Origin of the sequence: Brachybacterium phenoliresistens (assembly GCF_039530785.1) — a bacterium.
GTDB classification, from domain to species: Bacteria; Actinomycetota; Actinomycetes; order Actinomycetales; family Dermabacteraceae; genus Brachybacterium; species Brachybacterium phenoliresistens.
In genome coordinates, this window is sequence record NZ_BAAAOW010000001.1 from 454,588 (window position 1) to 509,611 (window position 55,024).

Annotated in this window: 55 protein-coding genes and 1 tRNA gene (2 of these 56 running past the window's edge); 21 read left to right on the top strand and 35 right to left on the bottom strand. The window is 74.2% G+C overall.

Translation table 11 applies throughout. The features are described 5' to 3' along the window. From metG to ABD234_RS02070, 3 genes are all read left to right on the top strand, one after another. Positions 1–731, top strand: partial view of a methionine--tRNA ligase gene (gene metG, locus ABD234_RS02060; RefSeq protein ID WP_038370073.1) — the end only. Its footprint begins 1,093 nt before the window's first position; 731 of the gene's 1,824 nt are visible here — the last part of the coding sequence; its start codon lies beyond the left edge, outside the window; it ends in the stop codon at positions 729–731. 393 nt (positions 732–1,124) lie between these two features. Next, a complete protein-coding gene (locus ABD234_RS02065; RefSeq protein ID WP_038370072.1) occupies positions 1,125–2,357 on the top strand; it encodes a Fic family protein in 1,233 nt (410 codons plus the stop codon). Positions 2,358–2,442: 85 nt separating this feature from the next. After that, a complete protein-coding gene (locus ABD234_RS02070) occupies positions 2,443–3,900 on the top strand; it encodes an insulinase family protein (RefSeq protein WP_038370071.1) in 1,458 nt (485 codons plus the stop codon). A 3-nt stretch (positions 3,901–3,903) separates the two neighbouring features. On the opposite strand, the gene ABD234_RS02075 is transcribed toward ABD234_RS02070, so the two are convergent. From ABD234_RS02075 to ABD234_RS02100, 6 genes are all read right to left on the bottom strand, one after another. Further along, positions 3,904–4,644, bottom strand: a complete 741-nt coding sequence (locus tag ABD234_RS02075; protein WP_038370069.1) for a PIG-L deacetylase family protein — start codon at positions 4,642–4,644, stop codon at positions 3,904–3,906. Between the two features lie 72 nt (positions 4,645–4,716). After that, the gene (locus ABD234_RS02080; RefSeq protein WP_038370068.1) at positions 4,717–6,069 is read right to left on the bottom strand and encodes an O-acetylhomoserine aminocarboxypropyltransferase/cysteine synthase family protein; all 1,353 of its coding nucleotides are present in this window, start codon (positions 6,067–6,069) and stop codon (positions 4,717–4,719) included. 117 nt (positions 6,070–6,186) lie between these two features. Continuing rightward, positions 6,187–7,236: a DUF418 domain-containing protein gene (locus ABD234_RS02085; RefSeq protein ID WP_156954004.1), complete on the bottom strand. Its 1,050-nt coding sequence runs from the start codon at positions 7,234–7,236 to the stop codon at positions 6,187–6,189. Next, entirely contained in the window at positions 7,233–7,871 is a 639-nt protein-coding gene (locus ABD234_RS02090; RefSeq protein ID WP_038370066.1) for a DNA-3-methyladenine glycosylase I, read from the bottom strand. The genes ABD234_RS02085 and ABD234_RS02090 overlap by 4 nt, the downstream gene beginning before the upstream one ends. Positions 7,872–7,873: 2 nt before the next feature. Then, positions 7,874–8,743 (bottom strand): siderophore-interacting protein, encoded by an 870-nt coding sequence (locus ABD234_RS02095; RefSeq protein WP_038370065.1) that lies wholly within the window; start codon positions 8,741–8,743, stop codon positions 7,874–7,876. Positions 8,744–8,788: 45 nt separating this feature from the next. Beyond that, a complete protein-coding gene (locus tag ABD234_RS02100) occupies positions 8,789–9,988 on the bottom strand; it encodes an NAD(P)/FAD-dependent oxidoreductase (RefSeq protein WP_051486367.1) in 1,200 nt (399 codons plus the stop codon). Between the two features lie 132 nt (positions 9,989–10,120). Between ABD234_RS02100 and ABD234_RS02105 the strand changes: the two genes are divergently transcribed. Further along, on the top strand, positions 10,121–11,641 hold the full coding sequence (locus tag ABD234_RS02105; protein ID WP_051486366.1) for a phytoene desaturase family protein: 1,521 nt from the start codon (positions 10,121–10,123) through the stop codon (positions 11,639–11,641). Positions 11,642–11,689: 48 nt separating this feature from the next. Here ABD234_RS02105 and ABD234_RS02110 read toward each other — a convergent pair whose 3' ends face one another. Then, positions 11,690–13,168, bottom strand: coding sequence for a bifunctional ADP-dependent NAD(P)H-hydrate dehydratase/NAD(P)H-hydrate epimerase (locus ABD234_RS02110; RefSeq protein ID WP_051486365.1), 1,479 nt, complete (start codon positions 13,166–13,168; stop codon positions 11,690–11,692). A 121-nt stretch (positions 13,169–13,289) separates the two neighbouring features. Between ABD234_RS02110 and ABD234_RS02115 the strand changes: the two genes are divergently transcribed. Then, complete coding sequence (locus ABD234_RS02115; RefSeq protein WP_344353682.1) at positions 13,290–14,384, top strand: dioxygenase family protein; 1,095 nt, start codon at positions 13,290–13,292, stop codon at positions 14,382–14,384. A 37-nt stretch (positions 14,385–14,421) separates the two neighbouring features. Here the strand turns inward: ABD234_RS02115 and ABD234_RS02120 are convergent, their stop codons facing one another. Next, positions 14,422–15,258, bottom strand: coding sequence for a methyltransferase domain-containing protein (locus ABD234_RS02120; RefSeq protein WP_051486364.1), 837 nt, complete (start codon positions 15,256–15,258; stop codon positions 14,422–14,424). A 270-nt stretch (positions 15,259–15,528) separates the two neighbouring features. Between ABD234_RS02120 and ABD234_RS02125 the strand changes: the two genes are divergently transcribed. Further along, entirely contained in the window at positions 15,529–16,788 is a 1,260-nt protein-coding gene (locus tag ABD234_RS02125; protein WP_038370063.1) for a prolyl oligopeptidase family serine peptidase, read from the top strand. Positions 16,789–16,914: 126 nt separating this feature from the next. On the opposite strand, the gene ulaA is transcribed toward ABD234_RS02125, so the two are convergent. The 5 genes from ulaA to ABD234_RS02150 form a co-directional block, all read right to left on the bottom strand. After that, positions 16,915–18,300: a PTS ascorbate transporter subunit IIC gene (gene ulaA / locus ABD234_RS02130; RefSeq protein ID WP_038370062.1), complete on the bottom strand. Its 1,386-nt coding sequence runs from the start codon at positions 18,298–18,300 to the stop codon at positions 16,915–16,917. A 46-nt stretch (positions 18,301–18,346) separates the two neighbouring features. After that, on the bottom strand, positions 18,347–18,637 hold the full coding sequence (locus ABD234_RS02135) for a PTS sugar transporter subunit IIB (RefSeq protein WP_038370061.1): 291 nt from the start codon (positions 18,635–18,637) through the stop codon (positions 18,347–18,349). A 44-nt stretch (positions 18,638–18,681) separates the two neighbouring features. Next, complete coding sequence (locus tag ABD234_RS02140; protein ID WP_038370060.1) at positions 18,682–19,128, bottom strand: PTS sugar transporter subunit IIA; 447 nt, start codon at positions 19,126–19,128, stop codon at positions 18,682–18,684. Positions 19,129–19,150: 22 nt separating this feature from the next. Beyond that, positions 19,151–19,912: a GntR family transcriptional regulator gene (locus ABD234_RS02145; protein WP_051486363.1), complete on the bottom strand. Its 762-nt coding sequence runs from the start codon at positions 19,910–19,912 to the stop codon at positions 19,151–19,153. Between the two features lie 141 nt (positions 19,913–20,053). Next, complete coding sequence (locus ABD234_RS02150; RefSeq protein WP_084148161.1) at positions 20,054–20,788, bottom strand: M15 family metallopeptidase; 735 nt, start codon at positions 20,786–20,788, stop codon at positions 20,054–20,056. An 87-nt stretch (positions 20,789–20,875) separates the two neighbouring features. Between ABD234_RS02150 and ABD234_RS02155 the strand changes: the two genes are divergently transcribed. The 3 genes from ABD234_RS02155 to ABD234_RS02165 are packed head-to-tail and all read left to right on the top strand — an operon-like array spanning position 20,876 to position 23,107. Further along, positions 20,876–21,535: a response regulator transcription factor gene (locus ABD234_RS02155; RefSeq protein WP_038370059.1), complete on the top strand. Its 660-nt coding sequence runs from the start codon at positions 20,876–20,878 to the stop codon at positions 21,533–21,535. Continuing rightward, positions 21,532–22,638, top strand: a complete 1,107-nt coding sequence (locus ABD234_RS02160) for a sensor histidine kinase (RefSeq protein ID WP_038370058.1) — start codon at positions 21,532–21,534, stop codon at positions 22,636–22,638. The genes ABD234_RS02155 and ABD234_RS02160 overlap by 4 nt, the downstream gene beginning before the upstream one ends. A gap of 55 nt (positions 22,639–22,693) precedes the next feature. After that, the gene (locus tag ABD234_RS02165; protein WP_051486362.1) at positions 22,694–23,107 is read left to right on the top strand and encodes an MmcQ/YjbR family DNA-binding protein; all 414 of its coding nucleotides are present in this window, start codon (positions 22,694–22,696) and stop codon (positions 23,105–23,107) included. A gap of 69 nt (positions 23,108–23,176) precedes the next feature. On the opposite strand, the gene ABD234_RS02170 is transcribed toward ABD234_RS02165, so the two are convergent. After that, the gene (locus tag ABD234_RS02170; protein ID WP_038370057.1) at positions 23,177–23,554 is read right to left on the bottom strand and encodes a YciI family protein; all 378 of its coding nucleotides are present in this window, start codon (positions 23,552–23,554) and stop codon (positions 23,177–23,179) included. Positions 23,555–23,625: 71 nt separating this feature from the next. Further along, positions 23,626–23,991, bottom strand: coding sequence for a cupin domain-containing protein (locus tag ABD234_RS02175; RefSeq protein ID WP_038370056.1), 366 nt, complete (start codon positions 23,989–23,991; stop codon positions 23,626–23,628). Between the two features lie 84 nt (positions 23,992–24,075). Between ABD234_RS02175 and ABD234_RS02180 the strand changes: the two genes are divergently transcribed. Both ABD234_RS02180 and ABD234_RS02185 read left to right on the top strand, forming a co-directional pair. Next, on the top strand, positions 24,076–25,065 hold the full coding sequence (locus tag ABD234_RS02180; RefSeq protein WP_344353699.1) for an ArsR/SmtB family transcription factor: 990 nt from the start codon (positions 24,076–24,078) through the stop codon (positions 25,063–25,065). A gap of 87 nt (positions 25,066–25,152) precedes the next feature. Further along, a complete protein-coding gene (locus tag ABD234_RS02185; RefSeq protein ID WP_038370053.1) occupies positions 25,153–25,506 on the top strand; it encodes a histone-like nucleoid-structuring protein Lsr2 in 354 nt (117 codons plus the stop codon). Between the two features lie 39 nt (positions 25,507–25,545). Here ABD234_RS02185 and ABD234_RS02190 read toward each other — a convergent pair whose 3' ends face one another. Further along, positions 25,546–26,394 (bottom strand): alpha/beta fold hydrolase, encoded by an 849-nt coding sequence (locus tag ABD234_RS02190; RefSeq protein ID WP_084148160.1) that lies wholly within the window; start codon positions 26,392–26,394, stop codon positions 25,546–25,548. 57 nt (positions 26,395–26,451) lie between these two features. Here ABD234_RS02190 and ABD234_RS02195 point away from each other — a divergent pair, with 57 nt between their 5' ends. Beyond that, positions 26,452–26,940 carry a MarR family winged helix-turn-helix transcriptional regulator gene (locus tag ABD234_RS02195; RefSeq protein ID WP_038370052.1) on the top strand — a complete coding sequence of 163 codons (489 nt, stop codon included), beginning with the start codon at positions 26,452–26,454 and terminating at the stop codon, positions 26,938–26,940. A gap of 57 nt (positions 26,941–26,997) precedes the next feature. Here the strand turns inward: ABD234_RS02195 and ABD234_RS02200 are convergent, their stop codons facing one another. From ABD234_RS02200 to ABD234_RS02210, 3 genes are all read right to left on the bottom strand, one after another. After that, on the bottom strand, positions 26,998–28,308 hold the full coding sequence (locus ABD234_RS02200; protein ID WP_344353703.1) for an MFS transporter: 1,311 nt from the start codon (positions 28,306–28,308) through the stop codon (positions 26,998–27,000). Positions 28,309–28,345: 37 nt separating this feature from the next. After that, positions 28,346–29,539, bottom strand: a complete 1,194-nt coding sequence (locus tag ABD234_RS02205) for an amidohydrolase family protein (protein WP_038370051.1) — start codon at positions 29,537–29,539, stop codon at positions 28,346–28,348. Between the two features lie 104 nt (positions 29,540–29,643). Next, a complete protein-coding gene (locus ABD234_RS02210) occupies positions 29,644–30,306 on the bottom strand; it encodes a GntR family transcriptional regulator (protein ID WP_344353706.1) in 663 nt (220 codons plus the stop codon). Positions 30,307–30,374: 68 nt separating this feature from the next. Here ABD234_RS02210 and ABD234_RS02215 point away from each other — a divergent pair, with 68 nt between their 5' ends. The 4 genes from ABD234_RS02215 (at position 30,375) to ABD234_RS02230 (ending at position 35,109) form a co-directional block, all read left to right on the top strand. Next, on the top strand, positions 30,375–31,694 hold the full coding sequence (locus ABD234_RS02215) for an acyltransferase family protein (RefSeq protein ID WP_344353708.1): 1,320 nt from the start codon (positions 30,375–30,377) through the stop codon (positions 31,692–31,694). 30 nt (positions 31,695–31,724) lie between these two features. Beyond that, positions 31,725–32,414: a maleylpyruvate isomerase N-terminal domain-containing protein gene (locus ABD234_RS02220; protein ID WP_344353710.1), complete on the top strand. Its 690-nt coding sequence runs from the start codon at positions 31,725–31,727 to the stop codon at positions 32,412–32,414. A 193-nt stretch (positions 32,415–32,607) separates the two neighbouring features. Then, on the top strand, positions 32,608–33,360 hold the full coding sequence (locus ABD234_RS02225) for an endonuclease/exonuclease/phosphatase family protein (protein WP_051486360.1): 753 nt from the start codon (positions 32,608–32,610) through the stop codon (positions 33,358–33,360). 276 nt (positions 33,361–33,636) lie between these two features. After that, complete coding sequence (locus tag ABD234_RS02230; protein ID WP_156954003.1) at positions 33,637–35,109, top strand: HNH endonuclease signature motif containing protein; 1,473 nt, start codon at positions 33,637–33,639, stop codon at positions 35,107–35,109. Between the two features lie 112 nt (positions 35,110–35,221). Here the strand turns inward: ABD234_RS02230 and ABD234_RS02235 are convergent, their stop codons facing one another. Then, positions 35,222–35,593, bottom strand: a complete 372-nt coding sequence (locus tag ABD234_RS02235) for a MerR family transcriptional regulator (RefSeq protein ID WP_038370048.1) — start codon at positions 35,591–35,593, stop codon at positions 35,222–35,224. Positions 35,594–35,646: 53 nt separating this feature from the next. Here ABD234_RS02235 and ABD234_RS02240 point away from each other — a divergent pair, with 53 nt between their 5' ends. Then, positions 35,647–36,633 (top strand): aldo/keto reductase, encoded by a 987-nt coding sequence (locus ABD234_RS02240; protein WP_344353717.1) that lies wholly within the window; start codon positions 35,647–35,649, stop codon positions 36,631–36,633. A gap of 132 nt (positions 36,634–36,765) precedes the next feature. Here the strand turns inward: ABD234_RS02240 and ABD234_RS02245 are convergent, their stop codons facing one another. Genes ABD234_RS02245 through ABD234_RS02260 form a run of 4 tightly spaced genes read right to left on the bottom strand, consistent with a single transcriptional unit; the run spans position 36,766 to position 41,371 of the window. After that, a complete protein-coding gene (locus ABD234_RS02245) occupies positions 36,766–38,262 on the bottom strand; it encodes an Hsp70 family protein (protein WP_344353719.1) in 1,497 nt (498 codons plus the stop codon). A gap of 60 nt (positions 38,263–38,322) precedes the next feature. After that, complete coding sequence (locus ABD234_RS02250) at positions 38,323–38,988, bottom strand: DUF6320 domain-containing protein (RefSeq protein ID WP_344353721.1); 666 nt, start codon at positions 38,986–38,988, stop codon at positions 38,323–38,325. Then, on the bottom strand, positions 38,985–40,427 hold the full coding sequence (locus ABD234_RS02255; protein WP_038370044.1) for a hypothetical protein: 1,443 nt from the start codon (positions 40,425–40,427) through the stop codon (positions 38,985–38,987). The genes ABD234_RS02250 and ABD234_RS02255 overlap by 4 nt, the downstream gene beginning before the upstream one ends. Further along, positions 40,424–41,371: an alpha/beta hydrolase gene (locus tag ABD234_RS02260; protein ID WP_038370042.1), complete on the bottom strand. Its 948-nt coding sequence runs from the start codon at positions 41,369–41,371 to the stop codon at positions 40,424–40,426. The genes ABD234_RS02255 and ABD234_RS02260 overlap by 4 nt, the downstream gene beginning before the upstream one ends. 123 nt (positions 41,372–41,494) lie before the next feature. On the opposite strand from ABD234_RS02260, the gene metH reads away from it, so the two are divergent. Further along, a complete protein-coding gene (gene metH, locus ABD234_RS02265) occupies positions 41,495–45,076 on the top strand; it encodes a methionine synthase (protein ID WP_038370041.1) in 3,582 nt (1,193 codons plus the stop codon). 26 nt (positions 45,077–45,102) lie between these two features. Here the strand turns inward: metH and ABD234_RS02270 are convergent, their stop codons facing one another. The 5 genes from ABD234_RS02270 to ABD234_RS02290 form a co-directional block, all read right to left on the bottom strand. Then, complete coding sequence (locus tag ABD234_RS02270; protein ID WP_038370040.1) at positions 45,103–45,495, bottom strand: nuclear transport factor 2 family protein; 393 nt, start codon at positions 45,493–45,495, stop codon at positions 45,103–45,105. Positions 45,496–45,527: 32 nt separating this feature from the next. Further along, positions 45,528–46,340, bottom strand: a complete 813-nt coding sequence (locus ABD234_RS02275; protein ID WP_038370039.1) for a DUF1684 domain-containing protein — start codon at positions 46,338–46,340, stop codon at positions 45,528–45,530. 204 nt (positions 46,341–46,544) lie between these two features. After that, on the bottom strand, positions 46,545–47,156 hold the full coding sequence (locus tag ABD234_RS02280; RefSeq protein ID WP_038370037.1) for a DUF6580 family putative transport protein: 612 nt from the start codon (positions 47,154–47,156) through the stop codon (positions 46,545–46,547). Next, a complete protein-coding gene (locus ABD234_RS02285; RefSeq protein WP_051486358.1) occupies positions 47,153–47,653 on the bottom strand; it encodes a DUF4430 domain-containing protein in 501 nt (166 codons plus the stop codon). The genes ABD234_RS02280 and ABD234_RS02285 overlap by 4 nt, the downstream gene beginning before the upstream one ends. Before the next feature lie 91 nt (positions 47,654–47,744). Then, positions 47,745–48,365: a TetR/AcrR family transcriptional regulator gene (locus ABD234_RS02290; protein ID WP_051486357.1), complete on the bottom strand. Its 621-nt coding sequence runs from the start codon at positions 48,363–48,365 to the stop codon at positions 47,745–47,747. An 85-nt stretch (positions 48,366–48,450) separates the two neighbouring features. Here ABD234_RS02290 and ABD234_RS02295 point away from each other — a divergent pair, with 85 nt between their 5' ends. After that, entirely contained in the window at positions 48,451–49,017 is a 567-nt protein-coding gene (locus ABD234_RS02295) for a hypothetical protein (RefSeq protein ID WP_051486356.1), read from the top strand. A gap of 28 nt (positions 49,018–49,045) precedes the next feature. On the opposite strand, the gene ABD234_RS02300 is transcribed toward ABD234_RS02295, so the two are convergent. Next, positions 49,046–50,446, bottom strand: coding sequence for an NAD(P)-binding protein (locus ABD234_RS02300; RefSeq protein WP_038370036.1), 1,401 nt, complete (start codon positions 50,444–50,446; stop codon positions 49,046–49,048). Positions 50,447–50,593: 147 nt separating this feature from the next. On the opposite strand from ABD234_RS02300, the gene ABD234_RS02305 reads away from it, so the two are divergent. Together ABD234_RS02305 and ABD234_RS02310 are read left to right on the top strand one after the other, a co-directional pair. Continuing rightward, the gene (locus ABD234_RS02305; RefSeq protein WP_038370034.1) at positions 50,594–51,121 is read left to right on the top strand and encodes a winged helix-turn-helix domain-containing protein; all 528 of its coding nucleotides are present in this window, start codon (positions 50,594–50,596) and stop codon (positions 51,119–51,121) included. Then, positions 51,118–52,359 carry an MFS transporter gene (locus tag ABD234_RS02310; protein WP_038370033.1) on the top strand — a complete coding sequence of 414 codons (1,242 nt, stop codon included), beginning with the start codon at positions 51,118–51,120 and terminating at the stop codon, positions 52,357–52,359. Before ABD234_RS02305 ends, ABD234_RS02310 begins: the two co-directional genes overlap by 4 nt. 27 nt (positions 52,360–52,386) lie before the next feature. Here ABD234_RS02310 and ABD234_RS02315 read toward each other — a convergent pair. The 5 genes from ABD234_RS02315 to nadD form a co-directional block, all read right to left on the bottom strand. After that, a tRNA-Ala gene (locus ABD234_RS02315) sits at positions 52,387–52,459 on the bottom strand. A gap of 80 nt (positions 52,460–52,539) precedes the next feature. Beyond that, complete coding sequence (locus ABD234_RS02320; RefSeq protein ID WP_051486355.1) at positions 52,540–53,187, bottom strand: histidine phosphatase family protein; 648 nt, start codon at positions 53,185–53,187, stop codon at positions 52,540–52,542. Further along, positions 53,184–53,588 (bottom strand): ribosome silencing factor, encoded by a 405-nt coding sequence (rsfS, locus tag ABD234_RS02325; protein WP_038370032.1) that lies wholly within the window; start codon positions 53,586–53,588, stop codon positions 53,184–53,186. The genes ABD234_RS02320 and rsfS overlap by 4 nt, the downstream gene beginning before the upstream one ends. Continuing rightward, positions 53,585–54,547 (bottom strand): hypothetical protein, encoded by a 963-nt coding sequence (locus tag ABD234_RS02330; protein ID WP_198025317.1) that lies wholly within the window; start codon positions 54,545–54,547, stop codon positions 53,585–53,587. Before ABD234_RS02330 ends, rsfS begins: the two co-directional genes overlap by 4 nt. After that, positions 54,531–55,024, bottom strand: partial view of a nicotinate-nucleotide adenylyltransferase gene (gene nadD / locus ABD234_RS02335; protein WP_084148156.1) — the 3' portion only. It continues 124 nt past the right edge of the window; 494 of the gene's 618 nt are visible here — the last part of the coding sequence; its start codon lies off the right edge, out of view; its stop codon occupies positions 54,531–54,533. The genes ABD234_RS02330 and nadD overlap by 17 nt, the downstream gene beginning before the upstream one ends.

The window sequence follows — 55,024 nt, forward strand, 5'->3', positions numbered from 1 at the left end:
GCTACCAGCCCGATGCGCTGCGCTATTTCATCTGCGCCGCCGGCCCCGAGAACCAGGACGCGGACTTCACCTGGGAGGACTTCGTCTCCCGCACCAACAACGAGCTCGTCGCCGGCTGGGGCAACCTCGTCAACCGCACGGCCGCGATGATCGCCAAGAACGTCGGGGAGATCCCGGCGGCCGGCGAGCTGACCGATCGCGACCGCGAGCTGCTGGGGACCATCGGCCAGGGCTTCTCCACCGTCGGCGAGCTGATCCGCACCCACCGCCAGCGCGCGGCGATCGCCGAGGCGATGCGCCTGGTGAGCGAGGCCAACCGCTACGTCTCGGAGACCGAGCCGTTCAAGATGAAGTCCGAGGAGCAGCGTCCGCGCCTGCTCACGGTGCTGCACGTCCTGGCCCAGGCCGTCACGGACCTCAACACGATGCTCGCCCCCTTCCTGCCGCATTCGGCCAACCAGGTCGAGAAGGCCCTCGGCGGCGACCGCGTGATCGCGCCGCTGCCGCGCATGGAGGAGGTCGAGGACCTCGACGGCGGTCCTGCGTACCCGATCATCACCGGGGACTACTCCGGGACCCCGGCCTGGGGCCACCGCCCCGTCACCGTGGGCGCTCCCGTCGCGAAGCCCACGCCGATCTTCACCAAGCTGGATCCGAAGATCGTCTCCGAGGAGCTGGAGCGCCTGGGCATCGGCGAGGGGGACGCGGACGGCGAGGACGCCGCCCGCTGACCCTGCGCACGCCCGCCCGCGCTGCGGGCACGCGCCGCGCGCCGGGCTCCGGGCTCCCCCGCACCCCGGGCGCCCCTCGCTCCGGTGTCCCTCGCACCCCAGGCGCTCGCACTCCTTCGCGAGATGTCATTCTGCGTCGCGTGAACCCCCGTTCACGCGACGCAGAATGACATCTCGCGGGCGCCGACGATGGGGCCGGACGGTGGGACCCCGAGCGCGCCGGATGGAGAGACCCCGAGCGCGCCCCGGAAAGCCGGGCCCCGAGCACGCGCCGCGCGAGGGACGCCGCGCCAGCAGCCCGGAGGGCGCAGGACGACGCACCGCGCACCGGAAGCGTGACTCGCCGCCCCCACTGATCACACTTTCGCAAAAAGTGTTACTAGACTGGGGCGCATGGTCACGCTTCCTCCGCCGGCCGTCCTGCCGCTGCCCGTCCCCGCCGTGGGGCGGCGCCCCGGCACGTGGCGGGTGCCCGAGGACGGCCTGACCTCACGGGCCGCCCGCGCCCGCGGCACCGGGGCCTACGAGGCGACCGTCCCCGCGCCCCTGGCAGATCTCGCCCTGGCGCTGCCCTCGGACCTCGCCGCGGACGTCGCCGATGCGGAGGCGGCCCTGGTCGCCTTCGACGCCCACAGCGCGGCGGTGCTGGGCCCGGACAGCCAGGCCATCGGCCCGATGAGCTCGGTGCTGCTGCGCACCGAATCCGCCTCCTCCTCGCAGATCGAGGACCTCACCGTCGGGGCCCGCCAGCTGGCGCTGGCCGAGCTCGAGGAGTCCTCCAGCGCCAACGCCCTCACCGTCGTCGCCAACGTGCGCACCATGGAGGCGGCGCTGCGCCTGGCGGACCGGCTCGACCTCGATGCGATCCTGCAGATGCACGCGGAGCTGATGGCCTCCCCGCAGGCGCCTGACGGCGGGCGGCTGCGGGAGCAGCTGGTGTGGGTGGGACGCAGCGGAGCCAGCCCCCGCGGCGCCGCGCACATCGCCCCCGAGGCCGAGGACGTCCCGGCGGCTCTCGCGGATCTCGTCGCCTTCATCGGCCGCGAGGATCTGCCGGTGCTGGTCCATGCCGCGATCGCGCACGCCCAGTTCGAGACGATCCACCCCTTCACCGACGGGAACGGCCGCACCGGGCGGGCCCTCGTGCACGCCATGATCCACGGGAAGAGCCTGGTCACCCGGACCACCGCGCCGGTCTCCGCGGGACTTCTCACCGACCTCGAGGGCTACGTCGCCTCCCTGGAGGCGTTCCGCGCGGGGGATGCCCGCCCGGTGGTCGAGGAGTTCGCCGGCGCCGCCCGCTACGCCGCTGCGACCGGCGGGACCCTGGTCGACGACCTCGCCGAGCAGCTCGAGGTCTCGCGGGAGCGGCTGGGCGGCCTGCGGCGGCACGCCTTCGCCTTCCGCCTGCTGCCGCTGCTGGTGGGGCAGCCGATCGTGAACGCCGCCTTCGTCCGCGAGGCGCTGGGCACCAGCGCCATGACGGCGCAGCGCGCCCTCGCGCAGCTGACCGAGGCGGGCGTCCTCACCGAGCGCACCGGTCGCAGCCGCGGCCGCGTGTGGCAGCACACCGGGATCCTCGCGGTGCTGGACGAGTACGCGGAGGCGGTGCGGCGGGCAGGCTGAGCCGCAGCAGCCGGCCCTCCGGTCCGGCGGGGCCGCCCTCCCGGACACCCCTCCGAGGACGGCGCCGGCGTGCGACGATGCGGCCATGATCCGAACCTCCCTCGACGGGGTGCCGGTCCTCATCACCGAGGCACCGGGACTGCTGCGCGCATCCCTCGTCTTCCGCGCCGGAGCGTCCATGGCGACCTTCCGCGACCAGCAGGTGCCGCACCTCGTGGAGCATCTGGTGCTGTCGGAGGTGACGCGCGGTGCCCACGAGATCAACGGCAGCGTCACCGGACAGACGCTGCGCTTCGACGTGGCCGGCACGCCCTCCGAGGTGGCCCGCTTCCTCCAGGAGGTCTGCGCCCGGATCCGGGACCTGCCCGCACATCGCCTGGAGCACGAGGCCAGGATCGTCACCATCGAGGCGTCCTCCTGCGTGCACCCCGCGCTGGGGTCGATGGCGGTGACCCGGTACGGCATGCGAGGACCGGGGCTCGTCGGCGTCGGAGGCGTGCCCGCCTCCGAGACCTCGTTCGCCCGGATCGAGACGTTCGTGCGCCGCTTCCTTGTCCGCGGCAATGCGGCGCTGTCCCTGACCGGGCCCCTGCCCGAGGGGCTGCGCCTGGACCTGCCCGAAGGGCCGCCGGCCGACGATCCGCGCCCGGCCGCACCCATCTGGGAGCTGCCGATGCTGCTGCGCGAGGAGTCCCCCGCGGTCTGCTTCTCGATCGAGGTGCCCGATGACGAGTCCGGCCTCGTGCTGCAGGAGGTTCTCCTGGCGCGCCTGCGCGAGACGCTCCGGCACGACCGAGGCCTCGCCTACGGGGTCGAGTGCGATCTGACCTGGGCGCCGGAGGGGAAGGTGCTGGTGGGCATCGTCGTCGACGGGGATGCCCAGCGCACCGACGAGATCGCCCAGCACTCCTATCGCGTCCTGCAGGACCTCGCCGCGACAGGCCCCTGCGCCGAGGAGCTCGAGCTGGTGCAGGAGAGGATCGCCCGCATCTTGCGGGAACCGGCATCGGCCCCGGACTTCCTGCTCGACCAGGCCGTCGGCCTGCTGCGCGGCAGTGAGCCCCGCACGGCGGACGAGGTCGAGAGCGCGGTGCGGGCGGTGAGCGCGCCCCAGCTGCAGGAGATGACGGACCGCGGGCTCCGCACCCTGGTCATGGTCGTCCCCGGCGACCCGGAGGAGGATCCGGACCATCCGCTGCTGCCGGGGATCCCCGACCGCTCCTGCGAGGTCTTCGACGACGAGGAGGAGGTGTCCGGCCGCACGTTCTCCCGCCGTCTCCTCACCGGCGCGCCGTGGGACCTGCGGGTCCGGGCCGGCGAGCAGGGCATCAGCGTGCGGGTGGCCGGTGCGGTGCGCGCGGTCGCCTGGGACGACCTCGTGGGCATCGCGGCCCGCGGGGACGCGCGCGACCTGATCCCCGAGCACGGCGGCGAGTTCACGATCTGGACCGGGGACCTGCGCCACGGTCGTGCGCTGCGCGAGCTGATCGACTCCCGCCGCCCGGACCTCCTGTTCACCCCGGAGGACGTCGACGAGGAGTGATCCTCACGTGCTTCCGCCGAGGCCGCCCAGGTCGTGCACGCGGAAGGTCACGGCATGCTCGGTCCCCGCGGCCTCCCCGCCGGCGCGCAGGATCGGGGGGATGAGGTCCTCGGGCGCGGGATGGCCGGAGACGTGCTCGAGATAGGCGGCGTGGCAGTGCAGGGACGCCACGGCGGTGTCGACGTCGGCCGCGGAGACCGGCTTGGCGTGGGTGGGCCGTTCGTGCCCGACGATGAGCAGGGCGCGGGCGCTCCACGGCGCGAGCCCGGCGGTGCCGAGCTCGCGGAACACCCACGGGTTCGCGGCGTCGCGCACGCCGTCGACCGCGGCGAGGCCGGTGGCCCGATGGTCGGCCTGGTTCAGCCCGCCGTAGGCCTCGAGGTCGAAGTTCGCCGTGAGCACGAGGTCGGGGCGCAGGTCGCGGACGGTGCGCGCGACGTCTCGGCGCAGGTCGAGGCCCGGTTCGAGCATCCCGTCGGGATGGCCGAGGATCCGCAGCTCGCCCACGCCCACCGTGTCGCAGGCGGCGCGCTGCTCCCGGGCCCGCAGCGGGGCGATGACCTCGGGGGCCTCCGCCATGCCGGCCTCCCCCGCGGTCATGAGCAGGTACGACACGCGCACCCCGGCCTGCGTCCAGGCGTGGACCGCGGCGGAGGCGCCGTACTCCATGTCGTCGGGGTGGGCGACGATGCACAGCACCGACCGGATGTCGTCCTCGGGCAGGGGCGGAAGGTGATCGGACATTCTCGGGCTCCTCCGGCGTCGGCGGCTGCTGCCGCTCCGACGCTACTCCGCCGGACGCGCCGACGGGAGGGTTCAGGCGCCGACGGTCGAGACCTCCGGGCTCGGCGCGGGCTCGGACACCGCGACCGCGGCCGCTGCCGAGAGCGCCTGCTCGAGATCGGCGAGGAGGTCGGCCGGGTCCTCGAGGCCGATGGACAGCCGCACCGTCCCCTCCGTGACGCCGCACGCCGCGAGCTGGGCCGGGGTCAGGTGGCAGTGGGTGGTGCTGCCGGGGTGGACGGCGAGGGAGCGGGAGTCGCCGATGTTCACGGCGAGGGTGATCAGCTCGAGGGCGTCCAGGAAGGCCTCTGCGGCCTTCTCCCCGCCGGCGAGGTCGATGGCGAAGACGCCGGAGGTGCCGCGCGGGAAGTCGCGCCGGGCGATATGGGCATCGGGCCGGCCCGGAGAGGAGGGGTGGTGCACCCGCGTGACCAGGGGGTGCTCGCGCAGCGCGGCGGCGAGGTGCGCGGTGCTCGCGCAGATGCGATCCATGCGCAGGTCGAGGGTCTCGATGCCGGTCAGCAGCAGGGACGCGCTGGCGGCCGGCAGGGAGGCGCCGAAGTCGGTGAGGTACTTGGCGCGGGCGTAGGCGAGGTAGCCCGAGCCGCCGCGCTCGTACTCGTCGGCGAAGGTCACGCCGAAGCGCTCGTTGTGTCCGGTGATGCGGGGGAACAGCTGCGGACATCGGCGCGGGTCGAAGCGCCCGGTGTCCACGACGATCCCGGCCAGGGCCGCGCCGTGCCCGCCGAGGTACTTGGTGGCGGAGTGGATGACGACGTCGGCGCCCAGGGCGCCGGGGCGCAGCAGGGCGGGGCTCGCGACGGTGTTGTCGACCACGAGCACGGCGTCGCGGGCGTGGGCGATCTCCGCCAGGGCGGCGATGTCGGCCAGCTGGGCGCCCGGGTTCGCGATGGACTCGACGAACAGCACGCGGGTGCGGTCGGTGAAGGCGGCGGCGACGGCCTCGAGGTCCCAGGGGTCCGCACCGGTCCAGGTGGCGCCGAAGTCGGCCAGGGAGTCGTCGAAGAACTCGACCGTTCCCCCGTACAGGCGGGTGGCGGCGACGAGGTGGTCCCCGGGGGTGAGGAGCCCCAGCACGCCCACGGCGACGGCGGCCTGCCCGGAGGCGACGGCGATCGCGCCGATGCCGCCCTCGAGCTCGGCGACGCGACGCTCGAGCACGCAGGTGGTGGGGTTGCCCGAGCGGGAGTAGGCGTAGCCGTCGCGCTTGCGGGCGAAGAGGTCCTTCAGCTGCTGGAAGGACTCCGCCGCGTAGGCGGTGGTGGAGTGGACGGGCACGGCGATGGACCGGTGCGGGCCCTCCGGCTCGTATCCGGCATGGGTCTGCGCGGTGCTCGAGTACCCGTTGCTGACCGACGTGCTCATGGGGACCTCCCGCGGCGAGTGCTGATGGACGATTCATCGTGCGTCGCCCGGGCGCCGCAGCCCAAGGAATGTGTCCTCGTGTGGCTCCCGACCGGCACCTGGGGCCGATGCTCCTGCTCAGCGCGCCGATGCCCCCTCGCGGGAGCGAAGGCGGAGCGCGGCGCTCTCGGCGAGGCCCACGAGGCCTTCGAGGGGGCCGCGGGCGGTGGTGGCCCGCGCCGCGAACCGCCGCCACAGCGCGACCAGGAGGGCCCCGGCCAGCAGGAGGCCCAGGAGCATCGGCCAGGAGTCGTCCCGCCGTCCGTCGGCGAGGACCGAGTACGCGTGGAGCACCACGACCTGCCCCGTGTACAGGCTCAGCGACATGGTCCCCGGCAGCGCGAGCAGGCCGAGAGCGCGCGGCGCGAGATCGGCCGCGCCCCAGCACAGCAGCAGCACGCCCGCGGCCCCGGCGAGATCGCCGGTGATCTCGGCGGGGGTGCCGCCGTAGGCGTGGACCGCGAAGATCCCCAGCAGGTTCGGGGCGATCACGAGGGCGGCGAACGCGCCGAGCGCTCCGGCGCCCGCGAGGAGGACGGGCCCGGCTCCGCGCGGCCGGGAGGTCAGGAGGCGGATCAGCAGGATGCCCGTGAGCGCGCAGGCGGCCATCGCGGCGAGACGGTACGGGCCCTCCCCGCCGGCGAGCGCGAGGGCGCGGACCGGCAGCGCGCCGATCGGGGTGTCGGCCCCGGCCCCGGCGAGGGCGGCGCGGTGCAGCATCGGCAGCAGGCATGCCGCGGCGAGCACGAGCGGCAGCAGCCCGGCCAGGGTGCGGGTGCGGCCGCGGACCAGGGGGATGCACAGCGCCGTCAGCACCCCGAGGTGCACCAGCACGATCACCACCTGCGCCGAGGACCGGGCGAGCACGGCCCCCACGACGATCAGGCACAGCGCCCGCACCAGGGATCGCAGCGCCCGGTGCGGGCGCGCCCCGTCCTCCCCCAGCTGGGCGCCCGCGCCCACGAGCAGGGCGAACAGCGGCGCGGTGAGGAACTCCGAGACGAGCAGGATGCGGCCGGGCCCGTCGCCCGGCGCGACGTGGGCGATCACCATCAGCACGAGCGCCGCGGTGCGGGCCAGGTCCACGCCGATCCGCCGGGCGGGAGCCGCCGCCCGGGCGCTGCTCACTCCCACACGCCGGAGCTGCCGCGCCGGTGGGAGCCGACCAGATGGGTGTCGACGATGCCCAGCGCCTCCATCAGGGCGAACATCGTGGTGGGGCCGACGAAGCGGAATCCCCGGCGGCGCAGCTCCTTCGCCAGCGCCGCGGACTCGGGGCTCGTGGTCGGCACCTCGGCGGCGCGGACCGGTCGCGGGGTCCGGGCGGGCCGGTAGGACCACACGAGGTCGGCGAGGGTCGAGCCGGCGGGCAGGTCGCCGGCGGCGCCGAGACCCTCCTGGGTGCGCAGCGCGATGGCGGCGCGGGCGTTGGAGATGGTCGCCTCGATCTTGCCGCGGTGGCGGATGATCCCGGCATCGGCCAGCAGGCGCTCGACGTCCTGCGCGCCGAAGGCGGCGACGGCGTCGACGTCGAAGCCGGCGAAGGCGCGCCGGAACCCCTCGCGGCGTCGCAGGATCGTCGCCCAGGAGAGGCCGGACTGGAAGCCCTCGAGGCTCAGCCTCTCGAACACGCCCTGCTCGGTGCGCACGGGCATGCCCCACTCGGTGTCGTAGTACTCCCGCAGGTCGTCGTGGCGGCAGGCCCACAGGGGGCGGGACAGCCCGTCCTCGCCGACGACCAGGTCCGGGCTGGGAGGCTCCACCCTCAGTCGTCGATCTGGCCGACGGGCTCGCGCTTCTCGGCCTGGAACTGGTCCTCGACGCGTCCCAGGGCCCAGTAGGCGCTGATGGAGATGCTCTCGCGGGGGATGCCGAGCTCCTTGAGCTCGCGGCGGATCTGCTTGATGACGCCGCGCTCGCCGTGGGCGAAGACCTGGATGCCCGCCGGGTCGGGCAGCTCGAGCAGACGCAGCTGCGCCAGCAGCAGCTCCCGCTCGCCGATCAGCCAGTGCACCTCGAAGCCCTCCGGGGCGGAGATCTGCTGGCAGTCGCTGTCGTGGTCGAGGTGGATCAGGGCGAAGCCCTGCGCGTCCGCCGGCATCGCCTCGATCGCGCGGACCATGGCCGGCAGGGCGCTGTGGTCGCCGAGCAGCAGGTGGAAGGCGGAGTCGGGCTGCGGGGAGTACCCGCCGCCGGCGCCCATCATCGCGATGCGGTCCCCGGGCAGGGCCTCGTCGGCCCAGCGGGCGGCGATGCCGGCGTCCTCCCCGGTGCCGTGCAGCACGAAGTCGATCTCGACGAAGCCGGCCTCCAGGTCCCACCGGCGCACGGTGTAGGTGCGGCGGGCGGGCAGCAGCTCGGGGCTGTGCTCGCGCAGGCCCTCGAGGTCGTAGGGCGGGAGCAGGCCGCTGCCGGGGGCGGCGATGAGCAGCTTCACGTAGCTGTCGGTGGCGTCGTTGTAGCGCAGGTCCGCCAGGCCGTCCCCGCCCAGGCGCACCCGCACCATCTGCGGGCTCACCCGTTCCTTGCTGATCACCTCGAGGACCGCCTGGGGCCTGCTGGGGCGCTCGCGACCGGCGGGCTTCTCGGGCGCCGGGGCGGCGACGGGTGCTGTGGTGCTGCTGGCGTCGAACATGTCATCGACCCTACGGGAATGAGCTGTGGATCTCTATGGAGAGCCTTACCTCATGGACACGCGGGGGCCGATGTGCCTCGGTGCGTCCCCGAGGCGGCGCGCGAGGGCCGCGGCGGCCGCCCGCCCGGCCCGGTTCGCGCCGATGGTCGAGGAGCTGGGGCCGTACCCGACCAGGTGGATGCGCGGCTCGCCGGCCACCTGCGTGCCCTCCATGCGGATGCCGCCGCCCGCACCGCGCAGGCGCAGCGGGGCCAGGTGGCCGAGGTCCGCGCGGAAGCCGGTGGCCCAGAGGATCACGTCCGTCGGGACGAGGGTCCCGTCGGCCTCGATCACGCCCTCGGGCACGATGCGCGAGAACATCGGCCGCCGCCGGAGGGCGCCGCGGGACTGCGCGGCACGCAGGGCGGGGGTCCAGGGCAGCCCCGTCACGGAGACGACGCTGCGCGGGGGCAGTCCCTGGCGCACCCGCTCCTCGACGGCGGCGACGGCGGCGCGCCCCTGCACCTCGGGGGTGAAGGGGCCCTCCCGGAAGTCCGGCTCGCGCCGGGTGTACCAGCGCGGCTGCGGCGCGCCGACCTCAGCGGCCGCCGCGCTGATCTCCGCGAGGAACCCGGTGGCGCTGATCCCTCCGCCGACGACGGCGACCCGGGCACCGACCAGCTCCTGCGCCCCGGGATAGTCGACGGTGCGCAGCTGCCGGCCGGCGAAGGTCGCCGCCCCGGGCAGGTGGGGGACGAAGGGTCGGCGCCAGGTGCCGGTGGCGTTGATGATCGCGCGGGCGCGGATCGGGGCGAGCTCCTCCCCCGCCGCCGGGCCCGATCCGCCGCGCCGGGTGCGCAGCACCAGCGTCCCCTCCGGCCCCGCCCCCGGGTCCTCCTCCTGGACGGAGACGACCTTGACGGGACGCTCGATCGGCAGCTCGCGGCGGCGTTCGAAGGCGGCGAAGTAGGCGGGCACGGCGAGGGCGGCGGGCGCCTCGGGATCCACGGGGTCCAGCACCTGGTCCGGCAGCTCGGTGATGCCGTTGACGGTGCGGAGGGTCAGGCTGTCCCAGCGGTGGCGCCAGGCGCCGCCGGGCCCGTCCTCGGCGTCGAGCATGATCAGCGTGCGCGCGGCGCCCTGCTCCTGCGGGGCCCGTCCCGACGGGACCTGCCCGGCGGGGGCGAATCCGCGGCGCAGCAGATGGTGCCCGGCGGTGATGCCGGCCTGGCCCGCGCCGATCACCACGACATCCGCCTCGCGCATGGGTGCGCCGCCTCCTCTCCGTGCTCGGGGCGGCGCGCCGCGCGCCGCATCCCCTGCAACCCGGGCGCCCCGCGGCCCTGTTCCCGGCTGACGCACGGGTCACGTCCGGGGCGGCGCGCCTAGGCTGGGGCCATGGTCCCCGCCGCCGTCCCCTCGCCCGCCGCCGCCCGCCGGTCCGATGCCGTCGACGCGGTGGTGGTGGGATCGGGCCCCAACGGCCTGGCCGCGGCGGTGACGCTGGCCCGCGCCGGGCTGGAGGTCGAGCTGATCGAGGGGCAGGACACCCTCGGCGGCGGGTCCCGGACCCTCGAGCTGGGCCTGGCCGCGGGCATCTCCCACGACGTGTGCTCCGCCGTGCACCCGATGGCCCTGGCCAGCCCCTTCCTGCGGGCGTTCGATCTCCCGGCGCGGGGCGTGGAGCTGCTGGCCCCCGAGGCCTCCTACGCGCAGCCGCTGGACGACGAGCCGGCCGCGATCGCCTGGCGCGACCTGGAGAGGACGGCGCAGGGGCTGGGCGCCGATGCCCGGACGTGGCACGCCCTGTTCTCCCCGCTGGTCGCGCAGGAGGACGCGATCGTGGACCTGTCCCTCGGGGACAAGCGCTCCCTCCCGCGGGAGCTGCTGGCGCCGGGGCCGATGGCCGCCGCCGCACGCTTCGCCGCGGCGCTCGCGGTGCACGGCACGCCGGCCTGGAGCCTGCCCTGGCGCACGGAACGGGCGCGGGCCCTGCTGACCGGGGTCGGCGCGCACGCCATCGGCCCCCTGCCCTCGCTCGCGACCTCCGGCGTGGCGCTGATGCTGGCGACCCTCGCCCACGGCGGCGGCTGGCCGATCCCCCGCGGCGGCTCCCAGGCGATCGCCGATGCGCTGATCGCGGACCTGCGCGCCCACGGCGGGCGGATCCGCACCGGGACGACCGTGACCTCGCGGGAGCAGCTGCCGCCGGCCCGGGCGATCCTCCTGGACACCACGGCGCAGGCGGCCGCCCAGATCCTCGGGACGGCCGTGCCGTCGTCGCTGCGGCGGGCGCTCGCCCGCTTCCCCCGGGGGGACGCGGCCGCGAAGGTGGACTTCGTGCTGTCCGGCCCGGTCCCCTGGCGGGACCCGGAGGTCGCGCTCGCCGGGACGCAGCACCTGGGCGGCACCCGCGCCCAGATGGCGCAGGCCGAGGCGGAGGTCGCCCGCGGCCGGATGCCGCAGCGGCCGATGGTCCTGGCCAGCGACCCGGCGACCGTGGATCCGGGCCGGCAGCGGGAGGGGCTGCGCCCCCTGTGGGCCTACGCCCATGTGCCCTACGGCAGCACCCAGGACCCGACGGAGGCGGTCACCGCGCAGATCGAGCGGTTCGCCCCCGGGTTCCGGGACGTGGTCGTGGCCGCCCGCGGCATCCCTGCCGCGCAGATGTCCCGGCATGATGCGAACCTCGTCGGCGGGGACATCTCCCTGGGCCGGATCAGCCTGCCCCGGCTCGTCGCCCGCCCCACGGCGTCGCCGGATCCGTACCGCCTCGGCGACAGCGGGGCGTACCTGTGCTCCTCCGCCGTGCCCCCGGCCCCCGGCGTGCACGGCATGAACGGCTGGCACGCCGCCCGCAGGGTGCTGCGCCAGCGCTTCGGGATCCGGCGCGCCCCCCGGCTGGGGCCGGGGGCCTGACGGCGGACCGCTCCGACGGAACGGCCTGCGGACCGGACCGGGGAGCTGTCAGGAGGGCCGGACCCCGCGCGGCGCCTGCTCGTCGGGGCTGCGGTCTCCGGTGCGGACCAGCTCGTCCTCCCAGGACGCGATGACCTCGGGGAACGTGGTCGCGAGGCGGTCCGGGGGGATGGGGCCCGGGCTGCGGGTGGCGGCGACCGCCTGCAGGGAGGCGGCGAGGACGCCGGCACGGGAGGCGGGGAGCCCGGCGGCGAGCAGCGCCCCGGCGGAGCCGGCGAGCACGTCGCCGGAGCCCGCCTGCGCGGTCCAGGCCGGGCCGCGCACCGCGAGCACGACCCGTCCGTCCGGATCTGCGGCCGCCTGGACCGTCCCCTTGAGCAGGACGCTCGCCCCGGTGCGGGCGGCGGCCTCGCGGGCCGCCCCGAGCGGATCGGCCTCGACGTCCTCGCGCTCGCGGCCCAGCAGGCGGGCGAGCTCCCCGGCGTGCGGGGTGAGCAGGCACCCCTCGGGCAGCGGCGGGACCTCCGCGATCAGGTCGAGGGCGCCGGCGTCCAGGACCATCGGCCGCCCCTCGCCGATGAGCTCCGCGAGGCGGTCGAGGTGCGCGGCCCGGGCCGCCGGGTCCTCGACGTCCCATCCGGAGCCGCACGTCCAGGCCTGGACGCGACCGCCCGCGGCGACCACGCTCGGGAAGCGGGAGACCACGGCGGCCCCGGCCTCCCCCGGGTGGCGGACCATCCCGGTCCCGGTGAACAGGGCTCCCGCCGCGCCGAGCACGGCCGCGCCCGGGTATCGCGCCGAGCCCGTCTCCAGCCCGATCAATCCGCGGGTGTACTTCTGGGAGCTCGCCTGCGGCATCGGGTACCAGGCCGGCAGGTCCGACGCGGCGGCCTGGTGGGTGGTGGTCTCCCCCGGGTCGACGTCGAGGGTCGCCCGGCGCACGTCCCCGCACAGCAGGGCGGCCGGCGCCGCGACGTGGCAGAGCTTCGGGGCGATGAACGTGACGGTGCGCTCCGCGCGGAAGGCGTCCTCGGGGGCATCGGCCGCATCGGCCCGCAGCCCGCTGGGCAGGTCCACGCTGAGCACCCGGACGCGCTGCGCGTGGGCGGCACGGGCCAGCCGGGCCGCCTCCCCGTCCAGGGGGCGGCTGCCCAGCCCGGCGATCCCGTCGACCAGGAGGTCGGTGCGGGCCAGCAGCTCGGCGGCCTCCTCGAATCCGATCACCTGCGCGCCGGCGGCGAGCGCGGCGTCCAGGCCCTCCCGATGGGTGCGGCCGCGCACGGGCCAGATGCGCACCACGGCGCCGAGCTGCGGGGGCAGCAGGGCCATGGCGTGCAGCGCATCCCCGGCGTTGCTGCCCGGCCCGGCGGCGACCAGCACCACCGGGCGGGGACCATCGCCGAGCATCTCGGTCGCGTGGCGCGCCACCTCGGCGGCGGCGCGGCCCATCAGGTCGTCACCGGGATGCTCGTCCCAGTGCGCCTGCTCGGCGGTACGGAGGGCGTCTGCGGTCAGCACGGGAAGCATGGCTCCAGAGTAGGACGGGCACCCCCGCCGGGATGCACAGCGCCCGCACAGCTCCGCGACAGCGCCGGGCTACGTGCCGTTCCTAGCGTGTTCTCCACGCCCACCGACGAGAGGACATGCCATGACCCCCATCTTCCCGCTGCGCCGTACGCGCCGTGCCTTCCCCGCCGCCTCCGAGCACGGCGAGGCGACCACCCCGGTCGATCGTTCCGCTGCGCCGACCTGGGAGGGCCGCCCCCTGGCCCGCCCGGAGGAGGACGTCGAGGACCAGGGGCTCTCCTTCGACATCGGCACGCTGGTCAGCCGCCGCGGCGCCATCGGCGTGATCGGCGCCGGCTCGGCCGCCGCGGTCCTGGCGGCCTGCTCCTCCGGCACGGGGGCGACCGACGGCACCACCGGCGCCTCCGCGTCCGATGCGGGAGGCGCCGAGGCGACCGCGAGCAGCTCGGCCCTGGGAGAGGAGATGCCCACGGAGACGGCGGGCCCCTACCCGGGCGACGGCTCCAACGGCGCCGATGTGCTCGAGATCAGCGGCGTCGAGCGCAGCGACATCACCACCTCGATCGACACGGGCACCGTCGCGGCGGGTGCCCCGCTGACGCTCACCATGAACATCATCGACATGGTCCAGGACGACGGCCCGATGACCGGCGCCGCGGTCTACGTCTGGCACTGCGACGCCCACGGCGAGTACTCCATGTACTCGGAGGCGATCGCGGACGAGACGTACCTGCGCGGCGTGCAGGTGGTCGGCGAGGACGGCACCGTCACCTTCACGACGATCTTCCCGGCCTGCTACTCCGGGCGCTGGCCGCACATCCACTTCGAGGTCTTCCCCGACATCGCCTCGATTACCGACGCGGGCAACGCGATCCTCACCTCGCAGATCGCCCTGCCGGAGGACGTCGCCGAGACGGTGTACTCCGATGCCGAGTACGACGGCTCCGCGGACAACCTGTCCCAGGTCTCCCTGGAGAGCGACAACGTCTTCTCCGACGGCTGGGACCTGCAGCTCGCGGAGGTCACCGGCGACATGTCCACCGGGTTCGCGCTGAGCATCGACGTGCCCATCGACACCTCGACCGCGCAGCAGGCCGCGGCCGCTCCGGCGGGCGGCGGCGGGGACATGCCGCCCGCCGGGGCGATGCCGAGCGACGGCGGCGGCGAGCCTCCCGCCGGCGGCCCGGGGTCGGCGGCCTCCGGCGACGGCTCCTGAGCACCGCCCCTGCGGGAGGGCCGCCGGGCCCGCCCCCTCACACGCGGGCGAGGATCTCCCCGTGCGGCACGAGGAACCAGCCGTCGGGGTCCTCGGCCCAGGCGGTCCAGGACCGGGCCATCTCCTCGAGCTCGGGGCGGGTCGCCCACCCGGCGGCGAGGATCTGCTCGGCCAGGGGGCCGGTGGAGATGCGACCGGCCCACGAGGCCGCCCACCAGGCGCGGTCCTCCGCAGTCGCGTAGCACCAGACGGAGGCCCCGGCGGTGACGTCCTCGAGCCCGGCGGCGTGGGCCCAGCCCAGCAGGCGACGCCCCGCGTCGGGCGCTCCCCCGTTGGCGCGGGCCGCGCGGACGGCCAGCTCCAGCCACCGGTCCAGCGCGGGGGCGTCCGGGTACCAGCGGAAACCCGGGTAGTCGGCGTCGCGGGCGCCGATCACGCCGCCGGGGCGCACGACGCGGCGCATCTGGGCGAGGGCCTCGGAGGGGCGCGCCACGTGCTGGAGCACCTGATGGGCGTGGGCGGCGTCGAAGGAGTCCTCGGCGAAGGGGAGGTCGTGCGCATCGGCGACGAGCACCTCGACGCCTTCGATGCCCTGGCCCTGCAGCTCGGTGCGGGTGAGCTCCGCGGCGGTCTCGGAGACCTCGACCGCGGTGACGTTCCCCGGGCCGAGCAGGCGGGCGAGGTCGGCGGTGATGGTCCCGGCGCCGCTGCCCACGTCCAGCAGGCGCATCCCGGGCCGCAGATGCGGCAGGAGGTATGCGGCGGAGTTCTCCGCGGTGCGGCGGCGGTGCCCCAGCAGCACCGAGCTGCCGTAGCCGTGGGTGTAGCGGTGGTCGCTGCGCGGGTCGTGGTCGCTGCCGATCTCGGGGGTCATGTCCGGACGCTACGCCGCCCGGGCCGGCGGCATCACCCCTGGTCCGAGCCTCGGACGGGACGTTCCGGCGCTGCGGGCGGCCCGGCGGGGGCCTCCGCGAGGGCTCGCATCGCACCCCTCACGGAGGTCGTCGTGAGCCGGCCGCACAAAAATGACCACCGGCAGGCGAACACCGTTTGACGTGCTCGCGGCGAGCGGCCTACCGTCACGGAGCGTGACACGCATCACCGAGCGCGTCCCTCCGGTGCACCTCGAACGAAGGAGTTCTCCATGCGCACCTCTCTGCCCCGCCGCACCCTTCTCGCCTCCACGGCGGCCGTCGGAGCCTCCGCCGCGCTCCTGCCCGCGATCGCCCGGGCCGAGAGCAGCGGCCGCGGCCAGGAGGCCAGCTTCACTCTGACCGCCGAGGTCCTCGACGGCGGCGAGCAGGTCACCTCCCTGACGCTCTCCTCCCCCGCGCTGCGCCCGGTGCGCAGGGACTCCCTGGACGCGGGGACCTTCTCGGTGCACGTGCGCGCCACCAACCCGCTCACCGGCGAGGTCGCCTACGAGCAGGACCGCACCGTGACCGACGCGAGCTGGACCCGGCGCGGCGACGTCCTGCTCGAGCTCGAGCACGGCGAGGGCGTCCCCGGCGGTGCGACCCTCGGCTACATGGTGGACGCGCGCCGCAACGTCGTGCTGGACCTCGAGTACACGATCGTGCAGGACGCGCCGCTCAGCGGCCCCCGCGGCGACGTCGTGCTGACGTCCTTCTCCCAGGGCGCCCTGGAGGACCCGGAGGTCGACGCCTTCAGCTCCCACGTCTCCTCCGCCGGCCTGAACTACCGCCTGTTCTCCCCCAAGGGCGGCCGCGGGCCCGGCGGGAAGGGCCGGGCGCTGGTGGTCTGGCTGCACGGCGGCGGCGAGGGCGGCATGGCCGGGGGTGCCTACGACTACTACGACAACGAGACGCAGCTGCGGGCCAACCGCGGCGCCCTCGGCTTCGCGACGCCGGAGGCGCAGGAGGCCTTCGGCGGCGCCTACGTGCTGGCCCCGCAGTCCCCCTCCGCCTGGATGGAGGACGGGGACGGCTTCGCGCCGATGATCCGCGAGACCATCGCGGAGGTCGTCGAGGGCGCCGCGATCGACGTCGACCGGATCCACGTCGTCGGCTGCTCCAACGGCGGCTACATGTCGCTGAAGATGGTCGCCGAGCATCCCGAGCTCTTCGCCTCCTCCGTCCCGATCTGCTGCGGGATCGGCGCCCGGGACGGCTCGGATCCGTACTACATCTCCGACGAGGAGCTCGCGGCGATGACCACCCCGACCTGGCTGGTCCACTCCGCCGACGACACGACCCTCGACGCGCAGGACAACACCGTCCACGCGCACGAGCTGATCCCCGGCTCGATCATGAGCCTGTACGACGAGGTCGTCTGGGACGGCGTGAGCTTCCCGGGCCACTGGTCGTGGATCTACGTCGCCCGCAACGACCCGCAGCACGAGGGCGTGCGCATCTGGGACTGGATGGGCGAGCAGACCCTCTGACCGGCCGCATCGGCCCTCCCCGGCGCCCCGTCCCCGGCGCCCCGCCTCCGGGACCCCGGACGCACCACGGCCCCGCATCGGCGAGATGCGGGGCCGTGGTGCCCGGTGCGGCGGGGGTCCGGGGTCTCAGACCGCGACGGTCTCCGCCTCCGCCGCACGACGCTGCTGACGGCGTCCCATGATCGCGCTGGCGCCGAACAGGGCGAGGACCGCGGCCACGATCCCCGCGACGATCAGCAGCTGCCCGCCGGCCATGCCCAGCCAGCCCAGGTACAGGCCGATCACGCCGTAGTCGGAGTCGCCGAAGGTGGAGTTCGCCGTCCCGATCTCGCCGAGCACCGGCAGGAGCAGCAGCGGGACGACGGTGATCAGCAGGCCGTTGGCGAAGGAGCCCAGCACGGCGCCGCGCCGCCCGCCCACGGCGTTGCCGATGACGCCGGAGGCGCCGCCGGTCATGAAGTGGGCGACGATGCCGGGGATGATCACGGCGCTGCCGGCGAAGCCCATCACGGCCATGCCGAGGATGCCCGCGACCAGCGAGGAGAAGAACCCGACCATCACGGCGTTGGGGGCGAAGGTGAAGGTGATCGGCACGTCCAGGGCGGGCTTCGCGTTCGGGACGACCTTCTCGGAGATCCCCTTGAAGGCGGGGACGATCTCGGCGAGGATCACGCGCACGCCGGCGAGGATGATGAACACGCCCGCCGCGAACTGGCCGGCGGACATGACCGCCCACAGCAGGTAGTTCTGCCCGTCGGAGATCTCCGCCTGCACGTACGCCGGACCGGCGACCAGGGCGACGACCACGAAGATCAGGCCCATGGAGAGCGCGACGACGATGGTCGAGTCGCGCACGAAGCCCAGGGACCGGGGCACGCTCAGCTTCTCGGTGGACTTCTCCGGGTCGCCGCCGGTGGCCTTGGCGACCAGACCGGACAGGGCGATGCCGAAGCCGCCGGTGTGCCCCAGGGCGACCTTGTCGTTGCCGGTCACCCTGCGCATGAACGGCTGGACGACGGCCGGCGAGACGGTCGTGATCACGGCCTCGGCGATCGAGCCCCAGATCACCGCCGCGACGGGGCTGAACCCGGCGACCATGAGGATCACGGCGATCATCGCGGACTGGTACAGGGCGACGTGCCCGGAGAGGTAGATGTACTTGAACCGCGTCAGGCGGGCCAGGACGACGTTCAGGATCATGCCGAAGAAGAAGATCAGCGCCGCGACGGTCCCGTACTCCTGGAGCACGGGGCCGACGATCGCCTCGTTGTTCGGCACGACCCCCTGGACCCCGAACACCTCGGAGAACATGCGGCCGAAGGGGTCCAGGGAGGCGACGACGACGCCGGCGCCCGCGGAGAGCACGAGGAAGCCCACGAAGGTCTTCACGGTGCCCTTCATGAGATCCGCGGCGGCCTTGCGCTGCAGGAGCAGGCCGACCAGGGCGATGAGCGCGACGAGGATCGAGGGCTGGGACAGGATCTGGACGAGGACGTCCAGGAAGGCATTCATCAGGGAGGTTTCGCTTTCGACGGTGAAAGGGGGCGGAGGGCGGCGCTCAGGCGCTGGTGGGGATCCCGTGGCGCTGGCAGGCCTCTCGGACCTTCGCCACCAGCTCGTCCTGGTCGATGATCGACTCGAGGATCACGACGTCGCCGAACTCGCCCACGGAGTTCTCGAGGTCCTTGCCCACGAAGAAGACGTCGGCGTCGGCCGGGGCGGCGGAGCCGAGGTCGGCGTGGTCGACCTCGACGCCGGTGGCGCCGATGCTGGACAGTGCGCTGTCGATGTTCATGTGGACCATGAAGGAGCTGCCGAGGCCGGAGCTGCACATCGCCATGAATTTCATCGTTCTCTCCTGGTTCGTCGGGGTGTGGTGAGGGAAGGTCCTGGTCAGGCCGCGTGCGCGATGGCGCCGCGGACGTCCTGGTAGGTGCGGGCCGCGGCGAGCTCCGCGCGGGCGGTCGCGTTCACGAGCAGCCGAGCCAGCTGCGCCATGACCGCGCGATGCTCCTCGCCGTCGGTGGCGGCGAGGACGAAGACGAGCGAGACGGGGTGGGCCGGGTCGTCGGCGAGCGCGACCGGCTCCGGCAGCACCAGCAGGCTCAGGCCGGTGGCGTGCACCCCGGCCTCGGGGCGGGCATGCGCCAGGGCGATGCCGAAGCCGAGGTCCATGTACGTCCCGCCCGGGGCGGCGATGTTCGTCAGGACCTGCTCGAGGTAGCCGGGGGTGATCGATCCGTCCTCGAGCAGGGGCGCGGCGGCGGCCTCGACGGCCGTGCGCCAGGAGTCGTGGGAGGCGAAGAGGACCCGGTCCTCGCGGAGGGTGTCGTCGAGCATGAGGGGGCTGCTTTCCGTTCTGTCAGGTGGCGGAGACGACCGAGAACCGCGCCAGCGCCGTCTCGCTCGCGTAGAGGGTGGTGCCGTGCAGGCGCGGGCGGCCGCCGGGGTCGTAGGTGGTCGAGGTCGTGCACAGACGCAGCGCGTCGGGGGCGATGCCGAGGCGCTCGGCCTCGTCCCCGCTGGGCCGGCGCAGGCCGACCGTCACGTCGCTGCGCCGCATGGAGATCCCGTGGCACACCTCGAGGTACTCGTACAGGGACTGGTCGGAGAAGTCCTGGTCGACGAGATCGGCGAACCGTTCGGCATCGAGCCATGCGCAGGTCAGGTGGTCGAGGGTTCCGTCCACCGAGCGCAGGCGGTCGATCCTCACCAGCTGCGATCCGGGCTCGAGCCCCAGCGCGGCGGCGATCCCGGGCGGGGCGAGCACGAGTCCCTGGGCGATGACGCGCGAGGTGACGCGGTGCCCCTCGGCGGTCATCTGGCGGTGGAAGCCGCGCAGGTCCATCTGCTCCCCGCCGCGCGGGGCGGCTGTGGTCGCCGGCCCGGGGGCCTCCGCGACGACCGTCCCGCGACCGTGCAGCCGGGTGAGGAGCCCGTCCCGGATCAGGTCGTCGATGGCGCGGCGCACGGTGATGCGGCTGACGCCGTGGATCGCGCAGAGCTCGTGCTCCGAGGGGATCAGGGTGCCGGCCGCGGCCCGGGAGATGTCCGCGCGCAGCGCCTCGCGCACCCGCTGGTACTTGGGGACGATGACGCCCCGCAGCGATGTCGGCTCTGACATGGGCGCCTCCTTCGTCGGCCGCGCGATGCCCCCGGGTAGGACAACTTGTTATGTCGAGTGATTATACGCGGGACGGGCCGGCGCCCGGGAGCCGCGAGGTGTGATCCGGGTCTCTCCGGGCGCTCGGGTCGGCGGGCGCCCCTACCCGACCTGCAGCCGCGGGTCCTGGGTCGGGTCCCGGTACGGCGCGGGGCAGCCGTCGCGGGAGGCCCCGAGCCGCAGCTCGTAGTGCCAGGTCTCGTTCTCGTAGGTCTGGCACAGGTCGTAGCGCTCGCCGTGGTCCATCAGCCACTGCGCGGCGTCGTAGGAGCCGATGTCGATCGCCTCGCCGCTGACGTGCGAGGACGTCTCCGGCGTCGCGACCCAGCGCGCCGCCTCCTCGCGGGAGCCGTGCTCGGCGATCGCGTCCTCGAGCAGCTGCTCCTGGTACCGCGGGGAGCGCCAGCCGCTGTTCACGACGAAGACGATCCCGTCCTCCTCGGCGTCCCGGGCCGCCTCCTGCACCGCCGCGCGGAGATCCGGGTCGAGCTTCGCGACGGCGGGGACGTCCTCGTCGAACACCGAGACCTCGCCTCGGATCGCGCCGTCCTCGACCCCTGCGCGCCCGCCGTCCCCCGGCAGGAGCCCGCTCCGGGACGGCCCGCCGGGCGCGAGCGCCAGCAGGCAGGTGAGGGCGAAGGTCGCGGCGCCCAGCAGGGCGATGGCGAGCAGCACCGCGGACACGATCCGGGGGCGCAGCGTCCGGCGGGCGGAGCTGCCGGTGCGGGCGAAGCGGCCGGTGCGGGCGGAGCGGGCGGTGCGCGCGGGAGCGGCCGCGGCGGTGCGCGCGCCGGGGGTCGGGACGGGGGTCGCGGCGGGGCCGGTTCTCGTGGTCATGGCCTCCATGGCACGCCGCGGCGTGTTGCCGGGGCGTATGCCGCCGGCGATACGCGCACGATATGCGACAGGTCGTAGGCTCGGCCCATGCGCGTGCTGATCCTGGAGGACGAGCCGGACCTGGCCGAGGCGGTCCGGGACGGGCTGCGCCTGGAGGCGATCGCGGCCGATGTCGCCGGGGACGGGGACAGCGCCCTGGAGCTGCTGGACCTCCATGACTACGACGTGGCGATCCTGGATCGCGACGTCCCCGGGCCCTCCGGCGACGAGGTCGCCCGGCGCATCGTCGCCGGGGGCACGGGGCCGCTCGTGCTGATGCTCACCGCGGCGGACCATCTCGACGACAAGGCATCGGGCTTCGAGCTCGGGGCCGATGACTATCTCACCAAGCCCTTCGCGATGCGGGAGCTGGTGCTGCGGCTGCGGGCGCTGGCGCGGCGGGCAGAGCGGCATCGGCCGCCGGTGGTGGAGATCGCGGGACTGCGCCTGGACCCGTTCCGCCGGGAGGTGTTCCGGGAGGGCCGGTACGTGGCGCTGACCCGCAAGCAGTTCGCGGTGCTGGAGGTGCTGGTCGCCGCCGAGGGCGGCGTGGTCAGCGCGGAGGAGCTGCTGGCCCGGGCCTGGGACGAGAACGCCGACCCCTTCACCAACGCCGTGCGGATCACGGTCTCGGCCCTGCGCAAGCGGCTGGGCGAGCCGTGGGTGATCGCGACGGTCCCCGGCGTCGGCTATCGGATCGACGGATGAGCGCACCGGCGTCCCGGCCGCGGCGACGGCGCGGGCTCAGCGTCCGCTGGCGCCTGACCCTCAGCTATGCGGGATTCCTCGTGGTGGCCGGCAGCCTGCTGCTGGCGGTGGTGGGCCTGTTCCTGCTGCGGTACGTCCCCCGGGGTCCGATCCCGATGCGCAGCGGCTTCGTCCCCGACCGCGGCGACCTGCAGGACGCCTTCCTCCCCGCTGCGGCGTGGGCGATGGCGTTCCTGCTGGTGGTGGGCCTCGCCGGAGGCTGGCTGCTGGCCGGGCGGATGCTGGCTCCGCTGGACCGCATCACCGAGGCGACGCGCCGGGCGGGCGCCGGATCGCTGTCGCATCGGATCGCGCTGCCCGGGCGCCAGGACGAGTTCCGCGAGCTCGCCGATTCCTTCGACGCCATGCTCGCGCGGATCCAGAGCCAGGTGGAGGAGCAGCGGCGCTTCGCCGCGAATGCCTCGCACGAGCTGCGCACGCCGCTGGCCGCCTCCCGGGCGCTGATCGAGGTCGCCCGCTCCGACCCGGAGGCCGATCTCCGTCAGGTCCTGGAGCGGCTGGCGGCAGTGACCACGCGGGCCGTCGACCTCACCGAGGCGCTGCTGCTGCTCAGCCGCGCGGAGGGCGGGGTCTTCGCGCAGACCGCGGTGGACCTCTCCCTGTGCGCGGAGGAGGCGGCCGAGACGCTGCTGCCGATGGCGGAGGCCCGGGGCGTGGAGCTGCGCATCCTCGGCGGCGTCGCCCCGGCGCAGGGCTCCGAGGCGCTACTGGGCCAGCTGGTGGCGAACCTCGTCCACAACGGCATCGTCCACAACCTGCCCGCCGGAGGATGGGTCGAGGTCCGCACCGCCGCCCAGGGCTCCGACGCGCTGCTGCGGGTCGCGAACTCCGGGGCGCCGGTGGATCCGGACACCGCCGATCAGCTGCTCGAGCCGTTCCATCGCGGCTCCGGGCGCACCCGATCCCCGGACGGCGCCGGCGGCGTCGGGCTGGGCCTCGCCATCGTCCGCGCGATCGTGGACGCCCACCACGGGCAGCTCGCCCTGCATCCGCGGGGCGAGGGCGGGCTCGAGGTCGAGATCCGCCTCCCCGGCGCCCGCTGACAGGGCGCGGCCCGCCCGGGGCGAGCTGTCGTCGCCTGCGGGTACCGTCGTGCCCATGGACGGCGATGCGGTGGTGCGCAGGGCGGTGGCTCGGGCGCAGGAGCTCCCGAGCTCCCAGTTGGACAACCCCTTCGGCGCGGACTGGGACGTGCACAAGGTCCGCGGGAAGGTCTTCCTCCTGACCACCGCCGTGACCGGGGAGCCGATCGCGACGCTCAAGGCGCGGCCGGAGGACTCCGTGGCGCTGCGTCGAGCCTTCGCTTCGATCACTCCGGGCTATCACATGAACAAGCGGCACTGGATCACGCTGCGCGGCGGCGAGGACCTGGACCCGGAGCTCGTGGACGACCTCGTCACCGAGTCCTACCTGCTGGTGGTGGAGAAGCTCCCCCGGCACGAGCGACCGGTGGACCCGCGGGAGTTCGCACGGATCGTCGCCGATCGGCTCGCCGCCGAGCGCGAGGCCTGACGCCCGATGCGGCGCCCCGGGGCGCGGAGTCTCCGGGCGCAGCTGACGTGACCGGGCCCTGATGGCGCGTCATTCCGGCGGCGCCTCCTGCAGCGCGCGGACCTCGATCCGTGCGCTCATCGCCGAGGCGATCTGCTCGGCCCAGGTCAGGGCCTTCTCCTCGTCCTCGGCCTCGATGATCCAGAAGCCGCCGACGTACTCGGCCGCCTGGACGAAGGGGCCGGGCACGCGTCGGGGCGTCTCCCCCGTGCCGTCGACGGTGACCGCGGTCGAGGGCGGATGCAGCCCGCCGGCGGTGACGAAGGCACCGGCCTTCACCAGGGCGTCGTTGAAGGCGCCGACGGCGGCGAAGACAGCTTCCATCTCGGCGGGGTCCATCTCCTGCATGGACTCCATCGTCGGCTCCTCGGCCGCGTCGTGCGGAAGGGTCAGGAAGTACTGGGTCATGGCTCTGCTCTCCTGGGACGGGTGGGACGGTGCGGGCGGGATCGGTGGGGCGTCGGGCGGCGGGCGGCGGTTCAGGACTCCTCGGCGTACTCCTGGATCATCACCGGCGAGGCGTGGATGCACACCATCCGCAGCACGCCGGGCCCGGTGCAGGTGAAGCGATGCCACGTCTGCGGCGGGACCACGGCGGTGTCGCCGGGGCGGGCGGTGAGGGTCCGGTCCCCGATGACGATGCTCGCCTCGCCCTCGAGGACGTGGAAGGTCTCGTCGTAGGGGTGGCGGTGCAGCGCGGGCCCCTTCCCCGGAGGCGTGGCCACCAGGAAGAAGGAGACGCCGGATCCGTGACCGGCGCCCTCGAAGCGCAGCACCTCGGAGCCGGGGATGCGGATCTCCTCGGCGGGGATCGGGCCGGTGGGCGTGGGGGCGACGGTGTTCATGGCGGCGGGTCCTTCCTCGGTGCTGCCTCCTGCGACGTGCCTCCACCTTCGCCCCGTCCGGGCCGGCGCCGCTACGATTTCGACGTGGATCGAAAGGTCGTGGAGTTCCACCTGGCCCCCGGCGACGTCTCCGCCGTCCGCTTCGGGATCTCTCCCGGGCACGAGCTCGTGCACGCGGTGCGCGTCCTGCTGCGCCCGCAGACGGTGCCGCTGCAGTGGGGATGGTTCCGCAGCCTCGAGGAGCACCGACCGCAGGAGGCTCTGCGCCTCATCGCCGTGATCAGCGGCATCGACGGCTACATGCCCGACTTCCTCACCTCGACCCCCTCCGGGGACATGACCCCGGACGACGAGCTCGCCCGGCTTCGCGAGGTGCCCGACGAGCTGCTGCGGATCGACCTGGCGAAGATGCTGGACCGCTCCACGGGCGTGCGCCATGAGGAGATCCGGGCGCTGCGCGAGGACCCGCCGCGGGCCCGCGCGCGGATCGCGGCAGCCTGGGAGGAGGCGTGGGAGGCGCTGCTGGCCCCGGTGTGGCCGCAGATGCTGCGCCTGCTGCGCGCCGACATCGGCGTGCGGGTGCGGCGCATCGGCGAGCGCGGCCTCGGCGAGATGGCCAGCGCCCTCCACTCGAGCGTGACCTGGGCCGACGGCACGGTGAGCGTGCGCATGCGCCTGCACGAGGAGGTCGTGGACTGCGGCGGCACCGGACTGGTGCTGGTGCCCTCGGTGATGCACTCGGGCCGCGGCTGCTCGGTGCTCACCCAGCGCCCCGCCCAGCCGACGATCTTCTATCCGGCACACGGGGTCACCGAGACCTGGTACCGCGACGACGGGGCCGCCCTCGAGGCGCTGAGCGCCCTGCTGGGCCGAGCCCGAGCGCAGCTGATCCTCGAGCTGCAGCAGCCCCTGACGACGACGGAGTGCGCGGCGCTGGCCGATCTGGCGATCTCCACCGCCTCCCATCATCTCCACGTGCTGCGGGAGGCCGGGCTGGTGGACAGCCGTCGCAGCGGGCAGAGCGTGCTGCACGCCCGCACCCCGCTCGGCGAGGCGCTCGCGAACGGCCGGTGACGGCGCCGCCTGCCGCGCGTCGCAGCGACCCGGTCGCCCGGGGCCCGCATAGGCTGAGCACACCATCAGACGGAAGGACGTGTCCCCATGGCGCGACGCACGACAGTGGAGGTCCAGGACGACCTCGATGGCAGCCCCGCTGCGGAGACGGTCACCTTCTCCCTCGACGGAGCGGCCTTCGAGATCGATCTGAGCTCCGACAACGCGGCCCAGCTGCGTGCCGCCTTCGCCCCGTGGGTCACGGGAGCACGTCGTGTCTCCGCGCAGCGCCTGCGCGCCCGGGGCGAGGATCCGGGTCCCCTGGACCCCTCGCGCACGCCGCGCCGGGACGCCGAGCAGGTCGGGGCGATCCGCCGCTGGGCCCGCGAGCAGGGGCACGAGATCGGCGATCGCGGCCGCATCCCGCAGAAGATCGAGGACGCGTACCACGCCGCGCACTGACGACACGGCCGGGCGTCGCGATCCCGGATCGGTGAGGCCTCAGAGCCCGTGCTGGGCGAGCAGCTCTCGCACGAGGGCGGTGAACTGCGCCGGCCGCTCCAGGTTGGGGTAGTGCGCGGCGGCGGGGATCGTCCGAAGCACCCCCTGAGGCGCCTCCTCCGCGAGCCTCGCGGCCATGGCGAGGTGGTCCCGGCTGTCCAGCTCCCCGCACACCGCGAGGAGGGGGACGCCGATCCCGGGCACCCTCTCCCAGGTCCGCGTCACAGGGGTGGGGCGCACAGGAGGGATCGGCGTGCCGTCCTCGGTCAGGCGGATGTGGCCGCGCACGGTGTCCCGCGCCATCTGCGAGACCTGCTGGATCACCTGGGGATCGACCTCGTCGGCTCCGCGGTGGGGCCCGATGGTGAAGCGGTCCCAGACTGCGGACCATGCGTCCAGGTCCCCGGTCCGCTCGGCGGCGTCGAGATCGGCGAAGGCCTGCACCACCCACGGGTCGGTGAACTCCGGTTCGCTGGTCCCCGCCCCGCCGCAGACCACGGCGGCGACGCGCTCGGGATGCTCGAGGGCGACGTCGACGGCGGTCGCCCCGCCCATGGAGATCCCCACCAGCACGGCGCGCTCGATGTCGAGGGCGTCGAGAAGGTCGACCACATCATCGGCCAGCCGATGCGGAGCATCGGCGTCGGAGGATCCCCCGTGCCCCCGGGCGTCCGGGGCCACCACCCGCCGCTCGGGGAAGGCCGGCAGCTGCGGCTCCCACATCCGCGCATCGAGCACTCCCCCGTGCAGCAGCACGAGGGGGACGGCGCGCGGGTCCGCGCCCGGGACGTCCCGGAAGGCGACGGTCAGGTCGGGACGGTGCAGTCGGCGCATCGAGATCGCATTCATGACAACCAAGGTGTCATAGCGAGGGCACTATGACAACCCCGGTGTCATACTGGGGCGATGGCTCCTCCTCCCTCCGACGCCGATCGCCCGCTGCCTCCCGACGAGCTCGCCGCCCAGCTCGCCCAGGTCTACGTCGCACTGGGACCGGTGTACCGCCGGGTCGCCCGGATCGTCGAGCACAGCGAGCCGATCATGGGCATGTCCACCGGCGTGCGCGCCGTGCTCGAGCAGCTGCGCCGCGAGGGAGATCGGACGGTCCCCCAGATGGCCCGCACGCAGGACCTCAGCCGCCAGTTCGTCCAGCGCATGGTGCACGACGCGCGCTCGGCCGGGTTCGTGGAGCTGGTCGAGAACCCGTCGCACCGTCGATCGTCGCTGGTCCGCATCACCTCTGCAGGCACCGCAGCGATCGATGCCGTCGCCGCGCGCGAGCACGCGCTGATGGGCCGGGTGGGCGGTGACCTCACCGCTGCGGAGCTCGCCGCGACTCTGCGCGTGCTCCACCAGATGGATCTCGCCCTCCAGGACCTCGAGCCGGGCCGCTGACCTCGACCCCGGGACTGCGGATGCCCCCGCAGGAGGTCCGACCCGGCGCGGAGCGCCTCAGGGGGCCGGGTCGGCGGCGGCCGCGGTGCTCGCCGCGGCGTCCCGCGGCTCCGCCCCGAACCGCAGCAGCTCCGGGACCCGCGCCATGATCAGCAGCAGGCAGCCCACCATGAGCAGGGCCGCCCCGAAGGTCGTCGCACCCACGCCGACGTGCTCGGCGATCTGCCCCAGGACCAGCGAGGCCACCGGCATGATGCCGATCGCCAGCTCCTGCAGCCCCAGCGCGCGCCCGTGGACCGCCGGCTCGGTGGACATCAGCAGCAGGGTCGTCTGCAGCACGCCGAAGGCCGCGCTGAACACGCCGATCATCCCCATCAGCACGAACGCCCAGCCGACGGTCCCGGCGAGGGCGAAGCCCGCCCAGCACAGCGCCCAGGCCATCGTGCCGAGCACGAACAGCGCGCCCTTGCCCCGGAAGTCCCCGAGCGCGGCGATCACCACCGAGCCCACCAGACCCCCGACCCCGGCGCAGGTGAGCAGCGCGCCGAGGCCGGCGGCATCCAGCCCGAGGGACTGATCGGCGAACACGGGCATGAAGCTCTGGAACACCGGCCACAGCAGGGTGTTGGCCGCGAGCGTCACCAGCAGCACCGAGACCGCCACCCAGTGCCCCGCGATGCTGCGCAGGCCGCTGGTGATCATCCGCAGCACGGAGGCCCCCTGGACCGGCGCGGCCGCGCGCCGGGAGGCCCGGCGCAACGGGAGCAGCAGCGCGAAGGAGACGAGGTACCACAGCGTCGAGATCCAGATCGCCGCGGGGGCGCCGAGCGCGGCGATCATCGAGCCGCCCAGGGCTGGCCCGATCACCTGGGTCATGGTCACCGCGATCGAGTTCAGGGCGTTCGCGTTGGACAGGTTCCGCCGCCCCACCAGCTCGAGCACGAGCGCCGCGCGGGCCGGCTGCGACGGGGACTGTGCCAGGCCGATGGCCAGGCCGCCCACGACCAGGGCGCCGTAGGACAGCGTCCCGGTGCTCGCCAGCAGGGCCACGATCGCGACGGCGGTGGTCGCCCACCCGCAGGCCAGCAGGAGCAGGCGCACCCGGTCCATCGCGTCGGCGAGCACGCCGGCGAGCGGGCCCAGCAGCAGCGGGGCCAGGCGGACGGCGGTGTAGACCGCAACGAGGAACTCGGACCGGGTCATCTCGTAGGCGAGCCAGCCCAGGACCAGCGTCTGGGTCCAGACCCCGCCGAAGAAGAAGAGGTTCGAGACCCACAGCAGCTGGAAGGGACGGTTGCCGCGCAGCGAGGCCAGCGCCGCGAGGGGGCCCGGGCGCGGGATCCCCCGGCGCCGCCGCCCCGCGCTCACGCCGTGGTCCGTGCGGGCACGGCCGGAGGCATCGGCATCAGAGGAGGACCTCCCCGTCCCGGGCGACGAGACGCCCACCGGCGACCACGAGCGCGCGGCGCGGCGCGCGGACGATCGCATCGGGCACGTTCTGGGCGTCCAGGAGCACCAGGTCTGCGCGGGCACCGGGGACGATGTCATGGACCTCCCGATGCACATAGCGGGCGGCCGAGCTGGTGGCCAGGCGCGCCACCTCGACGAAGTCCTCGTCGTACCGCACGCCGTGCAGGCGCGCGAAGTCCAGCGCCACGCGCATCAGGTCGCCGTCGCCGTAGGGCGACCACAGGTCTCGCACGCCGTCGGTGCCCAGCCCGATGCCGATCCCGAGCTCCCGCATCGCCACCCAGGGCAGCGGGGCGGAGCGGATCGGGGCGACGGTGCTCCAGGAGATCCCCAGCTCGGAGAACTCCTGGAGGAGCTGCTCCTGCCGGCCGCCGGCGAGCTGGCCCAGCGCGAAGCCGTGGGCGATGTTGACCTTCCCCATGAGCCCGGTGCGGCGCACCCGGTCGATGATGAGGTCGTACTCGAAAGCGCCCAGGTCTCCCCCGGCATGCAGATGGATGTCGATGCCGCAGCCGTGCCGTTCGGCCACGGAGAACAGTCCGTCGAGCTGGGCGACGGGATCGCGGTCGATCAGGCACGGGTCGAGGCCGCCGATGCTCGCGGCCCCCTCGGCGGCGGCGCGGTCCAGCAGGTCCAGCACGCCGTCACGGCGGATCACGCCGTCCTGCGGGAAGGCGACGACCTCGACCTCGACGGCTCCGTCCAGGCGGGCGGCGGCCTCGTGCAGAGCGGCGATCCCCTCGAGGCCGACGCCGAGGTCCACGTCGACATGGCTGCGGATCGCGGTGGTGCCGTGGCGGAGGAACTCCCGCAGCACCCGCTCGGTCGCGTCGACGCTGGGGATGCCCAGCCGGCCGCGCACGGCCCGCTCGTGGGCGATGCGCCCCTGGGTGGTGGCCTCCCCGCCGTAGGAGACCCAGTCCATCCCCCACCACGACTTGTCGGCGTGGGCGTGCGCGTTGACGAACCCCGGCAGGGCGAGCCGCCCGCCGCCGTCGACGACCTCGACCCCCTCGGCGGCGGGGGCCGTCGTCGCGGGGACCAGCGCGGCGATGCCCTCCCCCTCCACGACGACGTCGACGGGATCGGCGCCCCACGGCCGGACATTGCGGATGATCATCTGCTCCATGGGCGAAACGGTATACCAAACCGTCCCGGGCGTCGACGGCCGGGCGAGGCCCGTTCCCCGTCGCCCCTCGGTCCCGCGCCCCGAGCTGCGGAGGGCGGCGCGGGCTATGCGCCGGGCTCGCCCCGCTCCGCCGCGGCGTGCGCCCGCAGATGCTCGACGCTGGAGCGCAGGTGCTCGGCCACGCGCAGCTCCAGCTGCGCGAGATCCTGCTGCGCGATCGCCTCCCACAGCCCCTCGTGCTGGCGCGCCATGGCGACCAGGTCGTCGTGCTGCGACATGAACCAGCGCATGCGGCTGCCGGTCAGCTGGCCGATCTCGATCAGCATGGCGTTCCCGGACAGCTCGATGACCCGCTCGTGGAAGTCCGCGGCGGCGCGGCGCGCGCGGACGCCGTCCCCGGCGCGCGCCGCCGCGAGCTCGGCGTCGACGTCCCCGCGCAGCAGGGCGAGCCCCTCCTCGGTGCGCCGCTGCGCCGCCAGACGGAAGGCCAGGGCCTCGAGCGCCTCGCGCACCTCGCCGAAGTCCGATTCGTCCCCCGCGGTGAACTCGCGGACCACGGCCCACGTCCGCGGCCGCAGCGTCACGAGCCCCTCGGCCGCGAGCGCCTTGAGCGCATCGCGCACCGGGACCCTGCTGGTCCCCAGCTCCTCGGCGAGCTCCCTCTCGACGAGCCGGCTGCCCGGCTCGCGCACCCCGTCGAGGATGTCGTCGCGCAGCCGGGCGATGACGCGATCGGCCTCCGGCGCGGAATCTGCAGTGTTCCCCATGCGCCTATCTTCGCAAGCGCGCCCGGGTACCCTGACCCATCGGCACCGACGAACGGGGGGACCGTCCGATGCACAGCCCGCGCCCCAGCCGCGCCGAGCAGATCCACGCCGCGACGCCCTCGTCGCGGAACCGGGTGGTGGACCTGCTGCGTGCCGTCGCGATCACCGTCGTCGTGCTGGGCCACTGGACGATCATCGCCGTCAGCGCCGATGGCGGCATCCAGCCCCACGGCGTGCTGGACGCCGCCCGCTGGACCCACCCGTTGACCTGGATCTTCCAGGTGATGCCGATCTTCTTCCTGGTCGGCGGCTATTCCAATGCGCTCTCGTGGCGCTCCGCGCGCCGTCGCGGCCTGGGCTACGCGCCATGGCTGCGGTCCCGGCTGCGCCGCCTGGGCATCCCCGTGATCCCCCTGCTGCTGGTGTGGCTCGCCGTCTGCGGGATCGGCCTGGCCGCCGGAGCGGCCCCTGCCACCCTCCAGCTCGCCTCGCAGATGGCGCTCGTGCCCACCTGGTTCCTGGCCGCATACCTGCTCGTCATCGTCGCCGCCCCCGCCTGCCTGGTCCTCTGGGAGCGCTTCGGCTGGTGGTCGGTGGCCGGCGGGGTCCTGCTGGCCGGGATCGTCGACGCCGGAAGCATCCTCGCGGACCGGCCCCTGCTCGGCTACCCCAACTATCTGCTGGTCTGGGCGAGCTTCCACCAGGTCGGCTTCGCCTGGCTGGACGGCCGCCTCGCCGGATCGGCGCGCCGCCTCGCGCTGGCGGGGATCGGCGCCGCCGGCCTGGCGCTGCTGGTGGGCCTCGGGCCCTACCCCGTCTCCATGATCACCGCGGCCACCGACGAGATCTCCAACTCGAGCCCTACCCGCGTGACCATGGCGTTCCTCGGCATGGCGCAGGCCGGCCTGATCCTGCTGGCCGAGCGCCCGCTGGCGGCGCTGCTGGAGCGTCCGCGCGTGTGGTTCCTGACGGTGCTGGTGAACCAGCGGATCATGACGTGGTTCCTCTGGCACCTCACCGCCCTGGTCGCCCTGGCGCACCTGCTGATCGCGCTCGACGCACGGCCCCTGCTGCCGGCGCCCCTCAGCGGGGTCTGGTGGCTGACCCGCCCGCTGTGGTGCCTGGCCCTGCTGGGTCTGACGGCCCTGCTGGTGCTCGCGTTCGGCCGCTTCGAGTCGCCGCGGGCGGACGACCGCCCCGCGCCTGCCCTGTGGCGACCGGTGCTCGCCGCGGCCATGGTCTGCGCCGGCCTCGCGGTCATGGCCGATGCCGGGATGGTCGGAGCCGGCGGGCTGCAGCCCCTGTGGCCCCTGCTGCCGCCGGCCGGGATGCTCATCGGCGGGATCGTGGCCCTGCCCGGCCGCCGTGCCAGGACCCCGCAGCCGTAGACTCACCCCGCCGGCCACGAGGAGGTCGCCATGCCCGCCGCTCCGCTCCATGACGCCGCGCCCGCAGCGCTCTACGCCCAGGCCTGGGACGGGCTGTGGCAGGCCGTCACCGCCCTGGAGCCCGGCGACTTCGCGGAGCCGTCCGGCTGCGCGGGCTGGCTGGTGCGGGACCTCGTCTGCCACCTGGTGATCGACGTCCAGGACGTGCTGATCACCCTGGCCACGCCGTCCGATGCTCCGGCCACGGCCGATGCCGCCGGCTACTGGAGCATCGTCGAGCCCCCGGACGGCACGGATCCGCTGGACGCCCTGATCCCCCGCCTCGCCGCCGCCTACCAGGACCCCGACCTGCTGCGCTTCCACCTGGAGGACCTCGGCTCCGCGGCACGACGGGCGGTCCGGCGCGCGGACCCGGCCCAGCACGTCCGCACACAGGAGATGATCCTGCGCACCGATGACTTCGCCGGCGCCTATGTCCTGGAATGGACCCTGCACCACCTGGACCTCCTGGTCGGCGCACCGACTCTGCCGCCCCCGTCGCCGCCGTCGCTGGGGTGGTCCCGCAGCCTCCTCGAGCGGGCCATCGGCCGGGCGCTTCCTGCGGCCCTCCCCGACGCCGATGCGCTGCGCCTGGCCACCGGCCGCCGCGCACCCGCAGCCGGGGACGTGGACCTGCTCGGGCCGGATCTCGCCGCGTCCCTCCCCTTCCCCCTCGGCTGACCACCGCAGGTCACGCCGGGCGGCGACGACGCATCGTCGTGACGACGGCCGTGTCGACGGTCGTGTCGGCCGCGGTGATCGGCAGGGCAGGGCCGCGGATCCGCACGCATGCCCTCGGGGGTGATCGGCGGCTACGCTGGAGGACGAGCCGCTCGCCCGGCGGCCGCCCTGCGCAGGAGGGGGAGGATCCCCGATGCTCGAGCACCGCACCACCCTGCGGGTGGTCACGTTCAACATCCACCACGGCGCCGATGCCGCCGGCGTCCTCGACCTCGAGCGCATCGCCCACGTGCTGGAGCAGCTGCGGCCGGATCTCGCCCTGCTGCAGGAGGTGGACCGGTTCTGGCCCCGCAGCGGAGGCGTGGACCAGCCCGCCGTGCTCGCCGACGCCCTGGGCCTCCACGCGGAGTTCGCCCCGGCGATGACCCTTCCCTCGGACCCGCCGGGCGGTCCGGACCGCGAGTACGGGCACATGATCCTCTCCCGGTGGCCGCTGGAGCAGGTGCATCGCATCCCGCTGCCGTGCGCTCCCGGAGAGGAGCCGCGCATGCTGCTGCACGCCCGCGCGGCCGTCCCCGGCGGCCCCGTCACCGTCGCGGGCACGCACCTGGATCCCGCCAGCGCCGAGGCGCGTCTGGCGCAGGTGCGGGCGATCATCGTCGAGCTTCCCGCGCAGGACGGCCCGGTGATCCTCGCCGGCGATCTCAACGAGGCGCCCGGCGCCGACTCCCTGGCGCTGCTGCAGCGGCGGATGTCCGACGCCTGGGAGCAGGGAGGCGACGGGGGCGAGGGGCTGACCTTCGTCGGCGACGGCACCGATCCGCACGCGGCGCGCATCGACCACATCCTGACGTCGGGGCTCACGTGCACCTCGGCGTGCGTGGCGGAGGCGGGCCGCGGCGCCTCCGACCACCTGCCGCTGCTGGCCGAGCTGCGGATGCCCTGATCCACGGCTCCCGCGACCGCCCCGGAGCGCGAGGAACCGTGCGCGCACCCGGACCGCTCCTCCTCCCCATAGCAGCGTTCTCCACGATCTCGCGACGCATCGCCCGGAAACCTGGCATCGAACGTATGATCGATATATACTGATCGCACGGCTCGGGGGAAAGTCGACCGGCCACGACGGAACGCATCGGAATTCCTCGGAAGGGGAGCCGGATCACGTCGGCATCCCCTCCCTCTGCGGGTCGGAGGAAATGCCGAGAGAGGACGGATGGTGTCGATGACGCATCATGGCCACCCCGAGCTCGACCTGGGGCCGGGCTCCTCGAGCCCGGGCGAGCGCCGGGCGCCGGATCTCGCCTCTGGCGAGCATCTCGCCGTCGGCGGCATCGTCCCCGGCTCCCGGATCTCGCAGCGCGTGCGCGAGCTGCTGGCCGGGATCGCCGCCGAGGCCGCGGCCCATGCGGCCCGCCAGCGCGAGCTGTACCGCTTCCACATCGATCCCGCCGGCCGGGACCCGCAGCAGGCCGCCTCTGCGCAGGCCGCCGCGGATGCGGCCTGCGCGGTCGCCCTGCGCTGCGACGCCGCCGGCGCCCGCCGGCTCATCCGCGAGGCGGTGCTCGCCGTGGAGGCCTTCCCGCTCACCCTGGAGCGCCTCGCCTCCGCGGACCTGCCGGCTCCGTGGTTCACCCGCATCCTCCGGGCGTCCCGCGATCTCCCGGACGAGGACCTCGCCACCCTCGACGAGACCATCTCCGACTGGCCCCTGCGCACGCTCACGTTCCCGGGCTTCCGCCGGCGGCTGCGCCGGCTGGTCATGCACGTGGCCGAGCGGTCCCGCACCACCCGCTCCCCCGCTGATCAGCGCACGATCACCTGGCAGGAGCCGAATCTCGTCGAAGGCACCAGCACCCTCGAGATCATCGGCCCGACGGCGGAGATCACCGATCTCGTCGAACGCCTCAACGCCGCCGCCCGCGCGGTGCAGGACGCACAGCGCCTCGCCCTGCGCGACGGCCTGGACGAGATCCCCTTCGACCTCGACGGCGACGTGCAGCGCACGGCCATGGTGATGTCGCTGGGCCAGATCCGCTATGCCGTCATGACCCGCAGCGTCCTGGACACCGGCGGCGTGGCCGTCCCGCACACGCGGCGCCGCGTGAACATCACGGTCCCGGCGCTCACGGCGCTCGGCGCCTCGAACGAGCCCGGTCTGCTCGAGGGCGAGACTCCGGTGCCCGGTCCGGTCGCCCGCGCCATCGCCGGCGCCGCCGAGGACTGGTGGCTCGTGCTCACCGACCCCGCCACCGGAGCCTTCCTCGGCGAACCGGCGGTCCGGTACCGTCCCGGCGCGGCCGTGCTCGAGCTCACCCACCTGAAGACGCCGCTGTGCGCGCACCCGGGGTGCACCAGGCCCAGCCGCGGCCGCATCGAGGTCGACCACATCGAGGAGTTCGACCACGAGGATCCCCAGCACGGCGGAAAGACGATTCCGGAGAATCTCCACCATCTCTGCCTCATGCATCATCGCATCAAGACCGAGGGGCTCACCGACCCCCACCGGATTCCCGGCGGCGCCACCCGCTGGAGCATCGGGAGCGACGTCGTCGTCGACATTCTCGACAATCAGGATCTGGGCGCTCCCGAGAACAATCCGGAATTCCGATCCGCATTCCTCGGCGAGCGTCGCTCGGGGCCCCCGACCGCCCGCAGCAGGCTGGTCACCGCCCATGAGGACGCCCCGCCCTACTGAAGCCCGGTCACCGGCAACGGCCTCCCCGCGGTCGCCTCCGTTCGGCCCTCTCCCCCACCCGGCATCGGGTGGGGTGGGGCCGACGCGCGCCCAGCTCCCGGACCGCGGGTGATCAGTCCGCGGCGTCGCCGATCTGCTCGTCGTACCAGGCGATCTTCTCCGTCAGCCGGGCACGGCGACGGGTGAGCAGGGCGATCTGGGCATCGACATCGGCCGCGTGCTCACGCAGGAGAGCGGCGCGATCCGTCATCGTCGCGGGATCCTGGCACATCTCCCCATAGCGGCGCAGCCGTTCGATCGGCATGCCGGTGTCCCGCAGGCACTGCAGGAAGTCGAGGGTCGACAGATCCGCGTCAGAGTAGACCCGGTGCCCGCCGGCGCTGCGCGCGACCCGCGGCAGGATGCCCTCGCGCTCGTAGTAGCGCAGGGTGTCGATCGTGAACCCGCTGCGCTGCGCGGCCTCGGCCGGGGTATAGGTCGCCATGACGGCAGGCTACCGCTTGACCTGGAGCGCGCTCCAGGGCTCAGGCTCATGCCATGACCGCACAGAACAGCACCCCGGCCCGTCCCGACCCGACCACCCCGCCGCCCGACTCCCCGCTGGTGCTCGGCGCGATGACCTTCGGCACCCGCATCGACGAGGAGACGTCCTTCGCCCTCCTGGACCGCTTCGTCGAGCGCGGCGGCACCTGGATCGACACCGCCGACTGCTACGCCTTCTGGCTGGATCCCGCCGGCCGGGGCGGAGCCAGCGAACGGGTCATCGGCCGCTGGCTCGCCGCCCGCCCCGGGATGCGCGACCGGGTGCGCATCGCCACCAAGGTCGGTGCGGAGCCGCTGTGGGCGGGGTCCTGGCCCGAGCACCGGTCCGGCCTGTCCCGACGGGCGATCCACGACGCCTTCGCCGGAAGCCTCGCACGGCTCGGGATCGAGAGCGTGGATCTGCTGTGGCTGCACCAGGAGGACCGCACCGTCCCCATCGAGGAGAGCGTGGACGCGATGGCCGAGCTCGCGGCCGATGGCCGGGTGCGCCGCGTCGGCGCCTCGAACCATCCGGCCTGGCGGGTGGAGCGGGCCCGGGCGCATGCCCTGGCCACGGGCGCGATGCCGATCGACGCCCTGCAGCTCAGCGCGACCGCCCTGCGGCCCCGACCCGGCACGCAGCCGGAGGGGAACGTGCATCCCTTCGGCGTCCTGGGTGCCGAGCAGGTGGATCTGGCCCGTGAGGAGAGGCTGGAGGTGTGGGCCTATTCGCCGCTGCTGGGCGGTGCCTACGACGACCCCGCCAAGCCCATCGACCCGGTCTTCGACCATCCCGGCACGGAGCGACGCCTCGCGGCGCTGGACGAGGTGGCCCGGCGCACCGGCGCCCGCCGCGGGCAGGTCGTGCTCGCCCACCTGGTCTCGCAGGGCATCCGGCCGATCCTCGGCGGCAGCAGGCCGTACCAGCTCGAGGAGGCGCTGGACGGCGTCTCCCTCGTGCTCGACGAGGAGGCGCGGGAGATCCTGGACGCGGCGCTCTAGGGCCGGCTCCCGGAGGGCGAACGGCCCCGCCGGGCGAACGGCTCCCGGCGGGCGAACGGCTCCCGGCGGGCGGCCGGCCCCAGGCGGACGGCCGGTCGCCGCCCGGTCGCCGGCGGGGCGGCCGGCGCGAGCTCAGCGGCCCAGGCCGTACTCCCGCGCGTAGCCGGTGGTCAGATCCGCGATGCGCACGGAGACGATGCCGGCGGCGTCGATCGTGTAGGTCTCCTCCACGAGCGGCCCGCCGGCGCGGCGCTCCACGGGCACCGCGGCCAGGCGCTCGGTCTCCTCTGCACCGTCGGAGCCCTGCAGCGCCGGGTCGAAGGGGAAGATCACCTCCGCGTAGGGCACCAGGTCGCCGCGGGGCTCGCCGACGGCGTCGACGCTCGTGTGCTCGACGTAGCGGAACCAGCCGAGGTTGTGCGCGGCGACGTAGCGGCGGGTCACCACGATCTCCCCGTGCTCGGGGACCGGGTGCTCGCGGGTGAGGATCGGATCGAAGGCGACGCCGGCGCCGGCATCGCGCTCGCGGAACACGCCGAAGCCGCGGGAGAGCCGGTCCGAGACGGTGAACCCGGAGTCGGGATCGGCGGCGATGGCCAGGCCGATGGCCGTGGAGGCCGCCGGGTACGGGGAGCGGTGCACGCGGCGGCCGAAGCGCTCGCGGATCATCCGCGGCACCAGCGGGAGGCCGGAGCCGCCGCCGACGAGGTAGATGCCGGCGACGGTCGAGTCCTTGTCCAGCGGTCCGACCAGCGGCTCCATGGCCGAGACCGAGCGGGCCACGAGATCGGAGGCGGCGGAGTAGAAGGCGTCGACCGCGACGACGACGGGCTCGCCCGCGCCATCGGCCGTGGGCAGCTCGACGACCATGCGGCGGGTCTGCGGGGTGAGGCGCTCCTTGGCCTCGCGGCAGTCGTCGAGGAGCCGGTCGCGCTGGGGGCCGGTCAGCTGCGCGCGGGTGCGGCCGGCCGCCTCGAGCACCACGTCGGCCAACACCTCGTCGAAGTCGTCCCCACCCAGACGGTTCACCCCGACGCTGCCGAGAACGGCGTGGCTGGTGCCGTCGGCCTGGACGAGCGAGGTGTCGAAGGTGCCGCCGCCGAGGTCGTAGACGACCACCCGGGTGCGGCGGGCCGAGAGGCTGCGGGGCTGGCGGTGGGTGAACTCGAATCCCGCGGCGGAGGGCTCGTTGAGCATCGCCACCACCTCGAAGCCGGCGCGGCGGAACGCCTCCAGCGTCATGAAGCGCTGCGCGCCGTGGGCGTGGGCGGGGACGGACACGGCGGCGGGCCCGGCCCCCTCCGGCAGGGCCTCCCGCAGCGCGCCGAGATACCCGGTGAGCACATCGGCCAGCAGCAGCTCCTGCTCGCCGATCCGCACCGTGGTGCCCGGATGGGTGGTGGGCTCGCCCAGCAGGCGCTTGATGGAGCGCAGGTGCGGCGCCCCGGCGCGAGCGGCCGCGAGGGCCTCGAACCCGTGCACCAGGCGCCCGTCCTCCCACGCGACCACCGAGGGGAAGTGCTCGTGCGCGTCCCCGTCGGTGTCCAGGAAGGTGAGCACCGGATAGTTCCCGCGGTCCACGCCCGCGACGATGGTGCGCGTCGTCCCGAAATCGATCCCGATCAGCATGGCGTCACCGTACCCGCCGCGGCGCCGGGCGGGACCCCGCATCCCAGGCACGAGACGGCCCTAGATGTGAAGGCGCTTGCCCAGCTCATGCAGCACATCGGAGACCCGGTCGCGCTCCTGCATCACCAGCACGATGACGGCGAGCGCGCCGCAGCTGACCGAGGGGATCGGGTCCGCGACCCAGCCCAGCGCCGTGAACACGATGGGCACCAGTCCCAGCAGCACCATCGTCCCGCTGTAGAGCACATGGTCCCCCGCCTCGATCCGCAGGGCGGGGACGGCGATCACCAGCGCGAGGATCGAGCAGCCGCACACGATCGGCACCGCGTAGGTCAGCGACCATCCGTCCCAGCCCACCAGGTAGTCCCAGTAGGCGCAGATCCCGCAGATCAGCACGACGACGGTGGCGGTGCCCTTGGCGATGTCGCGGCGGGCGCGCACCGCCATCAGCACCACCAGCCACATGGCGCTCAGCCCCAGCCACACCGAGCGCACCAGGCCGATCCCCGCGTGGCCGCGGTCGAACAGCATCTGCGCCCCGAACGACGCGAGGATCACCACCAGCGAGGCCAGCAGCAGGATCCGGTAGATCCGGCGGCGGGAGAACCGCAGCGGGACGGCCGGGAAGGGATCGGGCCGCATCGGGCCCATCACCGTCCGCCCGCACAACGGGCAGCGCGACCAGGCGCCCTCGACGGCGACCCCGCAGTCCGGACAGCGCCTCATGCGGCTCCCTCCGCCAGCTCCGCCTCGGTCACCCGGGTCGCCGCGACGCTCACGGCGATGCCCTGGGCGGTGAGCAGCCGGGCGAACTCGCGCACGTGGCCGGTCTCCAGGAACGGGGAGGTGAAGGTGATGCTCAGCCATCCGCCGTAGGAGATGGCGCAGATCTGCGGCCGCACGGCCGAGACCTGGAAGGAGACCCGGCGCACCTGGTCGGCGATGTCCTCCGGCAGGCGCACCGGGCCCATGTTGGAGACCGCCACGGTCAGCGCGCGGTTGTTGACCCGGTTGACCAGGCCGAGGACGAGGTCCTTGAGGGGGCGCGGGATGATCCGCAGCACGGGCATGCGCTCGAGCCCCATCAGCCGGCGCAGCCGCTCCTCGAGGGCTCCGATCTCGATCTGGGGGCGGAAGTCGGCCTCGAGCTGCCGGCCGATGGCTCCCAGGTCGTCCAGGCCCTCGCCGTAGGTGTGCTCGACCCGCAGGGCGGTGAAGAAGTTGCGGGAGGAGGTGGAGGGGAAGAACTGCCGCAGGTTCACCGGGACGCTCGCGGCCAGGGTGCGGGCCCGGCCGAGGTCCCCCGCGCTGCGGCGCACCGCCTCGAACAGGAGCGCGGTGAGGTACATGGTCGTGCCCACGCCTTCGGGTCGGGTGGCGAGCAGCTCGGCCACCGGAACCGTCAGCTCCACCGCGCGGGTGCGGCCGTCGGGGGTGCGGGTGCCGGGGACGCGGTGCACGTGCGTCTCGTGGCGGCGCGGTCCCCGGCCGACCATGCGGCGCCGCGGGCTCGCCGCGGGCTCCTGCGCGGGCATCCCCTCGGGCAGGCCCGCCGGGGTCGCGGCCCGGACGAAGGCCGATGCCTCGGCGGCGCTCGCCGCGGGCGCGGGCCGGCGCTCGCGCCGGAAGTAGCGGGCGAAGGGATCCACGAACAGGCCGCGGCCGTGACGGGAGGTGGGGTCGACGGCGGGAGGGGGCGACGCGGCCGAGGCCGGGTCGGCGCCGCCGGCCGGGGCGGGCCCTGCCGCGGTGCGGGCGCGGGCGTAGGCGATGACGAGCTCGCGCAGGAAGGCCAGGGCGCCGGTCCCGTCGGAGAGGGCATGGAAGACCTCCAGGACGATGCGGCGGCGGTGGCGCATCACGCGGAACAGCAGCTCCCGCCGGTTCTCGCGGTAGATCGCGGCGCAGGTGGGCCGGACCTCGGCCTGCACCTGCGGGCGCAGGTCGCTGTCCTGCAGGTAGTACCAGAACAGTCCCTTGCGCAGCACGGCGTGGTACAGCGGGTAGCGGTCGAAGGTCGCGTCCAGGGCCTGCTGGAGCAGCTCGCCGTCGACCTCGTGGTCCATCTCCGCGCTCATGCGGAACACCTTGGGATCGACGTCGCTGCGCGCGGCCAGGAAGATGTTCGAGGCGTTGTCCAGCCGCACCCAGGCCCGGCGCGTCACGGGGTGCCTCCGTCCGGCAGCGGCGCGTCGAGGAACTCGTCGATCACCTCGTAGGCCTCGCGCAGGGACCTCGCGAAGCGCGGCAGGGTGATGAACCCGTGCAGCGCCCCCTCGACGCGGTGGATCCGCACCTCGGTGCCGGCATCCCGCAGCGCCCGGCCGTACGCCTCGCCCTCGTCGCACAGCAGGTCGAGCTCGGCGGTGATCAGGAGGGTGCGCGGCTGCCCGTCGAGGTCGGAGGCCATCAGCGGGGAGACCAGCGGGTCCCGGCGCAGCGCCGGGTCGGGGACGTACAGCTCGAGGTAGTCCTCGACCTCGGTCGAGGTCAGCCGGTAGTCCGCACCGTGCCGGCGCGCCGAGAGGAACGGCGTGGTGCGCGGGTCGTGGTCCCAGTGCGTCACCGGGTACAGCAGGATCTGCCGCTGCGGCATGGGGAGCCCGCGCTCGTGCAGCAGGAGGCAGGAGGCGGCGGCGAGGTTCCCGCCCGCCGAGTCGCCCACCAGCACGATCCGTGCCGCGGACTCCGCCCCCAGGCGCCAGGGAGCCTCCAGGATCGCCCGGATGATCCGCCAGCAGTCCTCGAGACCGGCCGGGAAGGGGTGCTCGGGGGCCAGGCGGTAGTCGACGGAGGCCACCACGCAGCCGGTGAGGTCGGCCATGGTCGCGCAGGCCGGAGTGTAGCTCTCGATGTCCCCCGTCACCCAGCCGCCGCCGTGGAGGAACAGCAGCACCTCCTCGCGGCGCTGCTCGCGGGGGCTGAACACCCGCACCGGCACCTCGCGCTCGCCGTCGCCGGTGTCGATGCGCAGGTCCACCGCCCGGTACCGCGGGACGGGCCGGGCGGCCAGCTGCCGCTGCAGGCGCCGCACCCGGGCGTAGTCCTCGCGCATGTTCAGCCGCGGGGCCGCGAACAGGCGCATCACGGACCGCAGGAGGGGGTTCACGGGCGCCCCGTGCCGACGATGCCGCGACGTGTCATGCCACCAGAGTAGGGCCCCGGCCGCCCGGGTCCCTCCGCCAGGCGGACCCGGGAGGGCAGATGGCGCGGCGACGCCTACCCTGGTCGGATGATCTCCGCACCCGCCGGCCGCGCGGCCGCGCTCCTCGAGGCCGTCCGTTCCCGTGTCGTCGTCGCCGACGGCGCCATGGGCACCATGATCCAGGCCGAGGAGCCGACCCTCGAGGACTACCAGCAGCACGAGGGCTGCAACGAGATCCTCAACGTGACCCGCCCGGACATCATCCGCGGGGTCCACGACGCCTATCTCGCCGCGGGCGTGGACGCGATCGAGTCGAACACCTTCGGCGCGAACTGGTCGAACCTGTCCGACTACGGGATCGAGGACCGGATCCGCGAGCTGGCCCGCGCCGGGGCGGCGCTGGCCCGCGAGCGGGCCGATGCCTTCGCCACCGCCGAGCAGCCCCGCTGGGTGCTGGGCTCGATGGGCCCGGGCACGAAGCTGCCCTCGCTGCAGCACACCACCTACGCGCATCTGCGCGACACCTTCGCCGAGCAGGCCGCGGGCCTCATCGAGGGCGGGGCCGACGCCCTGCTGATCGAGACCAGCCAGGACCTCCTGCAGACGAAGGCGGCGGTCACCGGCTGCCGCCGGGCCGTCGAGGAGACGGGTGTCGCGCTGCCGATCATCACCTCGATCACCGTGGAGACCACCGGCACCATGCTGATGGGATCGGAGATCGGGGCGGCCCTGACCGCTCTGCAGTCCCTGGACGTGGACGTGATCGGCCTGAACTGCGCGACCGGTCCCGACCTCATGAGCGAGCATCTGCGCATCCTCGCCCGGCACAGCGAGGCGCCGCTGGTGTGCATGCCCAACGCCGGCCTGCCGGAGCTCGGCCCGCACGGCGCCGTCTACCCCCTCACGCCCGAGGAGCTCGCCGCCGCCCACGCCCAGTTCGTCAAGGAGTTCGGGCTGGGGCTGGTGGGCGGGTGCTGCGGCACGACGCCCGAGCACATGCGCCAGGTCGTCGAGGCGGTGCGGGGCCATGCGCTGCCGGAGCGCTCCGTCCAGCGCCAGAACGGCGTCTCCTCCCTCTACACCCACACCGACCTGTCGCAGGACGCCTCCTACCTCGCCATCGGCGAGCGCACCAACTCCAACGGATCCAAGGCCTTCCGGGAGGCGCTGCTGGAGGGCCGCTTCGACGACATCGTCGACATCGCCCGGGCGCAGACCCGCGACGGCGCCCACCTGCTGGACGTGTGCGTGGACTACGTGGGCCGCGACGGCGTCGAGGACATCCGCGCCGTCGTCTCGCGGCTGGCCAGCGCCTCCACCCTGCCGCTGGTGATCGACTCCACCGAGCCCGACGTCATCCGGGCCGGCCTCGAGCTGGTCGGCGGCCGGGCCGTGGTGAACTCGGTGAACTTCGAGGACGGCGACGCGCCGGGCTCGCGCTTCCGTCGGATCATGCCGGCGGTGAAGGAGCACGGTGCGGCGGTCATCGCCCTCACCATCGACGAGCAGGGGCAGGCCCGCACGGCGGAGCACAAGGTCGCCATCGCCTCGCGCCTCATCGACACCCTGGTGGCCGACTGGGACATGCGGGTCGACGACATCATCGTCGACGCCCTCACCTTCCCCATCGCCACCGGCCAGGAGGAGACCCGCCGGGACGCCATCGAGACGATCGCCGCGATCCGCGAGATCACCGCGAAGTACCCGGGCGTGCACACCACCCTGGGCGTGTCCAACGTGTCCTTCGGCCTCTCCCCCGCGGCCCGCACCGTGCTGAACTCGGTGTTCCTGCACGAGGCGACGCAGGCGGGGCTCGACTCCGCGATCGTCCACGCGGCGAAGATCCTGCCGCGCGCGGCGATCCCCGACGAGCAGTGGCAGGCCGCCGAGGACCTGGTGTGGGACCGCCGCCGCTATGACGACGCCGGGAACCTGGTCCATGACCCGCTGGCCCACCTGCTGGAGACGTTCTCCGGGGTCGACTCCGCGGCGCTGCGCGACCAGCGCGCGGCGGAGCTCGCCGCGCTGCCCACCGGCGAGCGGCTCGAGCGGCGCATCATCGACGGGGCCCGCAAGGGGCTCGAGGAGGACATCGACCTCGCCCTCGGCGAGGGCATGGCCGCGCTCGACATCGTGAACACGCACCTGCTGGGCGGGATGAAGGTCGTCGGCGAGCTGTTCGGCTCCGGGCAGATGCAGCTGCCCTTCGTGCTGCAGTCGGCCGAGGTGATGAAGGCGGCCGTCGCCCTGCTCGAGCCGCACATGGAGAAGGTCGAGGGCGGGGCCTCGGCCTCCAAGGGGACGATCGTGCTGGCGACCGTGCGCGGGGACGTGCACGACATCGGCAAGAACCTCGTGGACATCATCCTCACCAACAACGGGTACACCGTCGTGAACATCGGCATCAAGCAGCCGATCTCGGCCATGATCGACGCGGCGATCGAGCACGACGCCGACGTCATCGGCATGTCGGGGCTGCTCGTGAAGTCGACCGTGGTGATGAAGGAGAACCTCGAGGAGCTCGTCTCCCGCAGGCTGGCCGACCGCTGGCCGATCCTGCTGGGCGGCGCGGCGCTGACCCGCCCCTACGTGGAGGACGATCTCGCCTCGCAGTTCCCGGGCGTGGTCCGCTACGCCCGGGACGCCTTCGAGGGGCTGCGCCTGATGGAGCCGCTGGTCGCCGTCGCGCGGGGGGCGGATCCCGATGCCGTGGGCCTGCCGCCGCTGCGCACGCGGCGCCACCACGTCGCCACCCTGGAGCGGACCGCCGTCGAGGACCTGCCCGCGCGCTCGGACGTCGCCGCCGACAACCCGGTGCCGGATCCGCCGTTCTGGGGGACCCGCATCGTCAAGGGCATCCAGCTCTCCGACTACGCCTCGCTGCTGGACGAGCGGGCCACGTTCATGGGCCAGTGGGGCTTGAAGGCCGGCCGCGGCGAGGACGGCGCGAGCTACGAGGAGCTCGTGGCGACGGAGGGCCGCCCGCGCCTGGCCGCCTGGATGGAGCGCATCGCCCGCGAGCACATCATGGATCCGACGGTCATCTACGGCTACTTCCCCGTCTGGTCGGAGGGGAACGATCTGGTCGTCGCCCACCACGGCGGGCAGCTGGCCGGCATCGGCTCGACCGACGGCGGCTCCGACGGGGAGCCGGGCACGGAGCGTCTGCGCTTCACCTTCCCGCGGCAGACCCGGGACCGCCACCTGTGCATCGCCGACTACTTCCGCCCGCGCTCCTGGGTGGAGGAGACGGGCCGTTTCGACGTGCTGCCCGTCCAGCTGGTGACGGTGGGCGACACCGTCTCCACGGTCACCGCGCAGCTGTTCGCCGAGAACCGCTACCGCGAGTACATGGAGCTCCACGGGCTGTCCGTCCAGCTCACGGAGTCCCTCGCGGAGTTCTGGCACTCCCGGGTCCGCGAGGAGCTGGGCTTCGCCGACGAGGATCCGGCGGAGGTGCAGGGCATGCTCGACCTCGAGTACCGCGGGGCGCGCCTGTCCCTGGGCTACCCGGCATGCCCCGACATGGAGGACCGCCGCAAGGTCGTCGCCCTGCTGCGTCCCGAGCGGGTCGGCATCACCCTCAGCGATGAGCTGCAGCTGCACCCCGAGCAGTCCACGGACGCCTTCGTGGTCCACCACCCGGAGGCCACGTACTTCTCGATGTGACCTCCGGGGGTCTCCGTCCCGGGGGATCAGCCGGCGTCGCGCACGGCGCCTCCCTCGGGCCGGACCATGGTCGCGTACTCCTCGATCCGGTCGATGAGACCGTCCCGGAACCGGAAGTACATCGCCACCGGGAGCTCGGCGCCGGACCCGTCGGGCAGGGTGATGTGCAGGACGTGCTGCTGGAGGACCTCGTCCGGCTTCTGGAACTGCCGGGTGATGTCGTATCGCAGCGCGACCGCTCCCCCGCCGCCGGACATCCGCTCGAGCTGCTCGAGGTTCTCGTCGATCGTCTGCTCGCCCGTGCCGTCGTTGTGCCAGACGGTGGCGGTGTGCGTGCACATCGCGCGCATGCCGGGGAAGTCGAAGGACTCCACGCGCCGCAGGTACCGGACCGCCTTCTCCATCAGCTCGGTCGTCATGGTTCCGTCCTGTCCTGTCGTGTCGGTCTCTGTCACCGTGCTCCGCCATTCGGGTCGAGGACGGGTGCACGCTCTCCGGCGTCGACGACGACCGGAAGGTGGTTCTCCCGCAGCGGGACCGGGCACGGGAACGCCGCGGAGAAGACATGGTGGGGAAGGATCACCTGGTTGAGGTCGATCCGGAGGGTGCCGTCCTCGCCCGGGGGCAGGATGAGCCACCGACCGATCTCGGGGGTGTCGGTGCCGCTTCCGGGATCGGTGAAGACCACCAGGCGCAGGCCGGGGACGGTCTCCAGCACCACCAGGGTGTGCTCCCGGCCGCCGATCCCGACGACCAGGTCCCCGGGAGCGGGGACCCTCTCGGTGCTCCGAGGGCTGGTCAGCCGCTCGACCTCGACGGCACGGCCGGGCGTCGCCCGGTACTCGGCGTCGAGGACCCAGCTCGGGTCGTAGGGATAGTGCGCGATGTCGCGCAGCCGCGTGAGCATCGGGGCGGACGAATCCCGGACGACGATGCCGAAGGTCCCCTCCCGCCCCCGGACGAGGACCTCCCTACCGTCTGCGAGATCCACCCGGCTGCCCGATTCCACGTCCACGGCGCCGGCCACCGGCCGCCCGTCGAGGGATACGCCGTCCGCCGCGGTGGCCGTGAGGGTCAGGGCCCCCGACGTGCTCACCTCCCATCGCCCCGGCAGGCCCGGCACCCCCGGTTCGGGATGCGGGATCATCGCCAGCTGGACGGTGCCGGCCGTGCCGCGCGGGCCGGCCACCTCCTCCCACCGCCTCGTCCGCCAGCTCGTGTGCTCCGCCGGCGCACCGGGGCGGTCCGGGTCCTGTGCAGCCATGGATCCTCCTGTTCCTGGTGGCGCCCGGTGCGGGCGCCCTGCAGGTGCCACGGTGCATCAGAGGCGCTCTCGGCAGCAAACCTCGTTGCCGCTCCAGCAACCCCGCGGTGGGGCGGCCGTGCGGGCGATCACGAGAAGCACGACGGCGCCTCCCCGCAGCGTTCGCTGCCCGGGAGGCGCCGTTCTCGGTGCTGAGGGAGGGGCTCAGGCCCGATGCGCGCTCCGCGCCGGGTCCGGGCCGAGGCCGAGGGCGTGGCTGCGCTCGAAGCGCTCCACGAGGGCCACGATCCCGGCGGCGGCCGGGACCAGCACGAGGTTGCCCAGCAGCATCGTGCGCAGGAACGGGATCCCGGCGACGTAGCTGGCCAGCAGCCCGTCGAGGCCTGCCGGGTAATAGGTGCCGCGGCCCAGCAGCCACACCCCGAAGTTGGTCCACAGGTAGAAGGCCAGCGAGCTGCCGGCGCCGAAGGCGACCGCCGCGACCAGGCGGTGGGAGGTGCTGCGGGTGCGCAGCGCGCCCAGGCCGATCAGCAGCCAGGCCGACCAGGTGAACAGCAGGATCCACGAGGTGGTCAGCCCCAGGTCGCTGATCAGCACGATGGCCACGGGCACGAGCACCGCGATGCGGTGGCGCAGCAGCGCGGCGGCGGCGAAGGCGGCCATGGTGGACAGCTCGAGGTTGGGCGGGGCGCCGAGGTCGGTCTTCACGAGCCGCCACACGACGGCGGCGACCACGAGCACCGCGACGACGGCGGGGCGCCACCAGCGGCGGGCGAGGTCCTCGAGTCCCAGGTCCGTGCTGCGGTCCTCGATCATGAGAAGGTCTCCAGCTTCCAGACGATCTGCTGACCGTCCTCGGTGATCAGGGAGCCGGCGCCCACCGGGGCGAGCTCGCCGTCGACGTACAGGGCCCAGAACTCCTTCGCGCCCTCGTCGGCGACGCGCCCGTCGATGCCGGTGACGAAGGCGTTCTCGCCCTCGCCCTGGACCTGGGCGCTCGGGTCCTTCTCGAGCAGCAGCTCGAGGGCGGTGCGGCCCTGCTCGCCCTCGTAGGCGAACTCGGCCGTCTCGGCGCCGCCGTCGTCCGAGGCCCCGCCGGCGTCGGAGGCCCCGCCGGCGTCGGAGGCCCCGCCGGCGTCGGAGGCGGCCGGCTCGGAGGCGGCCGGCTCGGAGGCGGCGGGGGCGGACGCGCTCGAGGGCGTCTGCGCGGGATCCTCGGCGCCGCCGCAGCCGGCCAGCAGGGCGGCGCTCAGGAGCAGGGCGGAGGCGAGGGGAAGGGACCGCCGCAGGGCGGCGGAGCGGGAAGCAGTCATGGGCGTATCCTCCCGTACGGCCCCGCCCCGCACAATCCGATGCGAACGGCGATGAACACGGCCGGACCGGCGCTGCGCGCCGCCTGCGCTCTCAGCGGGCGCAGGTCCACACGGCCAGCACGCTCGCGGAGATCGCGGGCGCGGCCTGCGCCGCCTCGAGCCGCCCCGCGGCGACCTCCACCGCGGCGCCCTGCATGAGCTGGTGCAGCACGCTCACCAGCCAGGCGGCGGGGAGGTCCTCGCGGAACACGCCCAGCTCCCGGCCGCGCGCGAGGAGGGCCTCCACCCGGGCCGCCGGGGCGGCATGCAGCCGGCGGACCTCCTCGGCCTCCAGCACGCCCGCCGCCGCGGCCGCGACGGCGCCGATCCGGGCGATCTGCTCCCAGCTCGCGAGGATCAGGCGCTCGAGGGCCGCGCGCGGGTCGCCGGAGAGGTCGACCTGCGCGAGCACGACGTCCCCCTCGGTGATCGCCCGGGCGACCACGGCACGCAGCAGGTCCGCGCGGGAGGAGAAGTGGGCGTACACGGTCACGCGGCCCACGCCGGCGGCCGCGGCGATGTCCGCCATGCTGGCATCCGGCCGCACGGCCAACACGTGGATCCCGGCGTCGAGGATCGCCGCGATGCTGCGCCGGGCGTCGGCGCGGAGCGGACGGGACCCGGCCGGGGACGGCGGCGGGGACGACGACGGCGACGGCGACGGCGACGGCATGGTCCGCTCCTCTTGTCGTGCCGCCGGGGGCGGGCTACGGTGACCTCTAACTCGAACACCACTGTACGAGAAGAGGCGATGTCCCGTGACGGCACCCGCGCCGACCGCGTCCCGGCCCGCCCTCGGGCTCCGCTCCGGCCTCGCCGTCCTCGCCGGGGTGGTCGTCGCCGTCGCGACGGGATTCCAGTCCGACCTCGCCCCGCTGATCATGGTGTGCTCGGCGATCTATCTCTGTGCGGCGGCGGTCGGTCGTCGCGGCGCCGCATGGCTGGGCTTCGCCGCCTCCTTCGTCGTGCTGACGCCCGGCTTCGTCCTGGACTCCCCCTGGGTGCCAATCCTCGCCCTGCTGGCCATCCAGCTGGTCCTCGTCGTCGTGGGCGTCGTGCGGGGCGCCTGGACGACCGGGCCGGCGCGGCTCCAGCTGTACGGCGCGGCGGGGTTCGGGGCGCTCGCCGTCCTCGCCGTCGCGGTCGAGGGGGCCGGGCCCGCGGCTGGGGTGCTCACCGTCCTCGGGCTGCTGGGCCATGGCGCCTGGGACATCGGACACCATCGGGCCGATGCCGTGGTCACCCGCCCCTATGCGCTGTTCTGCGCGGTGCTCGACATGGTCCTCGCAGTCCTGGTGGCCGTCGGCCTCGTCACCGGCGCCTGAGGCACCCTCGCCCCACGGCGCCGCGGGCTCACGCCGCGGCCTCGCGCGCGAGCCGGGCCAGCGCCGCCGCGCCCGGCGCCGTCTGCGCCGCTACCCGGGCCAGCACGTCCTCGAGCGCCGGGGACCGGGCGCCGGCCGGCACCCGGGCCGGGTTCAGCGCCACGGTCCGCGCCCAGGCGGCGATGTCCGGATGGGCGCCGAAGGTCGCTGCGGAGCGGGTCCCCTGCGCCGTCATGCCGACCCAGTCCGCCGGCGTGCTCGGGTACGGGGTGGGCAGGCAGATCCGGTTCTTGAGCTCGTCGTCGTCGCGGGTCGCCTCGACATAGCCGATGAGCGCCGCACCGAAGCAGGGGAAGCCGGCCCGGACCGGCTGGATCCGGATCGCCTCGCGGCCCCAGATCGGCACACCGGGCTCGCGCCGCAGGCCGCGCGCCGCGCAGTGCACGACCAGCGCATCCGCGCGGATCCGCACCTCGCCCCCGTCCAGCAGCAGACGCCCTCGCTCGACGCGGCGCAGGTGCCCGCGGCGCACCACGTCCTCCACGCTGCGCAACAGGTCCAGCTCCCATCGGCCCAGGGTCGGCGCCCGCGCCATCGTCGGGGTCCGGGAGCGGTCGATGCGGAGCATGACGCCGGCGTCCTCGAGACGCAGGAACAGGTCGTCGACGCCGGCCGCGTGCTGGGCGGCCTCGAGGATGTCGGCCGCCATGCCCAGGAACACGGCCGGATCGGGCTGGACGACGGCGCGGTCGAGCATCCAGGGCTCCCGCGGCCGCACCCAGCAGATCGCCTCCGGGCGGACCCCGCGGCCCAGCAGCCACACCACGGTGTCGCTGGCCGTCTTCCCCGATCCCACGACGACGTACTGGCTCGGAGCGTCCTCGATGCGGGGCAGTGCATGGGCGGGCAGGACGCGGGCGTCCGCGGCGACCCCGAACGGCGGCGGCGTGCTCGCGGGGATCTGCGGCGAGAGGTACCGGGCATCCACGATCCGGCAGCGCTCGGGGACGGCGTACTCGATCCCGCCGTGGCGGAGGGTGCGGCGGTCGGCGTCGTAGTCCGCGCCGCCGAGGAACTCGACCCGCCCCGTCGGCAGCAGGCGATCGTGCAGCACCTGCGCGTAGTAGGCGCAGATCTCCTCGCGGTCGGCCCGTTCGTGGAGCCCCGCCTCGGGTCCGCTGGTCTGGAGACGCCCTGCGCCCAGCGGCGTCGACGCCACGCCGTAGAACCGGGACGCCTGGTGCAGGCGCACATAGGGGTAGGCGTCGAGCCAGTGGCCGCCCGGCGCCGTCCGCCGATCCGCCAGCACCACCCTCGCGCGGCCGTGGTCGACCAGCGCATCGGTGAACGCCATGCCGGCGGCGCCGGCGCCGACGACCAGGTGGTCGGCGTCGAGGATGCGGCGAGTCCGCGGGCCGGTCTCGTCCATGGGGCACCTCCTGGCGTCGGTGGCGACCGGGCACGAGAGCGGGGCCGGATGTGGCCGACAGCCTAGTGCGTCCGGAGCGCGGTGACGAGGTGCGCGAGAATGCAAAGATCCCTTTGCAAACACTTCTTTGCACTGTAGGGTCGCGCCATGCCCACGACCCGCTTCGTCGTCGAGGACGTCGACACCCTCAAGGCCATCAGCCATCCCCTGCGCCTGCGCCTGCTCGGCCTGCTGCGCTCGGACGGTCCCGCCACCGCCTCCGAGCTCGCCCGCGCCGTCGGCGAGTCCAGCGGCTCGACCTCGTACCATCTGCGTCAGCTCGCGCGGTACGGGTTCGTCGCCGACGAGCTCGAACGGCGGACGGGTCGCGAGCGGCGCTGGCGCGCCGTGCACGACATGACCGTCCTGCCCGACTCCCTGTCCGCGCTCCCCGGAGGCCGCGCGGCCCTGGACCGGGTGCGCGAGCGCCAGCTCCAGCTGCTGCGCGACGGGCTCGAGGCCTGGCACGAGGACCCCGGGGCCCCGGGGCTCGGCCACAGCGACTACCTGCTCTCCCTGGACCCGGAGGACCTCCGCGAGCTCCAGGACGAGATCTCCGCGCTCATCGAGCGCTATCGGGACCGGGACGGATCGCAGGCGGTGACGATGCACGTGCTCTCCCTCCCGCGGACATGACGCTCGCCGCCCGCTTCCGGCTGCTGACCGCCCTGCGCTGGCTGCCCACCGGCCTGGTGATCCCGGTGATGGCCCTCCTCCCCCTGCAGCGGGGCATGAGCGTGGCCGAGATGGGCGCGGCCCTCGCCGTCCAGGGCATCGTCGTGCTCTGCCTCGAGCTGCCGATGGGCGCCCTGGCCGACACCTGGGGGCGACGGCCGCTCTTCGTGGCCTCGGCGGTCCTCGCGCTCGCCTCGTACGGGGTGTTCGCCGTGGCCGCCACGCCCCTCCTGCTCGCGCTCGCCGCCGCCCTCTCCGGCGTGTTCCGCGCCCTGGACAGCGGCGCCCTGAACGCCTGGTTCGTGGACGAGATCCATTCGACCCTCCCCCCGGAGCGGCGCGCCGACGCCGTGACGCGGGGGCTCGGCGGGGCCAGCGGAGCGGTCGGGGTGTCGATCGCGGGAGGCTCGCTGCTGTCCGCCGGCCTCGTCGCCTGGTCCCCGGGAGGCCCCGGGACCGCGCTGGTGTTCCCCTTCCTGGCCGCATCGGGCCTGGTGATCGCGCAGATCGTGGCGACCGCCCTGCTCATGCACGAGCCGCGCCGGAGGGCGGCCGGCGCCGTGCACGCCGCGCAGGCGGTGCGCGACGGCGTCCGGCTGCTCGCCGGCTCCCGGGTGCTGCGCGCCCTGATCGCGGTGGAGATCTTCTGGGGCTTCGGGATGGTCGCCTTCGAGACCTACATGCCCGTGCGCCTGGCGGAGCTGCTCGGGGACCGCGACCTCGCCGCCGCGATCCTCGGCCCGGTGGTCGCCGCGGCGTGGGGCGTCGCGGCCCTCGGCGCCGCCGCCGTCCCGGCCGCGGTGCGCCGATGGGGTCTGGTGCGGATCTCCGTGGCCCTGCGCCTGGCCCAGGGCGCCTTCGTGATCGCGATGGGACTGGCGTGGGGCCCGGTCGGGCTCCTCGCAGGCTTCCTCGCCACCTACGCCGTGCACATGGCGGCCGGTGTGGCCTACGAGGCCCTCCTGCACCAGGAGGTCGACTCCGCCCACCGCGCGACCGTGCTGTCCCTGGCCTCGATGGCGATGCAGCCGGCGGGCTCGATCGGCACCGTGGTGCTGGGGCTCATCGCCGCCGGCGCGTCCACCGGTGCCGCGCTCGTGGTCGGAGGGATCGTGATCGCGCTCGCCGCGCCGCTGTTCCTGGTCCGCGCGCGGCCCGGGACAGCAGAAGGGCCCCGCCGTCCGGCGGGGCCCTTCTGACGAGTCACTGTCTCACGGTTTCTCGAGTGGAGCTAAGGGGATTCGAACCCCTGACCTCTTCCATGCCATGGAAGCGCGCTACCAACTGCGCCATAGCCCCGTAGTGGGTGTCTCCTCGGCTTCGCGACTCTTCCGAGCCCCTCGCCGTGGCGACTCATCTAGATTACAACGCCCCTGGCCTCAGGTGAAATCGGGAGGCAGGTTGTGTGACAGCAACCTCATCGCCCCGGCCTCCCCCGCCTGGACACGGACCTCGAGGGTGCTGCGGTGGCAGTTCTCGAGCCCGCCGATGCCGCGGAACCCTTCGGGGTCCAGACCCAGCAGTCCGGTGATCCCCAGGGTGATGGCGGCGCCGTGGGCGACCACGAGCACCGTGGAGCCGGCGTGCTCGACCGCGAGGCGGCGGCAGGCGTCGGCGACGCGCTGCGCGACGGCCGTGCGCGCCTCCACATCGGCGCCCAGCACGGGGCGCTGGGAGATCCACTCGACGTAGAGCTCGGGCCACTCGGCCTGGATCTCCTCCCGGGTGAGCCCCTCCCACTGCCCGAAGCTGCGCTCGAGGAACGCCGCGTCGGTGCGGACGGTGCGGCCGGTGCGGTCCGCCACCGCCTGGGCCGTGGCGAGGGCCCGGCTCAGCGGCGAGGCGATGATGACGTCCGGGGCGACGGGCTCGAGGGCGCGCCCGAGCGCCTGCGCTTGGCTGCGCCCCAGGGCGTTCAGGGGGATGTCGACCTGGCCCTGGAGCTTCAGGGCCTTGTTGTGGTCCGTCTGCCCGTGGCGGGCCAGGATGAGCCGGGTCGCCTCGGCCGCCGCGGAGGGACGGGTCACGCGGAGGCCTCGCCGGTGCCCTCGGAGCCCGGCTCCCGGGAGTCGATCTGGAGGTCCACGACGGGGGCGTCGCGCCACAGCCGCTCGAGCGCGTAGAAGGCGCGGTCCTCGGCGTGCTGGACGTGCACGACGATGTCCCCGTAGTCCAGCAGGACCCAGCGGGCGTCGCGCTCGCCCTCGCGGCGCAGCGGCTTGCGGCGACGCTGCTTGAGCAGCTCCTCCTCGATGCCGTCCACGATGCCGGACACCTGGCGCTCGGAGGTGCCCGAGGCCACCAGGAAGATGTCGGTGATCGCGAGCTGCTCGGAGACGTCGAGACCGATCACCTCCTCGGCGAGCTTGTCGGCGGCGGCCTGTGCGGCGACGCGGGCCAGGTCGATCGATTCCTCGTAAGCGCTCACGCGGGCGTACCCCTCCAGGGTGCGTAGTCGGTTCCGGAGCCGGCAAGGAGTGCCGCCACCGTGTCCTCGACACCGGCCAGGGCGCCGGTGTCACCGCCGATCACGCCGGTGACCAGGAGGATCACCAGGGTGAGGACGGCAAGGGCGATCAGGGCCCAGACGATCCACAGCACGCGGCTGGATCCCTTGCGCTCGGGACGGTGCAGCACCCGCCCGTCGAAGCGCGGGGCGGGACGCGGGTCCGGGGCCTCGCTGACGGTCATCTCCCCGAGCTCCACGCCGTCGGCGTCGCGCGCGGGCATCCGCGTCACGGTCGCGGTGGCGGTGCCGCGGGAGGCGGCGGCCGGGGCCGCCGCAGCCGCCGGCGCGGTCGCCGTGCCGGCTCCCGCCCCGGAGCCCGCCATGCCGGCGCCCGCCGCGGCGGGGGCCTGCGTCGTGGTCAGCACGGCGCCGGCGACGACCGGTCGCTCGGTGGCCCGCGGACCGGGCGCGTCCTCGTCGGGGACCGCCGTCAGCACATCGGTGGGCGGCTCGACCCAGAGGCTCGTCGGGGCCTCGCCGACGCCCGGGGCGGCCCCGGGGGCGGGGCGCTCGGCGGTGTCGCCGTCGGCATCGGGAGCCGGCTCCGACCCGTCGGGGACGGGCGCGAGCGCGACGGTGTCCTCCGCCGGGGCGGCAGGAGCGTCCTCGACGGCCTGGCTCTCCCCCGTGACCTCGACCTCGTCGGGGGCATCGGTGATCTCCACGACGCGGGCGCGGCGTCCGAACTTGCGCAGCTTGGGCGCGGGAGCATCGGCCGGAGGGCTCGGCACGGCGCCGCGCAGCGGCGGGATGGGGCCGGTCTGGTCCACCGACTCCTGCGCCGCGCGCGCCGCGAGCTCCGCCGCCTCCTCGGGAGACAGCCGGCGAGCTCGCCGACCGTGCGGGCGCGACGTGGGCGCATCAGTGCTCTCGGTCAACGCCGTCACCTCCTGTGTAGAGGGCGTACTTGTTGATGTATTGGACCACGCCGTCGGGAACCAGGTACCACACCGGCGCGCCGCCGGCGACGCGGGAGCGCAGGTCCGTCGAGCTGATCGCCATGGCGGGGACCTCGATCAGGGTGACCCGATCCGCGGGCAGGCCGTCGGTCTCCAGCTCGTGCTCGGGGCGCGTGACCCCGACGAAGTGCGCCAGCTCGAAGATCTCCTGGGTGTCCTTCCAGGTGAGGATGGACTGGAGGGCATCGGCCCCGGTGATGAAGAACAGGTCCGCGTCGGGGTGGAGCTGGGACAGGTCGCGCAGGGTGTCGATCGTGTAGGTCGCCCCGGGACGGTCCACGTCCACGCGGGAGACCGTGAACACGGGGTTCGCGGCCGTGGCGACGACGGTCATGAGGTAGCGGTGCTCGGGATCGGAGATGCGGCGGTCCGACTTCTGCCAGGGCCGGCCGGTCG

Coding starts and splice junctions, on each gene's coding strand:
- ABD234_RS02065 (WP_038370072.1), top strand. CDS start 1,125: ATGGTCACGCTTCCTCCGCCGGCCGTCCTGCCGCTGCCCGTCCCCGCC.
- ABD234_RS02070 (WP_038370071.1), top strand. CDS start 2,443: ATGATCCGAACCTCCCTCGACGGGGTGCCGGTCCTCATCACCGAGGCA.
- ABD234_RS02075 (WP_038370069.1), bottom strand. CDS start 4,644: ATGTCCGATCACCTTCCGCCCCTGCCCGAGGACGACATCCGGTCGGTG.
- ABD234_RS02080 (WP_038370068.1), bottom strand. CDS start 6,069: ATGAGCACGTCGGTCAGCAACGGGTACTCGAGCACCGCGCAGACCCAT.
- ABD234_RS02095 (WP_038370065.1), bottom strand. CDS start 8,743: ATGTTCGACGCCAGCAGCACCACAGCACCCGTCGCCGCCCCGGCGCCC.
- ABD234_RS02100 (WP_051486367.1), bottom strand. CDS start 9,988: ATGCGCGAGGCGGATGTCGTGGTGATCGGCGCGGGCCAGGCCGGCATC.
- ABD234_RS02105 (WP_051486366.1), top strand. CDS start 10,121: ATGGTCCCCGCCGCCGTCCCCTCGCCCGCCGCCGCCCGCCGGTCCGAT.
- ABD234_RS02110 (WP_051486365.1), bottom strand. CDS start 13,168: ATGCTTCCCGTGCTGACCGCAGACGCCCTCCGTACCGCCGAGCAGGCG.
- ABD234_RS02115 (WP_344353682.1), top strand. CDS start 13,290: ATGACCCCCATCTTCCCGCTGCGCCGTACGCGCCGTGCCTTCCCCGCC.
- ABD234_RS02120 (WP_051486364.1), bottom strand. CDS start 15,258: ATGACCCCCGAGATCGGCAGCGACCACGACCCGCGCAGCGACCACCGC.
- ABD234_RS02125 (WP_038370063.1), top strand. CDS start 15,529: ATGCGCACCTCTCTGCCCCGCCGCACCCTTCTCGCCTCCACGGCGGCC.
- ulaA (WP_038370062.1), bottom strand. CDS start 18,300: ATGAATGCCTTCCTGGACGTCCTCGTCCAGATCCTGTCCCAGCCCTCG.
- ABD234_RS02135 (WP_038370061.1), bottom strand. CDS start 18,637: ATGAAATTCATGGCGATGTGCAGCTCCGGCCTCGGCAGCTCCTTCATG.
- ABD234_RS02140 (WP_038370060.1), bottom strand. CDS start 19,128: ATGCTCGACGACACCCTCCGCGAGGACCGGGTCCTCTTCGCCTCCCAC.
- ABD234_RS02145 (WP_051486363.1), bottom strand. CDS start 19,912: ATGTCAGAGCCGACATCGCTGCGGGGCGTCATCGTCCCCAAGTACCAG.
- ABD234_RS02150 (WP_084148161.1), bottom strand. CDS start 20,788: ATGACCACGAGAACCGGCCCCGCCGCGACCCCCGTCCCGACCCCCGGC.
- ABD234_RS02155 (WP_038370059.1), top strand. CDS start 20,876: ATGCGCGTGCTGATCCTGGAGGACGAGCCGGACCTGGCCGAGGCGGTC.
- ABD234_RS02160 (WP_038370058.1), top strand. CDS start 21,532: ATGAGCGCACCGGCGTCCCGGCCGCGGCGACGGCGCGGGCTCAGCGTC.
- ABD234_RS02165 (WP_051486362.1), top strand. CDS start 22,694: ATGGACGGCGATGCGGTGGTGCGCAGGGCGGTGGCTCGGGCGCAGGAG.
- ABD234_RS02170 (WP_038370057.1), bottom strand. CDS start 23,554: ATGACCCAGTACTTCCTGACCCTTCCGCACGACGCGGCCGAGGAGCCG.
- ABD234_RS02175 (WP_038370056.1), bottom strand. CDS start 23,991: ATGAACACCGTCGCCCCCACGCCCACCGGCCCGATCCCCGCCGAGGAG.
- ABD234_RS02185 (WP_038370053.1), top strand. CDS start 25,153: ATGGCGCGACGCACGACAGTGGAGGTCCAGGACGACCTCGATGGCAGC.
- ABD234_RS02190 (WP_084148160.1), bottom strand. CDS start 26,394: ATGAATGCGATCTCGATGCGCCGACTGCACCGTCCCGACCTGACCGTC.
- ABD234_RS02195 (WP_038370052.1), top strand. CDS start 26,452: ATGGCTCCTCCTCCCTCCGACGCCGATCGCCCGCTGCCTCCCGACGAG.
- ABD234_RS02205 (WP_038370051.1), bottom strand. CDS start 29,539: ATGGAGCAGATGATCATCCGCAATGTCCGGCCGTGGGGCGCCGATCCC.
- ABD234_RS02210 (WP_344353706.1), bottom strand. CDS start 30,306: ATGGGGAACACTGCAGATTCCGCGCCGGAGGCCGATCGCGTCATCGCC.
- ABD234_RS02215 (WP_344353708.1), top strand. CDS start 30,375: ATGCACAGCCCGCGCCCCAGCCGCGCCGAGCAGATCCACGCCGCGACG.
- ABD234_RS02220 (WP_344353710.1), top strand. CDS start 31,725: ATGCCCGCCGCTCCGCTCCATGACGCCGCGCCCGCAGCGCTCTACGCC.
- ABD234_RS02225 (WP_051486360.1), top strand. CDS start 32,608: ATGCTCGAGCACCGCACCACCCTGCGGGTGGTCACGTTCAACATCCAC.
- ABD234_RS02230 (WP_156954003.1), top strand. CDS start 33,637: ATGACGCATCATGGCCACCCCGAGCTCGACCTGGGGCCGGGCTCCTCG.
- ABD234_RS02235 (WP_038370048.1), bottom strand. CDS start 35,593: ATGGCGACCTATACCCCGGCCGAGGCCGCGCAGCGCAGCGGGTTCACG.
- ABD234_RS02240 (WP_344353717.1), top strand. CDS start 35,647: ATGACCGCACAGAACAGCACCCCGGCCCGTCCCGACCCGACCACCCCG.
- ABD234_RS02245 (WP_344353719.1), bottom strand. CDS start 38,262: ATGCTGATCGGGATCGATTTCGGGACGACGCGCACCATCGTCGCGGGC.
- ABD234_RS02250 (WP_344353721.1), bottom strand. CDS start 38,988: ATGAGGCGCTGTCCGGACTGCGGGGTCGCCGTCGAGGGCGCCTGGTCG.
- metH (WP_038370041.1), top strand. CDS start 41,495: ATGATCTCCGCACCCGCCGGCCGCGCGGCCGCGCTCCTCGAGGCCGTC.
- ABD234_RS02270 (WP_038370040.1), bottom strand. CDS start 45,495: ATGACGACCGAGCTGATGGAGAAGGCGGTCCGGTACCTGCGGCGCGTG.
- ABD234_RS02275 (WP_038370039.1), bottom strand. CDS start 46,340: ATGGCTGCACAGGACCCGGACCGCCCCGGTGCGCCGGCGGAGCACACG.
- ABD234_RS02280 (WP_038370037.1), bottom strand. CDS start 47,156: ATGATCGAGGACCGCAGCACGGACCTGGGACTCGAGGACCTCGCCCGC.
- ABD234_RS02285 (WP_051486358.1), bottom strand. CDS start 47,653: ATGACTGCTTCCCGCTCCGCCGCCCTGCGGCGGTCCCTTCCCCTCGCC.
- ABD234_RS02290 (WP_051486357.1), bottom strand. CDS start 48,365: ATGCCGTCGCCGTCGCCGTCGCCGTCGTCGTCCCCGCCGCCGTCCCCG.
- ABD234_RS02300 (WP_038370036.1), bottom strand. CDS start 50,446: ATGGACGAGACCGGCCCGCGGACTCGCCGCATCCTCGACGCCGACCAC.
- ABD234_RS02305 (WP_038370034.1), top strand. CDS start 50,594: ATGCCCACGACCCGCTTCGTCGTCGAGGACGTCGACACCCTCAAGGCC.
- ABD234_RS02310 (WP_038370033.1), top strand. CDS start 51,118: ATGACGCTCGCCGCCCGCTTCCGGCTGCTGACCGCCCTGCGCTGGCTG.